Origin of the sequence: Pseudonocardia yunnanensis (assembly GCF_039534065.1) — a bacterium.
Taxonomy (GTDB): Bacteria; Actinomycetota; Actinomycetes; order Mycobacteriales; family Pseudonocardiaceae; genus Pseudonocardia; species Pseudonocardia yunnanensis.
The window spans coordinates 177,792-220,370 of sequence record NZ_BAAAUS010000039.1 but is presented as its reverse complement, the minus strand read 5'-3'; the positions used below and the strand labels follow the sequence as shown (position 1 = coordinate 220,370).

Annotated in this window: 43 protein-coding genes (1 of these 43 cut by a window edge); 16 read left to right on the top strand and 27 right to left on the bottom strand. The window is 71.9% G+C overall.

From position 1 onward, the window contains the following. Positions 1–57 precede the first annotated feature (57 nt). The 4 genes from ABD743_RS33220 to ABD743_RS33205 are packed head-to-tail and all read right to left on the bottom strand — an operon-like array spanning position 58 to position 4,122. Positions 58–1,317 carry a deoxyguanosinetriphosphate triphosphohydrolase gene (locus ABD743_RS33220; RefSeq protein ID WP_344726880.1) on the bottom strand — a complete coding sequence of 420 codons (1,260 nt, stop codon included), beginning with the start codon at positions 1,315–1,317 and terminating at the stop codon, positions 58–60. Positions 1,318–1,321: 4 nt separating this feature from the next. Then, positions 1,322–2,050: a YdcF family protein gene (locus tag ABD743_RS33215; protein WP_344726879.1), complete on the bottom strand. Its 729-nt coding sequence runs from the start codon at positions 2,048–2,050 to the stop codon at positions 1,322–1,324. Next, positions 2,047–3,096 carry an XdhC family protein gene (locus ABD743_RS33210; protein ID WP_344726878.1) on the bottom strand — a complete coding sequence of 350 codons (1,050 nt, stop codon included), beginning with the start codon at positions 3,094–3,096 and terminating at the stop codon, positions 2,047–2,049. The genes ABD743_RS33215 and ABD743_RS33210 overlap by 4 nt, the downstream gene beginning before the upstream one ends. Positions 3,097–3,150: 54 nt before the next feature. Continuing rightward, positions 3,151–4,122, bottom strand: coding sequence for a quinone oxidoreductase family protein (locus ABD743_RS33205; RefSeq protein ID WP_344726877.1), 972 nt, complete (start codon positions 4,120–4,122; stop codon positions 3,151–3,153). Between the two features lie 184 nt (positions 4,123–4,306). On the opposite strand from ABD743_RS33205, the gene ABD743_RS33200 reads away from it, so the two are divergent. Next, positions 4,307–4,942: a TetR/AcrR family transcriptional regulator C-terminal domain-containing protein gene (locus ABD743_RS33200; protein ID WP_344726875.1), complete on the top strand. Its 636-nt coding sequence runs from the start codon at positions 4,307–4,309 to the stop codon at positions 4,940–4,942. A gap of 1 nt (position 4,943) precedes the next feature. On the opposite strand, the gene ABD743_RS33195 is transcribed toward ABD743_RS33200, so the two are convergent. The 7 genes from ABD743_RS33195 to ABD743_RS33165 all read right to left on the bottom strand — a co-directional run bounded on the left by ABD743_RS33195 (position 4,944) and on the right by ABD743_RS33165 (position 11,923). Then, positions 4,944–5,549, bottom strand: coding sequence for a response regulator (locus tag ABD743_RS33195; protein WP_344726873.1), 606 nt, complete (start codon positions 5,547–5,549; stop codon positions 4,944–4,946). Beyond that, positions 5,546–6,700: a sensor histidine kinase gene (locus ABD743_RS33190; protein ID WP_344726871.1), complete on the bottom strand. Its 1,155-nt coding sequence runs from the start codon at positions 6,698–6,700 to the stop codon at positions 5,546–5,548. Before ABD743_RS33190 ends, ABD743_RS33195 begins: the two co-directional genes overlap by 4 nt. 34 nt (positions 6,701–6,734) lie before the next feature. After that, on the bottom strand, positions 6,735–7,460 hold the full coding sequence (locus ABD743_RS33185; RefSeq protein ID WP_344726869.1) for an ABC transporter permease: 726 nt from the start codon (positions 7,458–7,460) through the stop codon (positions 6,735–6,737). A gap of 2 nt (positions 7,461–7,462) precedes the next feature. Continuing rightward, the gene (locus ABD743_RS33180; RefSeq protein ID WP_344726867.1) at positions 7,463–8,386 is read right to left on the bottom strand and encodes an ABC transporter ATP-binding protein; all 924 of its coding nucleotides are present in this window, start codon (positions 8,384–8,386) and stop codon (positions 7,463–7,465) included. A 595-nt stretch (positions 8,387–8,981) separates the two neighbouring features. Then, on the bottom strand, positions 8,982–10,379 hold the full coding sequence (locus ABD743_RS33175; RefSeq protein ID WP_344726865.1) for a glycine--tRNA ligase: 1,398 nt from the start codon (positions 10,377–10,379) through the stop codon (positions 8,982–8,984). 151 nt (positions 10,380–10,530) lie between these two features. Further along, positions 10,531–11,448: a hypothetical protein gene (locus ABD743_RS33170; RefSeq protein ID WP_344726863.1), complete on the bottom strand. Its 918-nt coding sequence runs from the start codon at positions 11,446–11,448 to the stop codon at positions 10,531–10,533. 151 nt (positions 11,449–11,599) lie between these two features. Continuing rightward, positions 11,600–11,923: an antibiotic biosynthesis monooxygenase family protein gene (locus ABD743_RS33165; protein WP_344726861.1), complete on the bottom strand. Its 324-nt coding sequence runs from the start codon at positions 11,921–11,923 to the stop codon at positions 11,600–11,602. A gap of 97 nt (positions 11,924–12,020) precedes the next feature. Between ABD743_RS33165 and ABD743_RS33160 the strand changes: the two genes are divergently transcribed. The 3 genes from ABD743_RS33160 (at position 12,021) to ABD743_RS33150 (ending at position 13,551) form a co-directional block, all read left to right on the top strand. Further along, complete coding sequence (locus tag ABD743_RS33160) at positions 12,021–12,446, top strand: ArsR/SmtB family transcription factor (protein ID WP_344726859.1); 426 nt, start codon at positions 12,021–12,023, stop codon at positions 12,444–12,446. Then, on the top strand, positions 12,443–12,865 hold the full coding sequence (locus ABD743_RS33155) for a Fur family transcriptional regulator (RefSeq protein ID WP_241037867.1): 423 nt from the start codon (positions 12,443–12,445) through the stop codon (positions 12,863–12,865). Before ABD743_RS33160 ends, ABD743_RS33155 begins: the two co-directional genes overlap by 4 nt. A gap of 74 nt (positions 12,866–12,939) precedes the next feature. Next, positions 12,940–13,551 (top strand): hypothetical protein, encoded by a 612-nt coding sequence (locus ABD743_RS33150; protein ID WP_344726857.1) that lies wholly within the window; start codon positions 12,940–12,942, stop codon positions 13,549–13,551. Positions 13,552–13,573: 22 nt separating this feature from the next. On the opposite strand, the gene ABD743_RS33145 is transcribed toward ABD743_RS33150, so the two are convergent. Then, a complete protein-coding gene (locus ABD743_RS33145; RefSeq protein WP_344726900.1) occupies positions 13,574–13,966 on the bottom strand; it encodes a hypothetical protein in 393 nt (130 codons plus the stop codon). 20 nt (positions 13,967–13,986) lie between these two features. Further along, positions 13,987–14,772, bottom strand: coding sequence for an isoprenyl transferase (locus ABD743_RS33140; RefSeq protein WP_241037864.1), 786 nt, complete (start codon positions 14,770–14,772; stop codon positions 13,987–13,989). Between the two features lie 97 nt (positions 14,773–14,869). Between ABD743_RS33140 and ABD743_RS33135 the strand changes: the two genes are divergently transcribed. The 3 genes from ABD743_RS33135 to ABD743_RS33125 are packed head-to-tail and all read left to right on the top strand — an operon-like array spanning position 14,870 to position 17,470. Continuing rightward, positions 14,870–15,634 carry a DedA family protein gene (locus ABD743_RS33135; protein ID WP_344726855.1) on the top strand — a complete coding sequence of 255 codons (765 nt, stop codon included), beginning with the start codon at positions 14,870–14,872 and terminating at the stop codon, positions 15,632–15,634. Between the two features lie 10 nt (positions 15,635–15,644). Further along, entirely contained in the window at positions 15,645–16,823 is a 1,179-nt protein-coding gene (locus ABD743_RS33130) for a sensor histidine kinase (protein ID WP_344726853.1), read from the top strand. Positions 16,824–16,825: 2 nt separating this feature from the next. Continuing rightward, positions 16,826–17,470 (top strand): response regulator, encoded by a 645-nt coding sequence (locus ABD743_RS33125; protein ID WP_344726898.1) that lies wholly within the window; start codon positions 16,826–16,828, stop codon positions 17,468–17,470. Between the two features lie 72 nt (positions 17,471–17,542). Here the strand turns inward: ABD743_RS33125 and ABD743_RS33120 are convergent, their stop codons facing one another. Further along, the gene (locus ABD743_RS33120) at positions 17,543–17,818 is read right to left on the bottom strand and encodes a hypothetical protein (protein ID WP_344726851.1); all 276 of its coding nucleotides are present in this window, start codon (positions 17,816–17,818) and stop codon (positions 17,543–17,545) included. Between the two features lie 225 nt (positions 17,819–18,043). Here ABD743_RS33120 and ABD743_RS33115 point away from each other — a divergent pair, with 225 nt between their 5' ends. The 3 genes from ABD743_RS33115 to ABD743_RS33105 are packed head-to-tail and all read left to right on the top strand — an operon-like array spanning position 18,044 to position 19,730. Next, positions 18,044–19,060 carry a helix-turn-helix domain-containing protein gene (locus tag ABD743_RS33115; protein WP_344726849.1) on the top strand — a complete coding sequence of 339 codons (1,017 nt, stop codon included), beginning with the start codon at positions 18,044–18,046 and terminating at the stop codon, positions 19,058–19,060. 23 nt (positions 19,061–19,083) lie between these two features. Further along, positions 19,084–19,320 carry a FitA-like ribbon-helix-helix domain-containing protein gene (locus tag ABD743_RS33110; RefSeq protein ID WP_344726847.1) on the top strand — a complete coding sequence of 79 codons (237 nt, stop codon included), beginning with the start codon at positions 19,084–19,086 and terminating at the stop codon, positions 19,318–19,320. 23 nt (positions 19,321–19,343) lie between these two features. Continuing rightward, positions 19,344–19,730, top strand: coding sequence for a type II toxin-antitoxin system VapC family toxin (locus ABD743_RS33105; protein WP_344726845.1), 387 nt, complete (start codon positions 19,344–19,346; stop codon positions 19,728–19,730). 48 nt (positions 19,731–19,778) lie between these two features. On the opposite strand, the gene ABD743_RS33100 is transcribed toward ABD743_RS33105, so the two are convergent. Genes ABD743_RS33100 through ABD743_RS33080 form a run of 5 tightly spaced genes read right to left on the bottom strand, consistent with a single transcriptional unit; the run spans position 19,779 to position 23,024 of the window. Further along, entirely contained in the window at positions 19,779–20,174 is a 396-nt protein-coding gene (locus tag ABD743_RS33100; RefSeq protein WP_344726843.1) for a hypothetical protein, read from the bottom strand. After that, positions 20,171–20,383, bottom strand: a complete 213-nt coding sequence (locus ABD743_RS33095) for a type II toxin-antitoxin system HicA family toxin (protein WP_344726841.1) — start codon at positions 20,381–20,383, stop codon at positions 20,171–20,173. Before ABD743_RS33095 ends, ABD743_RS33100 begins: the two co-directional genes overlap by 4 nt. A 56-nt stretch (positions 20,384–20,439) precedes the next feature. Next, positions 20,440–21,243 (bottom strand): DNA repair protein RecO, encoded by an 804-nt coding sequence (gene recO / locus ABD743_RS33090; RefSeq protein ID WP_344726839.1) that lies wholly within the window; start codon positions 21,241–21,243, stop codon positions 20,440–20,442. An 18-nt stretch (positions 21,244–21,261) separates the two neighbouring features. Next, positions 21,262–22,071, bottom strand: a complete 810-nt coding sequence (locus tag ABD743_RS33085; RefSeq protein WP_344726837.1) for an ABC transporter permease — start codon at positions 22,069–22,071, stop codon at positions 21,262–21,264. Then, complete coding sequence (locus tag ABD743_RS33080) at positions 22,068–23,024, bottom strand: ATP-binding cassette domain-containing protein (RefSeq protein ID WP_344726835.1); 957 nt, start codon at positions 23,022–23,024, stop codon at positions 22,068–22,070. The genes ABD743_RS33085 and ABD743_RS33080 overlap by 4 nt, the downstream gene beginning before the upstream one ends. Positions 23,025–23,100: 76 nt before the next feature. Between ABD743_RS33080 and ABD743_RS33075 the strand changes: the two genes are divergently transcribed. Further along, positions 23,101–23,793 (top strand): TetR/AcrR family transcriptional regulator, encoded by a 693-nt coding sequence (locus ABD743_RS33075; RefSeq protein ID WP_344726833.1) that lies wholly within the window; start codon positions 23,101–23,103, stop codon positions 23,791–23,793. A gap of 19 nt (positions 23,794–23,812) precedes the next feature. On the opposite strand, the gene era is transcribed toward ABD743_RS33075, so the two are convergent. From era to ybeY, 5 genes are read right to left on the bottom strand one after another with little or no spacing between them, the layout of a single operon-like run. After that, a complete protein-coding gene (gene era / locus ABD743_RS33070) occupies positions 23,813–24,745 on the bottom strand; it encodes a GTPase Era (protein ID WP_344726831.1) in 933 nt (310 codons plus the stop codon). A 25-nt stretch (positions 24,746–24,770) separates the two neighbouring features. Further along, complete coding sequence (gene lhgO, locus ABD743_RS33065; RefSeq protein ID WP_344726829.1) at positions 24,771–26,024, bottom strand: L-2-hydroxyglutarate oxidase; 1,254 nt, start codon at positions 26,022–26,024, stop codon at positions 24,771–24,773. Further along, complete coding sequence (locus ABD743_RS33060; protein WP_344726827.1) at positions 26,021–26,434, bottom strand: cytidine deaminase; 414 nt, start codon at positions 26,432–26,434, stop codon at positions 26,021–26,023. Before ABD743_RS33060 ends, lhgO begins: the two co-directional genes overlap by 4 nt. After that, the gene (locus ABD743_RS33055; RefSeq protein WP_344726825.1) at positions 26,418–27,803 is read right to left on the bottom strand and encodes a hemolysin family protein; all 1,386 of its coding nucleotides are present in this window, start codon (positions 27,801–27,803) and stop codon (positions 26,418–26,420) included. Before ABD743_RS33055 ends, ABD743_RS33060 begins: the two co-directional genes overlap by 17 nt. A 10-nt stretch (positions 27,804–27,813) precedes the next feature. Then, positions 27,814–28,350 carry an rRNA maturation RNase YbeY gene (gene ybeY / locus ABD743_RS33050; RefSeq protein WP_241037845.1) on the bottom strand — a complete coding sequence of 179 codons (537 nt, stop codon included), beginning with the start codon at positions 28,348–28,350 and terminating at the stop codon, positions 27,814–27,816. 73 nt (positions 28,351–28,423) lie between these two features. Here ybeY and ABD743_RS33045 point away from each other — a divergent pair, with 73 nt between their 5' ends. Next, the gene (locus ABD743_RS33045; protein WP_344726823.1) at positions 28,424–29,671 is read left to right on the top strand and encodes a D-arabinono-1,4-lactone oxidase; all 1,248 of its coding nucleotides are present in this window, start codon (positions 28,424–28,426) and stop codon (positions 29,669–29,671) included. Positions 29,672–29,737: 66 nt separating this feature from the next. On the opposite strand, the gene ABD743_RS33040 is transcribed toward ABD743_RS33045, so the two are convergent. Beyond that, positions 29,738–31,345, bottom strand: coding sequence for an alpha/beta hydrolase (locus ABD743_RS33040; protein WP_344726821.1), 1,608 nt, complete (start codon positions 31,343–31,345; stop codon positions 29,738–29,740). Positions 31,346–31,405: 60 nt separating this feature from the next. Next, positions 31,406–32,431: a PhoH family protein gene (locus ABD743_RS33035; RefSeq protein ID WP_344726819.1), complete on the bottom strand. Its 1,026-nt coding sequence runs from the start codon at positions 32,429–32,431 to the stop codon at positions 31,406–31,408. A gap of 356 nt (positions 32,432–32,787) precedes the next feature. Between ABD743_RS33035 and ABD743_RS33030 the strand changes: the two genes are divergently transcribed. From ABD743_RS33030 to ABD743_RS33020, 3 genes are read left to right on the top strand one after another with little or no spacing between them, the layout of a single operon-like run. Beyond that, entirely contained in the window at positions 32,788–36,675 is a 3,888-nt protein-coding gene (locus ABD743_RS33030) for a Pls/PosA family non-ribosomal peptide synthetase (RefSeq protein ID WP_344726816.1), read from the top strand. 2 nt (positions 36,676–36,677) lie between these two features. Further along, complete coding sequence (locus tag ABD743_RS33025; RefSeq protein ID WP_344726814.1) at positions 36,678–38,006, top strand: M1 family metallopeptidase; 1,329 nt, start codon at positions 36,678–36,680, stop codon at positions 38,004–38,006. Positions 38,007–38,060: 54 nt separating this feature from the next. After that, on the top strand, positions 38,061–41,078 hold the full coding sequence (locus ABD743_RS33020; protein WP_344726812.1) for an alpha-mannosidase: 3,018 nt from the start codon (positions 38,061–38,063) through the stop codon (positions 41,076–41,078). Between the two features lie 24 nt (positions 41,079–41,102). On the opposite strand, the gene ABD743_RS33015 is transcribed toward ABD743_RS33020, so the two are convergent. After that, positions 41,103–42,167, bottom strand: a complete 1,065-nt coding sequence (locus ABD743_RS33015; protein ID WP_344726810.1) for a hypothetical protein — start codon at positions 42,165–42,167, stop codon at positions 41,103–41,105. Positions 42,168–42,363: 196 nt separating this feature from the next. Here ABD743_RS33015 and ABD743_RS33010 point away from each other — a divergent pair, with 196 nt between their 5' ends. Further along, positions 42,364–42,579, top strand: partial view of a vWA domain-containing protein gene (locus ABD743_RS33010; RefSeq protein WP_344726808.1) — the beginning only. The gene runs 1,719 nt beyond the window's last position; 216 of the gene's 1,935 nt are visible here — the first part of the coding sequence; it begins with the start codon at positions 42,364–42,366; its stop codon lies beyond the right edge, outside the window.

Here is a 42,579-nt window from a genome sequence, read left to right as displayed (position 1 = left end):
CCTGCCCGGCAACCCACGTTCACATGTGGCGAGGCCCCAGCCCGACCTCCATACCGTCTAACCGCGCCGGACGAGCGCGGTGTGCCGGGCGACGGCCTGCTGATCGGTGAGCACGGCGACCTGGTCGAGCACGACCCGCAGCCGAGCGGCGTCGTCGGGCGCCTCCGCCCAGTGCTCGGCGAAGAGCGGATCCAGCGCGTCCGGTGCCTTCGCCAGCAGCGCCGAGCCGAGTTCGGCGAGCAGTTCCCGTTGACGTGCCTGCATCGCGCGCCGGTCGGGATCACTCATCACGTACCGCAGCGCGACGGCCTTGAGCAGCGCGACCTCTGCCCCGGCATCCGGTGGAACCACCAGGTCGGCGGAGTAACGGCGCAGCGCCTCCGATCCGTACGCCGCACGGGTGCCGTCGCTCGCGGCCAGCGCGAACCGGCCGACCAGCTCACTCGTGAGCCGCTTGAGCGCCGCCTGCTCGGACGACGCAGCCGTCGCCGCCGAGAAACCCCGCACGGCCGCGACCACCGGTAGGGCGAGCAACGCGTCTGCCGCCTCCGCGAGCGCGTCCGCCGAGGCGCCGAAGTGGGTGGCGGCGAGCTCCACCACGGCCGCTCTCTCCACAGGGGACGCGAGGGCGGCGATGTCGATGCGACCGCTCACGATGCCGTCCTCCACGTCGTGCACGGAGTACGCGACATCGTCGGCCCAGTCCATGATCTGGGCCTCGATACACCTCCGGTCGCCGGGCGCGCTCTCCCTGACCCAGGCGAACAGCTCCGCGTCGACGAGGTAGGCGCCGTACTTGCGGTCGCCCGGCCGGTGCACCCACGGGTACTTGCACGACGCGTCGAGCGATGCCCTGGTCAGGTTCAGTCCGCTGTCGCCGATCTTCGGCTCCAGCCGCATGAGGATCCGCAGCGTCTGTGCGTTGCCCTCGAACCCGCCGCACGCCACGCCGAACTCGTCGAGCGCCCGCTCGCCGTTGTGGCCGAACGGCGGATGGCCGATGTCGTGCGCCAGGCCAGCCGTGTCGACGATGTCGGGGTCGCAGCCCAACTCCTCGGCGATTCCGCGCCCGATCTGCGCGACCTCCAGGGAGTGCGTCAGCCGGGTGCGCGGCACACCGGTGATCTCCGCGCCCTCCCCCGGGCCGACGACCTGCGTCTTCCCGGCCAGCCTGCGCAGTGCGGCCGAATGCAGCACCCGGGCCCGGTCGCGGGAGAACGGGCTGCGGCGTTCGGGCCGCCCGCTGCCTTTGGGCGGCTCGGGGTTCAGGCGGGCCGTGTCGTGCTCGCCGTAGCCGCCCCTTCCGAGGTCGGTCACGCCGTCAGCCGAGCCCGCTGGTCTCGGTGTCGACCGAGGAATGGGTGAGCCGGTAGTACAGCAACGCCGCGGTCTCGCGGACGATGTACCGGAACTGGGTCTCGCGGGTCTGCACCACGGGCCCGGTGCGGGTGGGCGACGTCCACGCGAGCAGCCCGCTGTCGCGGGCCATGGTGCGGGCGCGCAGGGAGTGCCACGGGTCGCTGACGATCTCCGCGCTCTGCCAGCCGTCCTGTTTCGCCCTGGCCGCCACGGCCTGCAGGCTGAGCAGCGTGTCCGAGCCCTCTCCCACCGCGATGACGGCCTGGGCCGGCACGCCACGGTCGATCAGGTAGCGCCGGCCGGCCTCGGCCTCGGTGTAGACGTCGCCGGGACGCCCGCCGCCGGTGGTGACGATCCGCGGGGCCAGCCCGTCCTTGTACAGCTCCTCGGCGTGGCGCAGCCGGGCGGCGAAGATGGAGCTGGGGTCACCGTCGTACTGCGCGGCGCCGAGCACCACCACTGCGTCGACCGGACGGCGGTCGTCGACCCGCGCCACCTGCCACACCCGGAACGCGGTGCCACCGACCACGGCAAGGGCGACCAGGAGGCCACCGACCAGCAGCCGGAACAACCAGCGGCCACGCCTGGGACGTTCGAGCACGGGCGCAGGAGCCCGCGTGCCGCGCAAGGGCTCGGTTGGTGCCTCCGAGGGGAGCTTCCGGCCGAACCGGGGGCCCGGCGGCGCCGTCATCCGCCGATCCGACCGTCCGTGGCGGCGAGGGCCGTGCCGGCGCGTCCGGAGCGGGCGGCGATCACCTGGGCGACGATGGACACTGCGGTCTCGGCGGGGGTGCGGGCACCCAGGTCGAGACCGACGGGACCGCGTAGCGCGGCCAGATCGGCGTCGGTGAGCCCGGCTTTCAGCAGCCGCTGCCTGCGTGCCGTCTGCGTGCGGCGGGAGCCGAGCGCGCCGATGAACCCACGCCCGCGGCGCAGCCCGTCGATGAGCACGGCGTCGAACGACGGGGCGTGGTCGAGCAGCACGAGGACGTCGGCGTCGGTGAAGGCGGCCACCGCGGCCTGCACGACGGAGAGCTCGGTTTCGGCGCGGGCGCTCCAGCCGAGGAGCCCGGCCTGCGCGATCAGGGCTTCACCGATCGCTCCCGCCCCGGCCACCAGCACGGAGGGCACCGGCACCCACAGGTCCAGCAGCAGCTCGTCGCCCTCGACCTGGATGCGCTCGGTGACCGTGGCCCCGCGCCGCATCAGCTGCCGGGCGGCGTCCACCGCAGCGGCGTCGAGCTCGGGAGAGCCGAGCCCGCCGTGGACGTCGGTGAGCTCCGGACCGCTGAGCACCAGCGCCCCGCCACCGCCCGTGGTGGAGACCAGCGCTGCGGGCACCTCGCGCTCCAGCGCCTCTCCGAGCGCGGACGCGGGTTCCGCAGGCAGCGGATGGCCGAGCAGCGTGGCGCCACCGGCGCAGGCGAGGCCGACGTCGAGCGCAACGGCCTCGGAGACATGGGCCTCCTGGGTACGCGGCCCACCCACGGCGGCGGCGGCCAGCGGGCCGACCGCATCGTCCAGAGCGCCGCGGTACAGGGCGCCGGCCACGGAGCCCGCGGCGGTGCCCGCCACGAGCTGGCCGCTCTCGACCGTGCCGAAGCCGTGGCGGTCCAGCACGCGGACGACCCCCACACCGGTGGTGGCCCATTCGCGCAGTGCGGCACCAAGGTCCCGTAGTGGCGAAGATCCCGGTGGCGTCGTTCCCGTCCCGGATGTGGTAGTCACGTCGCTCACGATCGCCAGAGTAGCGATCGATCGGCTCGTGCCGGTTGTGGCAGGCGGCAGCAGTCAGCAGTGCCCGGCATGCGGCCGGACGAGCACCTTGCCGACGTTCACCCGGCCCTCGACGATGCGGTGGGCGTCTGGCGACCGCTCCAGGGGAAGCACCCGGTGAACGAGCGGGCGGAGCCGGCCCTGGAGATGCAGGTCCCACAACTCCCGACGGTGCTCGGCGTAGACCTCGGGCCGACCGCCGGCGAAGTGGGCCATCGCGAACCCGATGATCGTCCTGGAGTGCATGCGCAGCTCGTTGACGTCGACGGTGGCGCCTGCGCCGCTGAAGGCGACGAGCCTGCCCAATGGGGCGAGGGCCTCGAGGCACGCCCTCTGGACCTCGCCACCGACGCCGTCGAGGACGACGTCGACCGGCTCCACCCCGCCTGCGGACAGCTCGTCATAGGTGATCACCTGGTCGGCGCCGACCGCCCGCAGCGCGTCGGTCTTCGCGGCACCGGCCGCAGGCCCGATCGCCGCGACCACACGGGCGGCTCCGATGGTCCGGGCCAGCTGCACCGACAGATGGCCGACGCCGCCTGCGGCCGCGGTGACCAGGACGCTCTCCCCGCCCTGCAGCCCGGCCGCACGCAACACGCCGAGCGCCACCTGGCCACCGCGCACCATCTGCACGGCTGCCTCGTCGTCGACCCCGCCGGGAACCGGCGCCGCGAGGGCAGCGGATACCGGTACGTACTCGGCGTAGGCACCAGTGGGGGCGAGTGCAGCCACCCGCCGACCCGGCTCCCACCCGGTCACGCCGGCGCCAACGGCCGCCACCCTCCCGACGACGTCACCGCCGGGCGCGTGCGGCAGCGGGACGCCGGCGCCGTCGGGGCCACCGCGGGTGAGCCGTACGACCGGGAGGTTGACGCCGACCGCCGCGACCTCGACCAGGAGCTCTCCCTCCGCAGGCCGTGGAACCGGCGTCTCCTCGACGGTGAGCACCTCCGGACCGCCGTAGGTGTGGAACCGGACCATACGCATGTGGCCTCCTCGTGATCGTCGGAACCGAACGGAACGGGCCGCGCCCGGGGAGGGCGCGGCCCGCAGATCTCACGGCGTGTTGCGGATGAGCACCCGTACTCCTTCTTCAACGGCGTTGAACTTCAACGCCGTTGAAGAATGCGTCATACTCACCGCTCCGCCAATCAGATTTCGGGAGGCCCCAGTGCGGCTCACCCGCGACCACGTGGTCGCCGTCGCCCTTGACCTCCTGGACGAGGTCGGCCTGGAGCACCTGACCATGCGCAAGCTCGCCGACGCACTGGACGTCCGGAACGGGGCTACCTACTGGCACTTCCGCAGCAAGCAGGCTCTGCTGGAGGCGATGGCCGACGCGCTGCTCGCGGGGCTCCCCGCAGGTCTCCCCGCAGGCCAGCCGTGGGACGAGCTCGCCGCCCACGTGGCGCGCCGGCTACGACAGGCGCTGCTGTCCCGCCGCGACGGCGCCCGCCTGTTCTCGGGCAGCTTCTTCCCCCTGCCCAACGCCCTTGCCTACGGCGAGACCATGGTGGGGCTGCTGGTGGGAGCGGGGCTCGACCACCGTGCAGCAACCTGGGCCACCGACACTCTCACGTACTACGTCGTCGCCCATGTCACCGAGGAGCAGCTCACCGCCGCCCTCCCCGACGGCGGGCAGGCCGCCCGCGTCCGGCTCGACGCGGCGCTCGATCCCGACCGGCATCCGCACCTGCTCGCCGCACGGGACGACCTCGCCGCCCCACACCCCACCGCGCACTTCGACCACGGGCTGGCGCTCGTCATCGCCGGGATCCGCAGCAGCCGGGACCGATCCACGAGCTGATCTACAACCAGCCGCGTTCGTCCGCCAGCCGCACAGCCTCCGCGCGGGTGCGGGCGGACGTCTTGCCGATCGCCGCGGAGAGATGGTTGCGCACCGTGCCCTCCGACAGGTGCAACCGCGCCGCCACGTCCGCCACCGTGGCACCGTCGGCCGCGGCGAGCAGAACGTCGCGCTCACGGTCGGTCAGGGGGCTCGTGCCGGTGGAGAGCGATTCCGCCGCGAGCACGGGATCCACCACCCGGAGCCCGGCGTGCACCCGGCGCACGGCGTCGACGAGCTGCTCGGGTGGGGCGTCCTTCACCACGAACCCCGCCGCACCGGCACGCATGGCACGGGCCAGGTAGCCGGGCCTGCCGAACGTCGTGAGCACGACGACACGGCACGTCGGAAGCGCGGCGCGCAACGCACCGGCGGCGTCGAGGCCGTCGCCACCAGGCATCTGGACGTCGAGCAGCGCGACGTCCGGCAGGGTTCGTAGCGCGGCGGGCACCACCTCGGCGCCTGATCCGACCTGGGCCACCACCTCGATGTCGGGCTCCAGGCCGAGCATCGCCGCCAGCGCGCCCCGGATCAGCGCCTGATCGTCGGCGAGCAGCACGGTGATCATCCGGCAGGCTCCGGCCGCCGCACGGGGGCGGTGCGCGGTAGGACCTCGGCGCGCAGGCTGTAGCCGCCGGTGGGCGTCGGACCGGCGTCGACCCAGCCCCCGATCGCCGCGAGCCGCTCGGTGAGGCCGCTGAGCCCGTGACCTGCCGGCGTTCCGTCCGGGCTGCCGACACCGTCGTCGACGACCTCCACCGAGGTCGGGGTGAGGCGCACCGTGCAGCTTCCCGCCCCGCTGTGCCGGATCGTGTTGGTGACGCCCTCCCGCACGACGTGCGCGAACGCCTGCTGCCGATCCGGCGGCACGTTGTCCACGGCGGCCGGCAGGTCCGCCTCGATGCCCGCCGCGCGCAGGGCCTCCCGAGCGCCCGCGAGCTCGCGCCCCAGTGAGGCCACATGGTTCGCCGCGACGGTCGAGCGCACCTCGGCCAGCGCCTGCCTGCCGAGCTGCTCGACGTCGGTCACCTCCTCGGCCGCTCGCCCCACATCGCCGCGCTCGAGCAGGCGCCGTGCCAGTCCGGCCTTGACCGTGATGGTCGTGAGGCTGTGCCCGAGCACGTCGTGCAGGTCGCGTGCCATCCGCTCGCGCTCGGCGGCGACCGCCAGCCGGGCCAGCTCCTCGCGGGCTTCTCGCAGCTGGGAGTTGGCCCTGACCAGCCAGAACTGCCCGCGCATCGCGATGCTGATCGCTGCCATCCCGAAGACGTCCGTTCCCGTCAGGCCGTCGCCGACGAACCAGTCGAACCCCGTCGCCCCGCAGAAGGCGACGACGGCCGCCGCGGTGGTCCACGGGGCGGGGACCAGCGCGATGACGGCGACAAGCAGGTAGCTGACCGTGTAGACCGCGCCGTCCTGCGCGCCGAAGCCTGCGGCCGTCACCAGCCACAGCACACACATCCCCACGAGGAGCGCAGCCGAGAACAGCGGCTGCTTGCGCTGCATCGCCTCGTACAGACCGAAGACGAAGCATGCGATGTAGGCCAGCACCGCGAGCACCAGCAGCACCCGGACGACGATCGGGTGGCCGGACGTCGCTCCGATGTAGAGCCACGGGGTGAGCAGCAGCGACCACCCGCCCGCCATCACGTACCACCGCCGGGGATGGAGCCGGGTGGGATCGCGGACCTCGCCCGCGTCCCCAGGTGGCGAGGACATGCCGATCACCGTAACTCCGCCCATGCCCCGCAGATCAGACCCGGAGCGCATCGCGCCGATACCGCACCGCGACCCCGGCTCCCACCACGAGCAGCCACGCCAGCAGGATGGCCACGCCCTCGACCGGCACGCCGTCACCGGTCGCCTGCCCGCGTGCGATGGTCGCGAGCCAGTAGCTGGGCAGCAGGTGGGCCACGGAGACCATCACCGGCGGCAGCACCCCCGCCGGGATCAGCACCCCACCCAGCAGGCTGAACACCAGCATCGTCACCGTCGACATGCCCTGCGCCGAGTCGGGCGACGCGACGAGTCCGAGCAACAGCCCGATCGCGGCGAACGGCAGCACCCCGAGCCACGCGGCGAGGAAGACCCGCGCCCAGGTGACCGCATCGAGGTCCACGCCCTTCAGCACGCCCGCCACCGCGAACACGAGCACGAGGGCGGGGAGCGCCACCAGCATCGAGACTGCCGCCTTGGTGGCGACGTACCCCCACGCGGGGAGCGGGGTCAGCCGAAGCTGGCGGTTCCAGCCGATGCTGCGCTCCACCGCCACCCGGCCGCCGGTGCTGATCGACGCCGAGATCGCCCCGAACGCGGCCATGTTGACCATCAGCAACACCGTGGCGGCCGCGGCGTCCGGCCCGGTCGCGAAGATCCCGGTGAAGACGACGAAGTAGACGACGGGAAAGCCGACCGTGAAGATCAGGAACCGCGGCGACCGGTAGATCCGGCGGATCTCGGCGAGCAGCAACGCGCCCATGGTCACTCACCCTCCGATGCGGTCAGCGCGACGAAGGCGTCCTCGAGGCCGTGTGCCGAGACCTCGATGTCGCGAGCCTGCGGATATCCGACGACCAGTGCCCGCAGCGCGGCGTCGGAGTCGGAGCACTCGAGCCGCACACGCGGCCCGTCGACGTGCACCTGCGTCACCCCGGGGAGCCGGCTCAGCACGGACGGGTCCGCGCCCGGCGCGGTCGCCGCCACCACCCGGCCCGAGGCGAGCGCGCGCACCTGCGCGACGCTCCCATCAGCCACCACCCGGCCCGCCCGCAGCATCACGACCCGGTCCGCGTACTCCTCGGCCTCCGCCAGGTAGTGCGTGGCGAACAGCACCGTGCGGCCGGTGCGCGTGTAGCCGCGCATCGCCGTCCAGAACTCGCGCCTGGCCTGCACGTCCATCGCGACGGTCGGCTCGTCCAGCACGAGCAGGTCCGGGTCGCAGACGAGCGCGGCGGCGAACCGCACACGCTGCTTCTGCCCGCCCGAGAGCCGCCCGTAGCGCCGACCGGCCACGTCGGCGACGCCTGCCCGGAGCAGCGCCTCCGGAACGGGCAACGGCTTCGGGAACAGCGCGCCCGTCAGCCGGACGACCTCTGCAACCGTGATGTCGTCCGGGATGCCGCCCGACTGCAGCATCGCCCCGACCAGCCCGTCCACCACGGCCTGCCGTGGCGTCCGCCCGAACAGCCGGACATCTCCGGAGTCGGGACGGGAGAGCCCGAGCATGATGTCGATGGTCGTCGACTTGCCGGCACCGTTGGGCCCGAGCAGGGCGACCACCTCGCCGGGGGCGATCACGAGGTCGACGCCGTCGACCGCGCGCACCCCGCCGTAGCTGCGATGCAGGCCCCGGACCGACACGGCCGCACCGGTGGCGACGGCGGGAGAAAAAGTGGATCTCGTCATGCGAACGACACTCCCGCCGCACCCCCATCCACCCCCGGATCGCCCGTCACGACCTCCCCGTGACGAATGTCAGGCCCACCCGGCGCTCCCGCCCAAGGCAACGAGCGGCACTCTCATCCCATAGATCTGAATGAACGCGCCGCTCGTCCGAGAATCAGCCGCGCCAGGTTCCCCACGCTCCTGACCTGTAGCCAAGCCCCAGCCCCGGCCAACGAGCGGCACTCTCGTCCGCTAGATCAAGACCAGCGCGCCACTCGTCCATGAGTCAGGGGCCCGGGCTCCCACGCCTTCACGACCCCAGCACCCAGCCCACCGCAACGAGCGGCACGCTCATCCCATAGACCTGGACGAACGCGCCGCTCGTCCGAGAATCAGCGCGCCGGCTCCGCCACGCCCCTGATCCGCAGCCGGGGCCCCAACCCCGCGCCGGGCAACGAGCGGCCCTCTCATCCATTAGGTCAGGACGGGCGCGCCGCTCGTCCGCAGCGTCGGGGCCCGCTCCCACGCTTCTCCGGCAGCGGAACCCCGGGCCCACAACGAACGGCGCGCCCGTCCGAAAGATCCGGACGGGCGCGCCGTTCGTGCAGGGGTCGGGTCAGCAGCCCAGCAAGCGGGCGGCCAGGTAGCTCTCGACCTGGTCCAGGGCCACCCGCTCCTGCGCCATCGAGTCGCGCTCGCGGATGGTCACGGCCTGGTCGGTGAGGGTGTCGAAGTCGACCGTGATGCAGAACGGTGTGCCGATCTCGTCCTGGCGGCGGTAGCGGCGACCGATCGCGCCGGCGTCGTCGAACTCGACGTTCCAGTGCTTGCGCAGCGCCGCGGCCAGGTCACGGGCCTTGGGCGACAGCTCGGCGTTGCGCGAGAGCGGCAGCACCGCGGCCTTGACGGGCGCGAGCCGCCGATCCAGCCGCAGCACCACCCGCTTGTCGACGCCACCCTTGGCGTTGGGGGCCTCGTCCTCGGTGTAGGCCTCGACGAGGAACGCCATCATCGAACGCCCGACGCCGGCCGCCGGCTCGATCACGTACGGCCGGTACCGCGTGCCCGACGCCTGGTCGTAGAACGACAGGTCGACGCCGGAGTGGTTGGAGTGCGTGGTGAGGTCGAAGTCGGTGCGGTTGGCGATGCCCTCGAGCTCGCCCCACTCCGAGCCGGTGAAGCCGAACCGGTACTCGATGTCGACGGTGCGCTTCGAGTAGTGGGAGAGCTTCTCCTTGGGGTGCTCGTACTGGCGCAGGTTCTCGGGCGAGATGCCGAGATCGACGTACCAGTTGGTGCGCTCGTCGATCCAGTACTGGTGCAGCTTCTCGTCGGTGCCCGGCTCGACGAAGTACTCCATCTCCATCTGCTCGAACTCGCGCGTGCGGAAGATGAAGTTGCCGGGTGTGATCTCGTTGCGGAAGCTCTTGCCCATCTGGCCGATGCCGAACGGCGGCTTCTTCCGCGACGTCGTCTGCACGTTGAGGAAGTTGACGAAGATGCCCTGCGCCGTTTCGGGGCGCAGGTAGTGGAGACCTTCCTCGGACTCCACCGGACCGAGGTAGGTCTTGAGCATCATGTTGAAGTCGCGCGGCTCGGTGTACTGGCCGCGCGTGCCGCAGTTGGGGCAGGGCACGTCGGACAGGTCGTCCTCGGAGACCTCCTTGCCCGTGCGCTCGGCGTACTCCTCGGCGAGCTGGTCGGCGCGGAACCGGCGGTGGCAGGACAGGCACTCCACCAGCGGATCGGTGAAGACCCCGACGTGGCCGGAGGCCACCCAGACCTCGCGCGGGAGGATCACGGAGCTGTCGAGGCCCACGACGTCGTCGCGGCCGGTGACCATGCTCTTCCACCACTGCCGCTTGATGTTCTCCTTGAGCTCGACGCCCAGGGGCCCGTAGTCCCAGGCCGACCGCGTACCGCCGTAGATCTCACCCGACGCGAAGACGAATCCGCGCCGTTTCGCGAGCGCGACGATGGTGTCGATCTTGGCGGAGCTCGGCTTGCTGGCCACGGGGCTGTACTCCTGGGCGGGGCGACGGAGGAACGAACCTCCAGGGTAGCGACCGAGCCCGAGCGGGTTTCCGGGCCGTCTTCGCAAAGGGCTGATCGTCTTCGCAGAGGCCTCGGCTGCTGCGCGGAAGGCAGAGACTCTGCGAGGACGCTCACCGGCGGACGAACGCGCGCCGGATGCGGTCCGACACCGGTCCGAACGCCTGCAGCTCGGGCCATGTCCAGCGGGCCATCCCCAGACCTTCGGCCCGCATCGCGTCCTCGCGCACCTTCTCCTCGAACACCGCGTCGCCGGGCTCCTGGCCCGGTCGCAGCAACCGGCCGTACTTGACCCGCCCGTCGAACTCGCCGACGGTCGTGAACTCCTCCCAGTAGAAGTCCGTGCGCCCCAACCGGCGGCCGCCCGCGCTCCGTACCTCGTGCTGCAGCGTGGGCGACGGCAGTCCGGCGCGGTGGATGGCCAGCCGGCTGCGGGTCTCCCCCACGCTCTCGGCCCGGCCGTCGGCGAACGCCACGACCCTGCGCGCCGCCGTGTTGCCCCGCCGGTGCGCGCCCCGCTCGGTGCCCTCGAGCAGCGCAGAAGGCGTCACAAGACCGCGGTGCAGGGCCCCGTCGGCCACTATCAGCGCGGATTCGAACGGCAGGGATCGGGCGACGTCGGTGACCGTGCGGGCCACCGACGTGACGAGGAGGCCATCGACCATCACGACCTCGTCGGGTTCGAGGGCGGCTGCATGGAGGTGGACCAGCGAGTTTCGACGTGCACCCGAGCGCCGGTCACGGGTGGCATGCACCCGGCCGAGAGGTGTCGGTTGGGTGCGAGGAAACCACAACGGCAGCCCGTGGAGGACCGCGGCGGAGATGTGGCTGACAACGGCCGCCGCCCCGAGCTGCGACGCCGTTGCGTGCACTGCAGGCCGATGCCGGGCGACCGCGTCGGTGGCGGCGTCGCCGTAGACGTACGCCCCGGGCCGCACGGTGGCCAGAGCGCCCGTCCGCCGCAGTCTTCGCAGCTCTCGGTCGGTGACGCCGTCGGCCAGCAGCCGGGATCGGAGGTTCAACCCGGGCACGAGCGCATCCACTAGCAGAGAATGAGCGACCCACAGCCCGCGCGGAGGCAAACGACCAACTCCGGTCGTCCTCGCAGACCCTCCACGCTCCTCGCAGGCCCCCGGGCATCTGCGACGAGCCCACTGCGTCTGCGAGGACTCTGACCGAGGGCTACGACAGGAGGCTCTCGTGCTCCTGCGTCTCGCCCCGGTGCGCTGTCAGCAGCGTCTCGAAGGTCGACGGGGTGTCCGTCAGTGCCTCCGCGAGCAGGGGAATCACGTGTTCCCGCACCTCGAACGGGGAGAGTGCTCGGCGGTAGGCGTCCACCGAGACGAACCGGACTACGAGCACCCAGTGGTGAGGCTCGTCGACCGAACGGCCCAGCTCCCCGCCGAGGCATCCGTCCGCCGATGTGAGCAGCTCCAACGCCCGGCGGGCACGCGCGAGGAACGCCGGTGCGGGAGAATCGGCGACGAATCGGCAGACGAGCAGCACGAACGGAGCATGCCACCACACGCCTACGATGGGGGTGCGGCCGCCGGAGAGCTGGACCACCGGGGGGCGTGGCCGCCGCTTCCGGGGATGGGGACCAATGTCGATCGTCGCTGGTGCCGGGCGGGCAAACGCGTCCACGGGGGAGGCCGCGTACGCCCAGGTCGACGACCAGACGGCAGCGAACACCACCACTCATACCACCGCACACCGCACCGCGGCCCCCGCGCCTGTCCGCACCCCCCGAACGCTCGCGGAGGCAGGTGATCTGCTGCGGGCGCTCGCCGCACCGGTGCGGATCGCGATCGTGCTCCAGCTGTTGGAGTCCAACCGGTGCGTGCACGATCTCGTGGACGCGCTCGGGGTCACGCAGCCGCTGATCAGCCAGCACCTGCGGGTTCTCAAGTCGGCGGGAGTGGTCCAGGGCGATCGGCAGGGCCGCGAGGTGGTCTACTCGCTGGTCGACGACCACCTCGCCCACATCGTCGTGGACGCGGTGGCTCACGTGGAGGAGGGGGTCCGATGAGTACGACGGGGCAGGCGCCCACAACACGGGCGCTACGGGCGACGCGGCAGCGAGCCGCTGTGTCCGCGCTGCTCGACCGGCTCGACGACTTCCGCTCGGCCCAGGAGATCCACGAGGAGCTCCGTAGGCTCGGCGAGGGCATCGGACTCACTACCGTCTACCGCACGCTCCAGACGCTCGCCGACGGTGGCGAGGTCGACGTCCTGCGCACCGGCACGGGCGAGGCCGTGTATCGCCGCTGCGACACCGCTGATCACCACCACCACCTGGTGTGCCGCCGCTGCGGCCACACGGTGGAGATCGAGGGCCCCGACGTGGAGAGCTGGGCGCAGCGGGTGGCCGAGACCCACGGGTTCGTCGAGCTCAGCCACACGGCGGAGATCTTCGGCCTCTGCAAGGACTGCGGCGCCGCCCGCTGACGTCCGTCTCAGAACGACACATCCGCCGCGCCCCGCGGCCGCTAGCGTCCGCAGCGGAACGCGAGGAGGCGCTCATGGCGGACGACGTGGCGGGGAACAACGGGGCGGCCACGGCCACCGCACCGAGCACTGTGCGCAAGCTGGAGGGTTCCGAGCCGGCGGAGCTGGCCGGCCTCGCGGCGGTGTTCGAGGATCTCCAGTACGTGCTGCGCTGCTGCGAGCACCTGGTCAATGCCTTGGCGCCCCCGCAGCCGGACCCCGCCCTCGTCGAGGCACTGTGGACGGGCGCGCTGATCGGCTACGTCCGCTGCTTCTCCGGTCGGGCGGGTGTCCTCACCGACGGCGATCTCGGCCGGCTCGAGCTCGACGGCGATGTCCGCGAGTTCCACGGCATGATCAAGAAGCTGCGGGACCACTACGCCTCACGCCACGTCAACCCGCGCGAGTCGTTCACGATCGGCGCCGCACAGGGCGACGACGGGAGGCCCACCGGTGTTGCGGTGGTCTCGGCGCCGCGCCCCCTCGTGGACGACACGACAGTGCGTCTGCTCGGCCGCGTGGCCTACGCCTTGAGTGCGCTGGTGGACAGCAGGATGCAGGAGACACAGAGCCGGGTGCTGGCAGCAGCCGGAAAGCTGTCGCCGGACAAGCTCGAGAAGCTCCCGCTCGTGCACCTCTCCACCTGAGGCCCACTGCTTCAGCGCAGTGCTACGAGTCCACGGTGCTGTCGGTGAGCTCCGCTCGCATGCTCGATGCGCTGCTCACCACCAGCATCAGCAGCGTGCCCATCGCCTTCTCGTCGAGTCCGCTCGCCGGGAAGGCGTAGCGCAAGGTCACATCCCAGCCGCTCTGGCCGCGGATCACGCGCGGGGTGCCGAAGAGCCCCTCGCCGGCGCCGAGCGCCACCCGCGTGGGCACGTCCGACTCCACCGGCAGGTCCCAGGCCACCACGCACGTGAGGTTGAGGACCGGAAGGCCCTCCTCCAGCTCCAGCCCCTGCAGCGCACAGACCACGCCCCCGTGGGCGAAGGTGAGCGCGCCGTCGTCGTCGGTGGTGACGTCGTGGAAGCGCTCCAGCGCCTGCCGCGCGATGCCGAGCATCTCGGGGATCGAACGACCGCTCACGACGCCGCCCCCGGCTTGTCGAGCGCCCCGCCGAAGCGGCGGTCACGGCGCGCGTAGATCTCGATCGCCTCCCAGAGATGGCGGCGGTCGAAGTCGGGGAAGAGGGTGTCGAGGAAGACCATCTCCGCGTAGGCCGACTGCCAGAGCAGGAAGTTCGACGTGCGCTGCTCGCCCGAGGAGCGCACGAACAGGTCGACGTCCGGCATGTCCGGCTCGTCGAGGTAACGGGCGATCGTGCGCTCGTCGATCTTGTCCGGCCGGATCCGGCCGTCGACGGCGAGCTGCGCGACCTTCCGCACGGCGTCGGCGATCTCGGCGCGCCCGCCGTAGTTGACGCACATGGTGAGGGTCAGGACGTCGTTGTGCCTCGTCTTCTCCTCGGCGATCTCCAGCTCCTTGATCACCGAACGCCACAGCCGGGGCCGCCGTCCCGCCCACCGGACCCGGACGCCCATCGCGTCCATCTCGTCGACGCGGCGCCGGATGACGTCGCGGTTGAAGCCCATGAGGAATCGCACCTCGTCGGGGCTGCGCTTCCAGTTCTCGGTGGAGAAGGCGTAGGCGGAGAGCCAGCGGACGCCGATGTCGATCGCTCCACGGGCGACGTCCATGAGCGAGGCCTCGCCGCGCCGATGCCCTTCGATGCGGGGCAGCCCCCGGGCGTTGGCCCAGCGGCCGTTGCCGTCCATGACGAGTGCGACGTGGTTCGGAACCAGCTCACGGGGGATGGCGGGGGGCCGTGCGCCCGACGGATGCGGCGGCGGGGGCTGGAAACGTGCCATGGCTGGCCACCCTACGGAGGGGGGTGAGGGCGACCGCAGGGTGCATCCGGCGAGCGCCCCAGTACCGGGCGGATCGGACTTTCCTACCATCATCGGCATGGTCTCCCCTCCTGAGCTCGATGGCGTGGTGGGCTGGGTCGTCGCCCTGATGGACGCCCTCGGCGCTCCCGGCGTCGGACTCGCCATCGCGCTAGAGAACGTGTTCCCCCCGCTCCCCAGCGAGGTCTTCCTCCCGCTCGCGGGCTTCGCCGCGGCCCGTGGCGAGATGAGCGTCGTCGCCGCGATCGTGTGGACCACGCTCGGATCGCTGGTCGGGGCGCTGGCGCTGTACGGGATCGGCGCCGCGCTCGGCCGTGATCGGCTGCGCGCGGTCGTCGATCGCATGCCGCTCGTGAACCTGCGTGACGTCGACAAGGCGGAGGAGTGGTTCGCCCGGCACGGCAACAAGGCCGTGTTCCTCGGCCGGATGGTGCCGCTGGTGCGCAGCCTCATCTCGGTGCCCGCGGGCGTCGAGCGGATGAACCCGCTCCTGTTCGCCGGCCTCACAACGGCAGGCAGCCTGATCTGGAACACCGCGTTCGTGATGGCCGGCTACACCCTCGGGGAGAACTGGCACATCGTCGAGCAGTACGCGGGGATCGCCTCGAAGGTTGTGCTCGTGGCGATCGTGGTGGCTGTGGTCGTGTTCGTCGCGAAGCGCCTGTCGCGGCGCAAGCAGGACGTGGACGAGGTTCCCCTCTCCGAGAGCCCCACCGAGCGGATCCCGGTGGTGATCAGCGATGCCGTCGCCGTCACCGAGCGGATCCCCGCGGTTCGTCCCGGACCGGTCGGGCCGCCGATGCGGCGCGGCCCCCACCAGTAGCCTCCCGATCATGGCGACGATCGGGCGGGCCGCCCGGATGGGCGCCGGGCTCGCCCTCGGTGCGGTGACGGCCGCCGCCCACGTACTTCTCCTGCTGCCGGCCGCGACCGCCCTGCTCGTCCCCGCCGCCCGGCCGTCCGTGGCCGCAGCGGCCAGCCGGCTGGCCGGCATCGAGCGCACCCGCGTGACGACGTTGCTGGGTGGTGTCGACACCGCGGCCGCCGCACCGTCGGCCCCACGGGCCCTGCGCTACCTGGGCGCCCGGTTGCCCGTGGCCGTCCTGGGCGGGATCGTGATCGCCCTGCTCCTCGTGGGCACGGGGTTCGCGATCACGCTCCTGTGGTCCTGGATCAGCGGCACACCGTGGGTCCTGGACGGCCCACCTGCCACCGTGGTCACCGGCGAGATCGTCCTCTACTACGCCGCGTCCGGGGTGGTGCTGCTCTACCTCGGCATAGCCGGGGCAGCGGTTGCCGTCCGGTGGGAGCGGGCGCTGCTCGCCCGGCTGCTCGCCCCGTCACTGGAGGAGCAGCTCACCCAGCGCGTCGTCGAGCTGGCAAGCACGCGCGATGCAGTCGTCGCCGCCGTCGACGATGAGCGCAGGCGCATCGAGCGCGACCTCCACGACGGTGTGCAGCAGCGGCTCGTCGCCCTCGGCATGCTGCTCGGCAGGGCGCGCCGCCACCCCGACCGCGCCGCCGAACTCGTCGCCCAGGCGCACGAGGAGGCGCAGCGGGCCCTCGTCGAACTGCGGGACGTCTCGTGGCGGGTCTACCCGGCGGCGCTGGACACCGAGGGCCTTGCCGCCGCCCTCGAGTCCGTGGCCGAGCGGGCGCCGCTCCCGGTGCGGATCGCCTGCACGCTCGCGACCGAGCCTCCCGCCGCCGTACGGGCCGCCGCATGGTTCGTCGCCTGCGAGGCCGTCACCAACGCGGCGAAGCACTCCGGAGCAACGGCCGTGACGATCGAGGTGGGGACGATGGCCTCCGCGCTACACGTCAGCATCCGCGACGACGGGTGCGGCGGCGCCGACCCTGCGGGCATCGGCCTGGCCGGCCTGGCGCGCCGGGTGGCCGCCGTCGACGGCGAGCTGACGGTGGAGAGCCCGTCCGGCGCCGGCACGCTGATCGCGGCGCACCTGCCCGTCGCCGAGCCCCTGCAGGCGCTGCTCCCCGGCAGGACCGCATGAGCCTGCGCGTCACCATCGCCGAGGACTCGGCCCTCCTGCGTGAGGGGCTCGTCCGGCTGCTCGCCGACGAAGGGCACCAGGTCGTGGCCGCGGTCGGCGACGCCCGTGCGCTGCTCGGCGCCGTCGAGAAGGACCCTCCCGACGTCGTGGTCGCCGACGTCCGGATGCCGCCGACGCACAGCGACGAGGGGATCGTCGCGGCGCTGGAGATCCGCCGCCGCTGGCCGGACGTCGGGGTGCTGGTGCTCTCCCAGTACGTGGAGAGGCGGCACGCCGCGCAGCTCGTCGGCGACGAGGGGGCGAAGGTCGGCTACCTGCTCAAGGACCGGGTGGCCCAGGTCGGCGAGTTCCTCGACGCGCTCGAACGGGTCGGCGCGGGCGGAGCGGCGTTCGACCCGGAGGTCGTGCGCCAACTACTCGCCCGCGGCACCCGTGCCGACCCTCTCGCCCGCCTCACCCCCCGCGAGCGTGACGTCCTCGACGCCATGGCCGAGGGGCTGACGAACGCCGGCACGGCGGAGCGGCTGCGCATGTCCGTGAGCGCTGTGGAGAAGCACGTCGCGTCGATCTTCGGGAAGCTCGGGATCGCCGAGGCGGCCGGGTACAGCAGGCGGGTGCTGGCGATCTTGCGCTACCTGGGCTCCTGAGATCTGGCGGGTCCGCCGCGGCACGGCGGCCAGGGGACGCGGCGGGCCGGAGGCCGGCGCGCCGCGTCCGTTTCACACGTCCGCGAGCGCAACACCGGCACCGCCGTCGGACACGCCGACGACGGCGACGGCGACGGCGACGAAACAGGCGATCAGCAGGCAGATGATCGCAAGCGCGCGGACGCTGGCGAACATCGTGCCGAGCAGGTCGGCGATCATCTCCCAGATTGCGGAGATGCTGGTCAGAAGGGCCTTCGCGGCGACCAGAAGGAGCAGGACGATCAGGAGCAGGAACACCGAACCAGTGCCGGGAACACCGGCGGCGGAAGCCAGGAGGGTTTCGGTCACGACGGGTGGTCTCCCCTCACGGAGATGGTGGAGTCGTGGGTACGGAGTGGCGAGATCAGTTCGCCTTCGCTGACGTTCGGAGCAACTTCACTGACAAGAACTGAAGTTAACTGAATGAAGTGAACATCGACACACTCTTCGGTGACGGCCCTGGACTTGCTTGACATCGTCCCGACGACACTTGATCCTTCGTGCGGCCCAACCCGCGACACGGAGGAGGGACCGGTGGAGACCGAGACGCTCCCCGTCCGGCTCCGGATCCTTCGGCAGCGCCACTGGGACGAGCCCATCACGCAGCCCGTCCTCGGCCGACTCCTCGGCGTCAAGGCTCCGACGATCTCGTCCTGGGAACGGGCCGACGGACCGGCCGTGCCTCCCCCGGAACGACTCGCCGCGTACGCCACCTTCTTCGCGAGCCGGCGATCGCTCGAAGCCGACCGGCTGCTCGACGACGCCGAGCTCACCGCGTCAGAGCGGACCGACCGCGATGCACTGCTCGCCGACCTCCTGCGCCTCCGGCAGCAGGCGCTGAGCAGTTCTCCGGCCGACGACCTCGACCCGTGGGTCTTCCCGGACGGCGCACCCGTGCGGATCATCTGCGGCCGGCTGGCGGATCCACCCCGTACAGCGCGCGGCCAGCGCTGGAACTACATGGCACTCAGCGCCTACGGCGACCTCGACGCGCTGGTGGAGCTGTACGGCCATATTCGGGCCCGCAACCCCGAGTCGGACGTGCAGTTCGAGCTGGCCGGCCGGCTCGAGGGCGATGACCTGCGAGCACACCTGATCCTGCTCGGTCACCTCGCCTGGAGGCAGACCGACCTGCGTCATCTGCTGCCCTCCGACTTCCCGGTGCGGCAGACCGGGGACGAGGGGATCGAGGACGGTGAGATCTTCGAGGTAGCCGGCACCGGCGAGCGGTTCGGCCCTGTCTTCGTGGTCGACGGCGACGATCGGCGGGTGGTCGAGGACGTCGGCTTCCTGGCCCGGACGCCCAGCCCCGTGGACAGCGCGCGCACCCTCACCGTGTGCAGCGGGGTGTACACCCGCGGGGTCTACGGCGCCGTCCGGTGCCTCACCGACCGCCGGCATCGCGCCGACAACGCGAGCTACCTCCACCGCCGCTTCGCACAGACACCGACGTACGGCGTGCTGATGCGGGTTCGCGGCACCGACCACGCCATCGGCACCCCCCGGCTCGGCGACGACGCCGTGCGACTCTACGAGTTCCCGACCGCCTGATCGCGTACAGCTAGATTGCATGCGTGACCGCGATCACCATCCGCAACGTCCCTGAGCACATCCGGGACGAGCTGGCCGCGCGTGCGGCACGCAGCGGGCAGTCGTTGCAGGCATACCTGCTCGCGGAACTCGCTGCGCTGGCCACCACACACCATCCGGACGACTGGTGGGCACAGGTCCGGGAACGTGCACAGACCTACCACGGCTCGGCATCGTCGGATGACATTGTCGAGGTTCTGCGCGAGGTCCGTGGCGAGTGAGGCATCCCCGAGGCCGTCTCGTCGTGAACGCCTCTGCCATCGTCGCGGCATTGGGCCCTCCCGATCCCGTTGCCGAGCGGGTCGTCGCCACGATGGCGGGCCACCGGACCGTCGCCACGCAGATGCTGCCATTCGAAGCCGCCGCCGCGCTTCGGAAGATGCAGCTCCGCGGGGCCATCGATGAGATGAGTGCGAACTCGGCCCATCGAGATGTCCAAGGCCTTCCCATCGACCTGTGGCCTCGGCGCCCGCTCGCCGAACGAGCGTGGGCACTTCGTGCGAGCGGCAGTTGCTACGACGCCTGTTATGTCGCCCTCGCCGAGCTGACCGACGCCCCGCTCATCACGCTCGACCGTCGGCTGGCACAGGCTCCAGGCCCGCGCTGCCGGTTCGTGACGCCGGAGGAGTAGACCGCCGCTCCGCAAGTGCGACGGTCGCACCGAGCGGTTCGTCTGCTGTCAGCCGGCCGACTTCATCAGCTGCGACACCCGCTGTGGGGACACACCGAGCACAGCGGCGACGTCTCCGCCGGTGAGGCCGACCCTCTCTTTGAGGTGATGGGCAAGCGCGCTCCAGCGCCGTGCCGCGTCCTTCTGCGCCTGCTCGGCCTCCCGTGTCGCCCTGCGCGCCTGCTCGACCTCGGCAGCCACGCCGGCGCCGAGATCAGGGCGGATGTCGAACTCGAAGCTGCCAGGATCGGCGTCGTAGAGCAGTGCGAGATAGTCACGCACCATGCGGTCGGCACCGGCGATGGTGTGTGACTGGGTAGCGCCGACCTCAGCGCCGTCTGCGTCGACGATGAGGAGCTCCCAGCCGCGCGCCCATCGCTTCGCCTGGACGGTGTAGGTGCTCACTGCAACCACCCTTCCGGCAGGCAGGCCAGCTGCTTGCCGATGCTCTGCACGACTCCCGGAGAGACGTGCTTGTGCCGTGGCACGAGCGTGATGTGCCTGCCGCACGGGCAGATCCACTTGGTGTGGTCTCCACGGTCGGACTTGACCGCGCAGCCCTGCTGCAGGAGTACTGCCTCGACGTCGCGGCGCTTCATCTCCTTGAACACCACAAGGCTAAATCTAGCCCCTCTAGATCACAAGGCTAAAGGGGGGATAGAGAACATCGTCACGCTCGACCGTCGGCCGGCACAGGCTCCGGGTCGGCGCTGGGGGTTCGTGACGACGCCGGAGGCGTGAACGAGCGTCGCTCCACCAGCGGCAACGACCGCAGCTGCCGCTCCATGTGCCACTGCAGGTGGGCGGCCACGAGCCCGCTGGTGTCGCGGCGGGTGGCCGGTGCGGCGGCATCGGCGGTGTCCCAGTCGCCGTGCAGCAGGGCGTCGAGCAGCGCGAACGTCTCTCGCGAGGGCATGACCGAGCCGGGCGGGCGGCAGCGCGGGCACACCGCCCCGCCGGCGGCGATGTTGAACGCCGGGTGCGGGCCGGGCTCGGCGCAGCGCGCGCAGTCGTTGATCGCAGGGGCCCAGCCGGCGTGCGTCATCGCGCGCAGCAGGAACGCGTCCAGCACGAGCGATGGGTCGCGCTCCCGGCCGGACAGAGCGCGGATCGCTCCCACCAGCAGCAGGTACACCCGCATCGCGGGCTCGCCCTCCTCCGCGACGAGACGGTCGGCCGTCTCGAGGATGGCGCAGCCCGCCGTGTAGCGGGAGTAGTCGCCGACGATGCCCACGCCGAACGCGTCGACGGTCTCGGCCTGCGTGATGATGTCGAGCGAGCGACCGGTGTAGCACTGCACGTCGACGTGGTTGAACGGCTCGAGCCGCGCACCCCAGCGCGACCTCGTGCGCCGAACCCCCTTGGCCACGGCGCGCACCTTGCCACGGCGGCGGGTGAGCAGCGTGACGATGCGGTCGGCCTCGCCGAGCTTCTGCACCCGCAGCACCAGGCCGGTGTCGCGGTAGAGGCTCACCGCGCAAGCCTACGGCTGTCAGGCGCGCGGCCGCGCGTACCGGGCCGTGCAGAGCGGCACGAACACCAGCAGGAGAAGTGCCGTCCAGCCCAGTGAGGCGACCACGGGATGCTCCAACGGCCAGGCCCCGTTCGTCGGTGCCGTGGGGTTGCCGCAGAGCTCGCGGACGGCCGCCGCCAGCGCGCTGACCGGGTTCCAGTCGGCGATCGTCCGCAGCCAGGCCGGCATCCCCGCCGTCGGGACGAAGACGTTCGACAGCATCACCACGGGGAGGACGAGCACCGACAGCTGCCCCGCCGTCTCCTCCTTCCCGATCAGCAACCCCAGGAACATGCCGATCCAGGCGGCCGCGAACTGGAACGCCACCAGCAGCCCCAACGCGCCGAGCGCCGGTGCGATCCCGGTCTGGATCCGCCAGCCGACCAGCATGCCGCAGACGGCCATCAGCAGCAGGCAGAGCAACCCGTAGACGGCGGTCGCCGCCGCCTGCCCGAACGGCACCGCGACCCGCGAGATCGGCATCGAGCGGAACCGGTCGACGACACCGCGCCCGCTGTCGCGCGCCATCGTGATCATCGACGGGATGATGTTGAACGCGGTGGTGGCGAACAGTCCGGGCACGAGGAACTCGCGGTAGTCACCCGAGCCGGGCACGGCGATGGCGCTGCCGAAGATGTAGCCGAACACGAGCACGAGCACGACCGGTGCGGAGAGGGTGAGGACGATCCCGGCCGGGTCGTGGCGCAGCTTCAAGAGCACACGCGCGGCAGCCGCGGCGCCGTCCACGGCCGGACGGGAGCGGGTGGGCGTCATCGGGATGGTGCTCATGCCGCTGCCTCCTCCTGCAGGGACCGGCGGCCGACGAGGTGCAGGAACACCTCGTCGAGCGTCGGACGGCGAATGCCGACGTCGAGCACTGCCACGCCTGCCGCGTCGAGCATGCGCACGACGCTGGGCACGGTGACGGCCGCGGCGGCGACCGGTGCGCTGATCCGCAGGGCCGCCTCGTCGATCTCCGGCTCACCACGGGTGTACGCAGCGAGCGCGGCCGCGGCGGCGGGCAGCTCGGCAGGAGTCTCGACCAGGACGTCGACGCGGACGCCGATCGAGTCCTTGAGGGCGTCCGGGCTGCCGGTGGCGACCGCGCGTCCGCCGTCGATGATCACGATGTCGTCGGCCAGCCGGTCGGCCTCCTCCAGGTACTGAGTGGTGAGCAGCACCGTGGTGCCGGCGGCCACCAGCTCGCGGACCGTCGTCCAGATCTCGGTGCGGCTGCGCGGGTCGAGACCGGTCGTCGGCTCGTCCAGGAACAGCACGGGTGGCGCGACGACCACGCTCGCGATCAGGTCGAGCCGTCGGGACATTCCGCCCGACCAGGTCTTGACCAGCCGGTCGGCGGCGTCGGCGAGGTCGAAACGGTCCAGCAGCTCACCGGCCCGTTTCCGGGCGCCGCGGCGGCCGAGGTGCTGCATCCTGCCGAGGATCTCCAGGTTCTCCCGGCCGGTGAGGTCGTCGTCGACGGCGGCGTGCTGCCCGGCGAGGCCGATCGAAGCGCGCACCCGCGCCGCGTCCCGCACGACGTCGTGGCCGAGCACGGAGGCTCGTCCGGCGTCGGGCACGGTGAGGGTGGCCAGCACGCGGATGGCCGTGGTCTTGCCTGCCCCGTTGGGCCCGAGCACGGCGCACACGCTGCCGCGAGCGACCTCGAGATCGAGCCCGTCGAGCGCCCGCACCGGGCCGTACGCCCGCACGAGGCCCTCTGCTACCACTGCACCTGTCATCGGTCCTCCCTTACTGCAATCAGTGTTCGCAGTAGAAGAGTAGCCGACTGGGTACACTGTTCGCAAAGGAGGCGCCATGGCCCGGAGCATCTGGCTGCGCCAAGAACGGTCAGGCCGAGGGCCCGCGCCCGAGCACAGCAGGACCCGGATCGCCGCGGCCGCGGTGGAGCTCGCCGACGAGGGCGGTCTCGACGCCGTCTCCATGAGGAAGGTCGCCGCCGCCATCGGTGCGGGCGCCGCATCGCTCTACCGCTACGTCGAGACGCGCGACGAACTGCTGGAGCTCATGGCCGACGCGGCCGCCGGGGAGATCGACATCTCCCGGCCGCCGTCGGGCGACTGGCGGGCCGACCTCGTCGCGCTGGCCCACGGTCTCCGGGACGTCTACCGGCGCCACCCGTGGATGCTCGACATCTCTCCAGGGCGCGTCGCCCTCGGCCCCAACACCGTGGACGTCCTGGAGTACGCGCTCACCACGATGCAGGATCTCGACGCGCCGACCACGGCCAAGATGGAGGCGTTCGCCCTGCTCAACGGCTTCGTTGCGCTACTCGTGCGCACCGAGAAGGACCTGGGCGGACAGACGACGGAATGGCACGAGGCGCAGGCGGAGTTCCTCGCCTCGGTGGTGACCGCCGGGCGGCACCCGCACCTCGCGGCGGCGTTCGCCGACCCGTCCCCCGCGCCGCCCCGGGACACCGACATGCTCGAGGGCGTACTGCCCCGGGTGCTGACCGGGCTGCTCGACACGAGCGGCGACCGGCCATGAGGTGAGCGCGGGCGGACAGTCAGAACCCGAGCTTGCGCAGCTGACGCGGATCGCGCTGCCAGTCCTTCGCGATCTTGACGTGGAGGTCGAGGAACACCTTCGTGCCGAGCAGCGCCTCGATCTGGCGGCGGGAGTCGGTGCCCACCTGGCGGAGCCGCTCTCCGCCCTTGCCGATCATGATGCCCTTCTGGCTCTGGCGCTCCACGTAGATGCTGGCGTGGATGTTCAGCATGGGCGCGGCCTTCTCGTGCCTGCCCTCGCGCGGCACCATCTCCTCGATCACCACGGCGATCGAGTGCGGCATCTCGTCGCGCACGCCCTCCAGCGCCGCCTCCCGGATCAGCTCCGCGACCAGCGTCTCCTCCGGCTCGTCGGTGAGCTCCCCGTCCGGGTAGAGCGGTGGCCCCTCCGGCAGCCGCGCGACGAGGAGATCCGAGAGCAGGTCGACCTGGAACCCGTCGACCGCGGAACACGGCAGCACCTCGGCGAAATCCATGAGCCCGGAGAGCTGCGTGAGCCGCTCGGCGATCTGCTCGGGCCGCGCGATGTCGGTCTTGGTGACGATGCCGAGCACGGGCGTGCGACCGGCGACCGACCGCAACTCGTTCACGATGAACTCGTCGCCACGGCCCACCGGCGCATCGGCCGGCACGCAGAAACCGATCACGTCGACCTCGGCCCACGTCTCGCGGACGACGTCGTTGAGCCGGCTGCCCAGCAGCGTGCGCGGCTTGTGCAGGCCCGGGGTGTCGACCACCACGAGCTGCGCGTCGGGCCGGTGCAGGATGCCGCGGATGGCGTGGCGCGTGGTCTGTGGCCTGCTGGACGTGATGGCGATCTTCGAGCCGATCAGCGCGTTCGTCAGCGTCGACTTGCCGGCGTTGGGACGTCCGACGAAGCAGGCGAAGCCGGAGCGGAAGTCGTCGGGGACCGACGCGAACCCGTCGGTCACCGTGCGCCCCGCGCGGTCTGAGCCGTCATGCCGCGTTGAGCGGGGCGATCCGCTCACCCGTGAGGCGCTCGAGGATCTCCCGGCCGATCGGCATCGCCGCGGTGGCGGCAGGCGAGGGCGCGTTGAGCACGTAGAGGACGGAGCCCGCGCCGCGCTCACCGTCGGCGCCGCCCTGCGCGACGAACAGGAAGTCGTCGACGAGCGACCCGTCCGGCTTGACGGCCTGGGCGCGCACGCCCGCGCCCGAGGGCGTGAGGTCCTCGGCCTGCACGTCCGGCAACATCCGCTGGATCTGCTGAACCATGGCCTTCTTCGACAACGAGCGGTGCACCTCACCGAGCCCGTAGCGCCAGTGCTTGCGGGCCAGCCGCATCATGCCCGGGTAGGCCAGCGACTGGGCCAGCTCCTTCGGCTTGATCGTGCCCCACGAGTACCCCTCGCGAGCCAGCGCCAGCACGGCGTTCGGGCCGGCGTGGACGTGCCCGTCGATCCCGCGCGTGGCGTGCACGCCCAGGAACGGGAACGCAGGGTCGGGCACCGGGTAGATCAGGCCCTTGACCAGCTCTGCGGCCCGAGCGCTGAAGCCCGCGTACTCCCCGCGGAAGGGGATGATCCGAACACCTGGGTCGGCGCCGGAGGCCTTCGCCAGCTCGTCGCCGCGCAGCCCGGCACAGACCACCACCTGCTTGGCCAGCAGGTCGGTGCCGTCGGTGCGCACGACGACGTCCTCACGGCGGCGCACCAGCCGCAGCACCGAGCGGCCGAGCTGGATCTCGCCGCCCTCCTTCGCGACGAGCTCGCCGAGCTTCTCCGCGACGGCGCGGTAGTCGCAGATGCCGGTGGACGGCACGTAGAGGGCGGCGATCCCGCGGACGTGCGGCTCGTGCCGGCGCATCTCCGTCTGGTCGAGCTCGTGCGCCTCCACCCCGTTGGCGGCACCGCGCCGGGCGAGCTCCGCCATCCGCGGCAACTCCTCGGGCTCAGTGGCGACGACGAGCTTGCCGGTGACCTGGTGCGGCAGGTCGTGCTCGCGGCAGAACGCCACGGTCTCCGCGCAGCCGGCCACGGCGAGGCGTGCTTTCAGGCCGCCAGGGGCGTAGTAGAGCCCGGAGTGGATGACGTTGGAGTTGTTTCCGGTCTGGTGAGTGGCGAGGCGCGGCTCGCGCTCGAGCACGGCGACCGAGCGACCCGTGCGGGCCACGGCGTGGGCGGTGGCGAGGCCGACGATGCCGCCGCCGACCACGACGACGTCGAACCTCGGTGTGGCGGGGAAGGTCATGCGGGAGTCTCCGTGGAAGTCTGCGAGGCCGGAATCTGTGTGGTGGGGGCCTGCGGGCGATGGATGTGCCGGACGGCGCCAGTGGGGTCGGCGCGCAGGACGTGGGCGGCGGGAGCGAGATCGTGGACGGCGGCGAGTGAAGCGCCGTCGATCGAGTCGGACGCGGTGACGACCGCGGCGGCCTCCAGCCCGGGAGCGCCGCTCGACACGGCAGCGGCGACCGCGGCCTGCAGCGCGCTGAGCGACAGCGACGGGAGCGCGACCGAGGTGGCGGAGTACGTGCGGCCGTCGGTGTCACGCACGGCAGCGCCCTCAGCAGCTCCCGTGCGGGCACGCGCCGAGCGGGCAAGCGTCACGATCTTGGCGTCCTCAGGGTCGAGTACCTCCCCCGAATCACGCTGGTCGGACATCGCTCTCCTCCCGACGGCCGGCGCGTTCTGCGCCCGCATCGTCCCGTTCCTCGTCGTCCCCGCCCGCCTCCACCGGCTCAACGAGCACGGTGTTGATTCGGATCCGGCCGCGGGCGTCCTTTCCACCTTCGGCGAGCAGCCGCAGCCCGGGTACCTCGGCCTGTGCACCCGGAAGCGGCACCCGGCCGAGCTGCTGGGCGAGCAGGCCACCCACCGTGTCGACGTCGGCGGCTTCCAGCACGTCGCTGAGCAGGCTGTCGACGCCGTTGGCCCCGGGGAACAACTCCACGAGGTCCTCCACCGGCAGGCGCGCCGAGACCCGGAGCCTACGACCGTCGAGCTCCTGGACGTCGGGCACCTCCTCGGAGTCGTACTCGTCGGTGATCTCGCCGACGATCTCCTCCAGGATGTCCTCGATCGTGACCACACCCGCGGTGCCGCCGTACTCGTCGACGACGATCGCCATGTGGTTGCGCGTGCGCTGCATCTCCTTGAGCAGTTCGTCGATGCGTTTGCTGTCGGGGACGAACACCGCGGGCCGCATCACGCTCTCCAGCGGGTCGACCGCCTGGTCGGGCCCGGCGGAGCCTGCGCCCTGCACGGCCTGGACGAGGTCCTTCAGGTAGGCGACGCCCACGATGTCGTCGATGCTCTCGCCGAGCACCGGGATCCGCGAGTAGCCGCTCTTGAGTGCCAGCCGGAGCACCTTCTCGACCGGCGTGTCGCGCTCGGTCCACACCACGTCCGGACGCGGCACCATCACCTCACGCACGAGCGTGTCGCCCAGCTCGAACACCGAGTGGATCATCTGGCGCTCGTCCTCGTCGACCACGCCGCTGGTGCTCGCCATGTCGACGAGCTCGCGCAGCTCCACCTCGGAGGAGAACGGGCCCTGCCGGAACCCTTGACCGGGGGTGATGGCGTTACCGATGAGGATCAGCAGCTTCGTGAGGGGGCCGAGCAACGTGGCGAGCGCGCGGATCGGCGCCGCGACGATCATGCCGACGCGGTACGGGTGCTGACGACCGAGCGTGCGTGGGCCGACCCCGATCAGCACGTAACTCACCACGACCATGATCCCGCCGGCGATGAGCGCCGCCATCCACACGGGCTGCATGGTCTCCACCAGCGCCACGGTGAGCAGGACGGTGGCTGCGGCCTCGGCGGCGAGCCGCAACAGCAGCAGCAGGTTGACGTGGCGCGGGCGGTCGGCCACGACCGCGGCGAGGGCACGCGACCCGGGCCTGCCCGCACGGACGAGCGCGTCGACCCGGGCTCGGGAGACCGAGTTGAGCGCGGCGTCGGCTGCCGCGAACAAGCCCGCGAGCGGGACGAGCAGGACCGCGATGACGATCAGCGGGGTGCTCATGACGAGGCCGTCAGCTGTCTTCGAGCCCGACGGTGCCGAGCACTGCGTCGTCGCTGCGACGCTGGGCCTCGCGAGCGGCGGTCTCCGCGATGGCGGCGCGCCAGTCGGTGAGGAGCTTGTTCTGCAGGGCGAACATCTCGCGTTCCTCGTCGGGCTCGCCGTGGTCGTAGCCGAGCAGGTGAAGCACGCCGTGCACGGTGAGCAGGTGCAGCTCGTCGGAGAGCGTGTGGCCGGCCTGACGGGCCTGTGCCTTGGCGAACTCCGGGCAGAGCACGATGTCGCCGAGCAGCGCGGGCCCCATGTCCGGGGCGTCGGGCCTGCGGGACTCCTCGGTGAGCTCGTCCATCGGGAACGACATCACGTCGGTGGGACCCGGCTCGTCCATCCAGCGCTCGTGCAACTCGCTCATGACTTCCGTGGTGACGGCCAGGATGCTCAGCTCGGCTGCGGGGTTGACATGCATCGCGTCGAGGGCGTGCCGCGCCACCGAGGCGATGAGCGACTCGTCCACGGTGACGCCGGACTCGTTGCATACCTCGATCGACACCCGTTAACCCCTGATCCGGCCGCTGATGAACAGGGGCCCAGCCTAGCCCGTGGCCGTGGGTAGGTTCGGCTGCATGGGCACCACGGCATCCGTCACGAATTGGGCGGGCAACATCGTCTTCGGAGCCGGCAGCTTCCACAGGCCGGACTCCGTTCCTGCGCTGCAGGAGCTGGTGGCGGGGAGCGACAGGATCCGGGCCCTGGGCACCGGGCACTCGTTCAGCCCGATCGCCGACACGACGGGCGACCTGGTGTCGCTCGCGGCCCTGCCGAAGATCGCGCACATCGATCCCGACGCCGCCACCGTCACGGTCTCCGCCGGGACGCGCTACGGCGAGGTGACCGGGATGCTGACCGCGGCAGGCTTCGCCCTTCCCAACCTCGGCTCGCTGCCCCACATCTCCATCGCGGGTGCCTGCTCGACCGGCACCCACGGCTCAGGGAACGGGAACGGCGCCCTCGCGACGGCCGTGTCGGCCATCGAGCTGGTGGGGGCCGACGGCGAGCTGCGCACAGTGCGCCGGAGTGACGCCGAGTTCGCCGGCTCCCTGGTCGCCCTCGGCGCGCTGGGCATCGTCACCACACTCACCCTCGACCTGCACCCGGCCTTCGACATGCGGCAATGGATCTATGAGGGCCTGCGCGGGTTCGACGACGTCGAGGAGGTGCTGGCGGCCGCATACAGCGTCAGCCTCTTCACCTACTGGACGGGCGAGGGCTTCGAGCAGGTGTGGATCAAGCAGCGCGACACCGACCCCGAGCCCGCGTTGCGCTGGCTCGGCAGCACCCGCGCCGACGGCCCGCGGCACATGGTGCGTGGGGTCGACCCGCAGCACTGCACGCCGCAGCTGGGCGTGGTGGGCCCGTGGAACGAGCGGCTGCCGCATTTCCGGTTGGAGTTCACTCCGAGCAGCGGTGAGGAGTTGCAGTCGGAGTACCTGATTCCGCGCGGCTCGCTCGTCGACGCCTTGCGGGCCCTCGACCGGATACGCGACACGATCGCGCCCGTCCTGCAGGTGTGCGAGATCCGCTCGATCGCCGCCGACGACCTGTGGCTCTCCCTCGCCCACGAGCGTGACAGCGCCGCGGTGCATTTCACCTGGGTCGCCGACACGGCCGCCGTGCTCCCGGTGGTGGCCGCCGTGGAGGCCGTACTGGAGCCGTTCGGTGCGCGGCCGCACTGGGGCAAGGTCTTCGGCGTCGAGCCGGACGCGGTGCGGGCGCTGTGGCCGCGCCTGCCCGACGTGGAGCGGCTCCTGCGCCGGCACGACCCCGCAGGCAAGTTCCGCAACGCGATGGTGGATCGCTACCTGCCGGCCTGACGCACCTGGCCCGGCGCGGAAGTCCGCGCCGGGCCAGGAGAGCCACTCGTCCGTAGAGCCTGCGGCTCAGCCTCCTGCCTGAGGAGCCGGCTGACCGCCGGATGCGGTCTGCCGCGCGCAGGTCGTGTCCTGCGCCGGGAGCGTGAGATCCACGAGGTAGCGCGTGGCAGCCTCGTCCGCGCAGGCGTTGGCACCCTGGAGCGCCACCGTGTGCCCGTCGTTCTCCACGGTCAGCAGCCGGGCCTTCATCTGCTTGGCCAGCGACACACCGTCCTCGTACGGGGTGGCCGGGTCCCCGGTCGAGGAGACGACCAGCACGGTGGGCAGGCCTGGCGCCTCGACGGGCCCGGGCTGGCTGGTGGGTGGCACCGGCCAGAACGAGCACTGCTCCAGCGCGTCGGACGGCCCGACACCCGCGTCGTAGAACGGCGCGATCTCCAGCGACTCCTTGCTGATCTCGAGCGCGACGTTCCGGTCGGTGAGCCGGTCCGAGTCGACGCAGTTGATCACGGGGAAGGCTTCCAGCAGGTTGCTGTAGCTGCCGTCAGGTGCCCGTTCGTAGTAGGCGTCGGCCAGCCGCAGCAGGTTGGTGCCGTTGCCCTGCGTCACCTGCACGAGCCCTTCCTGCAGGAAGCCCCACAGCGACTCGGAGTACAGCGCGGTGAGCACGCCGGTCATGGCGTCGTTGTAGCCCAGCTTGCGCCCGCCCTCGGCCGTGACCGGCGTGTTGATCAGCGGCCGCAGGAGGTCCTGCAGCTTCTTCGACGCGCCGGGCGCGTCCGTGCCCAGCGGGCATCCGGCCTGCCCGACGCAGGCCTTGGCGAAGTTGTCGAAGGCCCGTTGGAAGCCACGGGCCTGCGTGAGCCGCGACTCCACAGGGTTCAGCGAGGGGTCGACCGCGCCGTCGAGCACCATCGCGCGCACCGACTGCGGGAACTGCTCGGCGAACTCGGAGCCGATGTGCGTGCCGTAGGAGTAGCCGACGTAGTTCAGCTTCTCGTCACCCACCACCTGGTGGGCGATCTGCAGGTCACGGGCCACGTCCCGGGTGCCCACGTTGGCGAGCACGTCGAGGCCGACGCGGTCGGCGCAGCGCTGCGCGAACTCCTTGTACTCCTTCTCGGTCTGCGCGACGCCCTCCGGCGAGGTGTCGAGATCGAGGTCCGCGCGTTCGGCATCGATCTCAGCGGTGTCGGAGCAGTCGATCGTGGGCTCGGAGACGCCGACACCGCGCGGATCGAACCCGATCAGGTCGAACTTCTGGGCCACCTCGCCGTTGCCGATCAGGCCGGCGATCGACGGCAGGAAGCTCACGCCGGAGCCACCAGGGCCGCCCGGGTCGGTGAACAGCGAGCCGATCCGGGCCGCCGGGTCGAGCGCCTTCTGCCGGAGCATGGCGATCTTGGCGGTCTTGCCCTCCGGGTTCGCGTAGTCGAGCGGCACCTCGAGATAGGTGCAGTCGAACTTGGGGTCGGCGAAGGTCTGCCGGTCGGCAGCCGTGCGCGCGAAGTCGGTGCAGGGGCCCCAGGACAGCTCCTGGGACAGGAAACGATCGAGCCCCGGCTGGGCGGGCGCCGGTGCAGGCGCCGCCGCGGCCACGGGCGGGACGGCTATGGACAGTCCAACCAGGAGCGTGAACGTGCTCGCGACGACCGCGCGACGGGACAACCTCACGAAGGGGAATCCTGTCGGTGTTACGTCCCCCGGGCAACCACCGGGATCGGCACGGCGGTGTCAGCGCCGGCGCGATCGCCTGTCCTGCGGCGGGCCCGTGCGCGGCGCCGCCGACCGCAGGTTCGGCCGCTCGTTGCCGGCGTCCCAGCGCGCGTAGGCGTCGACGATGTCGGCCACCAGCCGGTGGCGCACCACGTCGGTGCTGGTCAGCAGGGAGAAGTGCACGTCGTCGACGTCGCCGAGGATGTCGCGCACCACGTTGAGCCCCGATCGGGTGCCACCGGGCAGGTCGACCTGCGTGACGTCACCGGTGACCACGATCTTGGAACCGAACCCGAGCCGCGTCAGGAACATCTTCATCTGTTCGGGCGTGGTGTTCTGCGCCTCGTCCAGAATGATGAAGGCGTCGTTGAGCGTGCGGCCGCGCATGTACGCGAGTGGCGCCACCTCGATGGTGCCGGCCGCGATCAGCTTCGGGATCGACTCGGGGTCGATCATGTCGTGCAGCGCGTCGTAGAGCGGGCGCAGGTACGGGTCGATCTTCTCGTAGAGCGTGCCGGGCAGGTAGCCGAGCCGCTCCCCCGCCTCCACGGCCGGGCGGGTGAGGATGATCCGGTTGACCATCTTGGCCTGCAACGCCTGCACGGCCTTGGCCATCGCGAGGTAGGTCTTGCCCGTGCCGGCCGGGCCGATGCCGAAGACGATGGTGTGGGCGTCGATGGCGTCGACGTACCGCTTCTGGTTGAGCGTCTTGGGCCGGATCGTCTTGCCGCGGCGGGACAGGATGTCGAGGCTCAGCACCTCGGCAGGGGACTCCCCGATGCGGGCGCGCTCATCGGCCTCGCCGTCGGCGAGCATCTCGACGGTGCGCCGCACGGCGTCGGTGGAGACCTGCTGCCCCCGCTCGGCGAGCATGATCAGCTCGGTGAACACCCGCTCCGCGAAGGCCACGTCGGCCGGGGATCCGGTGAGGGTGAGCTCATTACCTCGGACGTGGACGTCGGCGTCGAGCAACTCCTCGGCGACGCGCAGGCTCTCGTCGCGCGAACCCAGCAGCGCGAGCAGAGCGGTGTCCGGAACGGCCATGCGGGACTGGACGGGATCCGGATGTGACAAGGGCTGTGCCGCCTGCTTTCCATCTGCTGGGACTCTGCTGCCTGAGGACCCTCCGATGTTACCGCCCCACCCCGACAGAACGCCCGGCCTTTCCGTCGCCGATGCATCCGCGTTCGGCCGAGTGAGGTCCGGCACCTACCGGAGCCCCGCACGTCATCCGGTGTTTACCTTGGGTGGCCGGTTTGCCGTGCCTGGGAGGCCAACAGACCGTCGGCCCCCGGATGTGAGGTCGCGGTGCAGAGCACCGGGAAGGTGTGAGAAATGGGCCGCGAGGCCACCCACCGTGTGCACGCGTCCTGCGCCGGGCAGGCTGCAGGAGGCATCGCGTGACCACTACTGCCGCTGTCCAGGTCGGCTCGGCTGCGCGGCCCGCGGTTTTCACCACGGATGTCGCACCGCCGCAGCGGACGCTGCTGGAGATCCTCGCGGTGACCGCTGCGCTGCACCCGAACGCCACCGCGCTCGACGCCGGCGGCGTGGCCCTCAGCTATCGACGGCTCGCCGCCGACGTGGAGGTCGTCCGCCGCAGGCTCGCCACCGCCGGCATCGGCCGCGGCGACCGGGTCGGGGTGCGGATCGCCTCCGGCACGGTCGAGCTCTACGTCGCGATCCTCGCCGTGCTCGCGGCGGGCGCAGCGTACGTCCCCGTGGACGCCGACGATCCCGACGAGCGCGCGGAACTGGTGTTCGGCGAGGCGGCGGTCTGCGCCGTGCTCGGCGACGGCTGCACGATCACGATGCGCCACGACCCGGTCGGCACGCCCGGACGCCCCCGTCCCGAGGACGACGCCTGGGTCATCTTCACGTCCGGATCCACAGGCACCCCGAAGGGTGTGGCGGTCCGGCACGCCAGCGCTGCCGCGTTCGTCGACGCGGAGGCGCGGATGTTCCTCGCCGACGAGCCGATCGGGCCGGGCGACAGGGTGCTTGCGGGCCTGTCCGTGGCCTTCGACGCGTCGTGCGAGGAGATGTGGCTGGCCTGGCGGCACGGTGCATGCCTGGTGCCGGCCCCGCGGTCGCTGGTGCGCACCGGTGTCGACCTCGGCCCCTGGCTCGCGGCGCAGCGGATCACGGTCGTCTCCACCGTGCCGACGCTCGCCGCGCTGTGGCCCGCCGACGCGCTCGAGGACGTCCGGCTGATGATCTTCGGGGGTGAGGCGTGCCCACCCGAGCTCGCGGAGCGGGTCGCCGTGGAGGGCCGCGAGGTGTGGAACACCTACGGTCCGACCGAGGCGACCGTGGTCGCCTGCGCCTCGCCGCTCACCGCCGACGGACCGGTGCGCATCGGGCTCCCGCTCGAGGGCTGGCAGCTCGCGGTCGTCGACGCCGACGGTGAGCCGGTCCCGATGGGCGGGACGGGTGAGCTGGTCATCGGTGGTGTCGGCCTCGCCCGCTACCTCGACGCGGCGAAGGACGCCCAGAAGTTCGCTCCGCTGCCGTCGCTCGGCTGGGCCCGCGCCTATCGCAGCGGCGACGTCGTCCGCGCGGAGGAGGCCGGTCTGCTGTTCCTCGGCCGGGCCGACGAGCAGGTCAAGCTGGGCGGCAGGAGGATCGAGCTCGGCGAGGTGGACGCCGCGCTGCAGGCGCTCCCCGGTGTGCGCGCCGCCGCGGCCGCGGTACGCCGGACGAGGGCGGGCAACCAGGTCCTGGTCGGCTACGTCGCCCCGGAGACCGGTGAGTTCGACACCGACAGCGCCGCGCACCGGCTTCGCGACCGCCTGCCCGCCTCGCTCGTCCCGCTGCTCGCGGTGGTGGAGGAGCTACCCACCCGCACGTCCGGGAAGGTCGACCGGGAAGCGCTGCCCTGGCCGCTGCCGTCGGGTTCCGGCGAGGATCTGGTCGCGGCGGGTGTACTGACCTCGACGGAGGGCTGGCTCGCGCAGGGCTGGGCCGAGATCCTCGGCGCTCCCGTCACGGATCCGCGCGCCGACTTCTTCACCCACGGCGGTGGCAGCCTGACCGCGGCCCAGCTGGTTGCACTGATCCGCGCCCGGCATCCGCAGGTGTCGGTCAACGACCTCTACCTGCGCCCGACGCTTCACGAGCTCGCCGCCTGGCTCGACGCGCAGAGCACCGCACCCACCGCCCGTCGCGAGGTCAGGCCCACTCCACGGCGCACCGGGATGGTGCAGGCGCTGCTCCTGGCGCCCATGATCGCGCTCGTCGGTCTCCGTTTCACCACGACCGCGGCCGCGCTGTCCACGCTGGCCGCGCTGTCGGGGGTGCTGCCGTGGGCGCCCGCGGTGCCGTGGTGGTGGCTCGTACTGGGGTGGCTGGTGCTGTTCAGCCCGCCGGGCCGGATCGGGATCGCCGCAGGCGGGGCCCGGCTCCTGCTGCGTGGGGTGCGACCGGGCAGCTACCCCCGTGGCGGCTCGGTGCACGTCCGGCTGTGGGCCGCCACCCGGCTCGCCGAGCTCTCCGGGGCAACCGGCGTCACCGCGGCCTCGTGGACGACGCAGTACGCACGCCTGCTCGGGGCGAAGATCGGCAAGGACGTCGACCTGCACTCCGCACCCCCGGTCACGGGGATGCTCAAGCTCGGCCGGGGCGCGGCGGTGGAGCCCGAGGTCGACCTGTCCGGCCACTGGGTCGACGGCGACGTCGTGCACGTCGGCAAGATCCGGGTCGGTGCGGGGGCACGGGTCGGCGCGCGCAGCACCCTGTTCCCCGGCGCACGGGTCGGCCGGAGCGCCGAGATCACCCCGGGGTCGACGGTGCAGGGTGCGGTGCCGGCAGGTCAGCGCTGGTCGGGCTCGCCTGCCCACCGCACCGGCAGGAGCGACCTGAGCCGGCCCGCGGACCGGCCGCCCCGCTCCCGGTTCTGGGTGGCGGCCTACGGCGTCACATCGGCCGTGCTCGGGGTGTTCCCGGTGCTCGCCGCGCTGCCCGCACTCGTGATCGTCGGCGTCGCGGCGTCCGGAGCCTCCACTCCGGCCGCCGTGACGCGTGCCGTGCTGCCGGCCGTCCCGCCGGCCGCGCTCGCCTACTTCGTCGGGTACGCCGTGCTGGTGCTCCTGGGCGTGCGGTTGCTCGGCGCGGGGATGGTGGCGGGTCTCCACCCCGTCCACAGCCGATCGGGCTGGCAAGTCTGGACCACCGAACGCCTGATGGCGATGGCCCGCATCGCGCTGTTCCCGCTGTACGCGAGCTTGTTCACGCCGGTCTGGCTGCGGCTGCTCGGAGCTCGTGTCGGCAAGGACGTGGAGGCGTCCACCGTGCTGGCGCTGCCCCGGATGACGACCGTCGCCGACGGGGCGTTCCTCGCCGACGACACGATGGTGGCGACCTACGAGCTGGACGGCGGCTGGATGCACGTCGGGCCCGCCCGGATCGGCAAGCACGCGTTCCTCGGGAACTCCGGCATGACCGGACCGGGCCGCTCGGTGCCCAACCGTGGCCTGATCGGAGTGCTCTCCTCGACGCCGCGGAAGGCGAAGAAGGGCTCGTCGTGGCTCGGGCTGCCGCCGATGCCGCTGCGCCGGGCCGTCGAGCAGGGTGACACGAGCCGGACGTTCCATCCCCCGCGCAGGCTGAAGGTGGCACGCGGGCTCGTCGAACTCTGCCGGGCCGTCCCCGTGATGTGCTCCGTGGCGCTCGCCACGGGCGTGCTCGCCGCGTTGCTGGCCGTGGACGCCGCCGGCGGGCTGCTGCTCGCCGCTGTGCTGGCAGGCCCGTTCCTGGTGGCCGCCGGGCTCGCCGCCGCCGCCACGGCGACCGCCGTGAAGTGGCTGCTGATCGGCCGGTTCCGCGCGGTGGAGCACCCGCTGTGGAGCTCGTTCGTGTGGCGCAACGAACTGGCCGACACCTTCGTCGAGGTGCTCGCGGTGCCCTGGCTCGTCGGCCCGGCGAGCGGCACCCCGGTGCTCACCGCCTGGCTGCGCACGATGGGTGCGAAGGTCGGCCGCGGTGTGTGGCTCGAGACCTACTGGCTGCCGGAGTCGGACCTCGTCCGGCTCGGTGACGGGGCCACCGTCAACCGCGGCTGTGTCGTGCAGACCCATCTGTTCCACGACCGGATCATGAGCATGGACGGGGTGCGGTTCGACGAGGGCGCGACGCTCGGTCCGCACGGGATCGTCCTGCCGGGCGCCGGGATCGGAGCACGCACCACCGTGGGTCCGGGATCGCTGATCACCCGCGGCGACACGGTGCCCGCAGACACCCGCTGGCTCGGAAACCCGATCACCTCGTGGCCCGCGGCCGCAGGACGGTAGGGATGGACCCCCAGGCCGGGCCACCGGCCGGTGCCTGCCGCTCGGCCGACTCCTACCTCCCCGAGCACGGCAACGGCGGCTACCGGGTCGAGCACTACGACCTCGACCTCGCCTACAAGGTCCGCTCGAACAGGCTCTCCGGGCGAGCCACGCTCACGGCCGTGGCCCGGCAGCCGCTCGGCCGGTTCAGCCTCGACCTCGGTGCGTTCACGGTCCCTCGCGTCACCGTGGACGGGAAGCAGGCACGGTTCATCCACCGCGGCGGGAAGCTCCACGTCACCCCGGCCCGGCCGGTGGCGTCCGGCGCCTCGTTCGTCGTCGAGGTGCGCTACGGCGGCAACCCGCGGCCCATCGACAGCCCGTGGGGTGACATCGGCTGGGACGAGCTGACCGACGGGGCGCTCGTCGCCGCTCAGCCCGTCGGAGCGCCGTCCTGGTTCCCGTGCAACGACCACCCTGCGGACAAGGCCGCGTACCGGATCGCCGTGACCGTCGAAGCGCCCTACACGGTGCTGGCGACCGGTGTGCCGACCGCTCGGCGGCGCTCCGCCGGCAGCCGTACGTGGGTCTTCGAACGGCCGGAGCCGACGGCGTCCTACCTGGTCAGCGTGCAGATCGGCCGCTACGAACAGCTGGTGCTGGCCCGCGGCGGTGTCCCCCAGGTGGCCGGAGTACCGGCGCGCCTGCGCAAGAACGCCGCCCGGGACCTCGGGCGGCACGGACAGATCATGACGACCTGCGAGGGGTTCTTCGGGCCGTACCCGTTCGGCGACTACGTGGTGGTGGTGACCGACGACGACCTGGACGACCCGATCGAAGCGCAGGGCATGTCGATCTTCGGTGCCAACCACGTCGACGGGAAGCGGACCCACGAGCGGCTGGTGGTGCACGAGCTGGCGCACCAGTGGTTCGGCAACAGCCTGACGATCGCCGACTGGCGTCACATCTGGCTCAACGAGGGCTTCGCGACGTACGCGGAGTGGCTGTGGTCCGAGGCGTCGGGCGGGCCTGCGGCCCAGGCGCACGCGCATGAGTGGCACGCGGCGGTGGCGCGCCTGCCCGCCGACCTGGTGCTCGCCGACCCCGGCGTCGAGCGGCTGTTCGACCAGCGCGTTTACAAGCGCGGCGCGCTGGCGCTGCACGCACTGCGCCTGCGGATCGGCGACGAGCGTTTCTTCGCTCTGCTGCGCACCTGGACCACGCAGCACCGGCACGGCTCGGTGACGACCGAGCAGTTCACCGCACTCGCCTGCGTGCACGCAGGCGCTGATCTGTCCCCGTTCTTCTCGGAGTGGCTGTACGGCCAGGCGCTTCCCGACCTGCCGCGCTGAGCCCGCGCCGTCCGAGGCTTCTGCGCGGATGCCGACGCGAGTCAGGATGGGACCGTGCACGATGACTCGGCTCTCGTCCTCCCGCGGATCGCGCGGTTCTTCCGCGAACGACTCCTCCCCGCTGTCTACCGCGACCGCGTCCCGGCCCAGCTGACGGCCTGGACGGCACCGGGCGAGCCGGTCCCGTTCGCCGAGGCCGTCCGCCGGGAGTTCACGCCGATCTCCCCCGGCACGGCGTGGGGCCGGCCGTGGGGCACCGTCTGGTTCCACGTCACCGGGTCCGTCCCGGCGGCCTGGACCGATCCCGCCACCCGGCCCGAACTCGTCGTCGACCTGGGTTTCTCCTCGGCCGTCCCCGGTTTCCAGGCCGAAGGCCTCGCCTACACGCCGAAGGGTGTGGTGGTGGCCGCGGTCGAGCCGATGAACATGCACGTGCCGCTCCCCGGCGGCGCCGGATCCGCCGTCGACCTCTATGTCGAGGGCGCCTCGAACCCGGACGTCGGGAGCGGCTGGACGTACTCCCCGAGCCCCCTCGGCGACCTCCTCACCGCGGGCTCGGACCCGATCTACCGCCTCGGCGGCGTGGACGTCGCGCTGGTCGACCTCCCCGTCTGGGAGCTGACCCAGGACGTCTGGACGCTCTCGGGGCTGGTCGGTGAGCTGCCCGCCGACCTGCCGCGGCGCGCCGAGGTGCTGCGCGCGCTCGAACGGGCCGTCGACGCCGTCGACCCGGACGACGTCTCCGGCACGGCAGAGCTCGGCCGGGCCGAGCTGGCCGGTGTGCTGGCGAGCCCGGCCTACCCCAGCGCGCACCGGGTGCACGCCGTCGGCCACGCGCACATCGACTCGGCGTGGCTGTGGCCGGTGCGGGAGACGGTCCGCAAGGTCGCCCGGACGTTCGCCAACGTCCTGTCCCTGATGGACACCGACGACGAGTTCGTGTTCGCCGCATCCTCCGCCCAGCAATACGCGTGGCTCAAGGAACACCAGCCCGAACTGTTCGAGCGGGTGAAGGCGCGCGTGGCAGAGGGCCGGTTCGTGCCGGTCGGCGGGATGTGGGTGGAGTCGGACACGAACATGCCCGGCGGTGAGGCGCTGGCGCGCCAGTTCGTGGCGGGCAAGCGGTTCTTCCGCGAGGAGCTGGGCGTGGATCCGCAGGAGGTCTGGCTGCCGGACTCCTTCGGCTACTCCGCCGCGCTGCCGCAGATCATCGCCGCGGCGGGAGCGCGCTGGTTCCTCACCCAGAAGATCTCCTGGAACGAGACGAACGTGATGCCGCACCACACGTTCCGCTGGGAGGGCATCGACGGCACTCAGATCTTCACCCACTTCCCGCCGGTCGACACGTACAACTCGCAGCTCTCGGCGCAGGAGCTCGCACGGGCGCAGCGTCAGTACGCCGAGAAGGGCAGGGCCAACACGTCGCTGGTGCCCTTCGGCTGGGGCGACGGCGGTGGCGGGCCGACCCGGGAGATGCTCGCCGCCGCGGCGCGCACCCGATCGCTGGAGGGTTCACCGGCCGTGCGGATGACCTCGCCCGCGGAGTTCTTCGCCACGGCCGAGGCCGAGTACCCCCTGCCGCCGGTGTGGTCGGGCGAGCTCTACCTGGAGTTCCACCGCGGCACCTACACATCGCAGGCACGGACCAAGCGGGGCAACCGGCGCAACGAGCACCTGCTGCGGGAGGCCGAGCTGTGGGCCGCCACGGCCGCCGTGCGCACCGGTGCGGCGTATCCCGCGGACGTGCTGGAGCGGTGCTGGCACACCGTGCTGCTGCAGCAGTTCCACGACATCCTGCCGGGCACGTCGATCGCGTGGGTGCACCAGGAGGCGGAGCGGAACCATGCCCGCGTCAGCGCGGAGCTCGAGGAGGTCATCGCGCGGTCGCTCACAGCGCTCGTGGGAGAGGGCGACGAGGAGATCACCGCGAACGCAGGCCCGTACGTCCGCGACGGTGTGCCCGCCCTGGGCGGTGCGACACCGTCGCGTCCCGGCGGGCGGGCGACGATCGAGGAGAGCGGTGACGGCCTCGTGCTCGCCAACGACGCGGTCCGGGTCGTCATCGACGAGCGCGGGCTGTTCACCTCGGTTCGCGACCTCGCCGCCGACCGCGAGGTCGTGGCACCGGGCTCCACCGCCAACCTCCTCCAGCTGCACCGCGACACCCCCGCGAAGTGGGACGCATGGGACATCGACGAGACCTACCGGCGCCACGGCCGCGATCTCGTCGACGTCGACGAGCTGACGGTGCTCGAGCGCGGGCCGGAGCGGGTGTCCGTGCGGATCGTCCGCAAGCCGGGGGCGTCCACGATCACGCAGGTCGTGAGCCTGGCCGCCGGCTCTCCGGCGATCGACGTCGTCATCGACGTCGACTGGCACGAGCGTCAGAAGCTGCTGAAGCTCGCGTTCCCGCTCGACGTGCACGCCGACCGCGCGACCTCGGAGATCCAGTTCGGGCACCTGCACCGCCCGATCCACACCAACACCTCGTGGGACGCGGCGCGGTTCGAGACCGTGGCCCACCGGTGGGTGCACGTCGGCGAGCCGGACTACGGGGTGGCCGTGGCCAACGACTCGACATACGGCCACGACGTGAACCGCAGCACCCGCCCGGACGGGGGCACCACCACAACCGTGCGGCTGTCTCTGCTGCGCGCGCCACTCTTCCCCGACCCCACCGCCGACCAGGGGGAGCACCGGCTCGCGGTCTCGCTACGCGTGGGCGCCACGATTGCCGACGCCGTGGTCGAGGGCTATCGGCGCAACCTGCCGCTGCGGACGGTGCGCGGCCGGGCCGGGATCGACCCGCTGGTGACGGTCGACCATCCCGCCGTGGTCGTCGAAGCCATGAAGCTCGCCGAGGACGGCAGCGGCGACGTGGTCGTGCGGCTCTACGAGGCGCACGGCGGCCGGGCCACGGCGTCGATCAGGGCGGACTTCGCACACTCCGGCGTGGTCGAGACCGACCTGCTGGAGACCCCGCTGGAGCAGCCGGTGGCCCTGTCCGCCGACGGCACCCGGCTGACCCTGCGCCCGTTCCGGATCGTCACGCTCCGCTTCGCACGGTCGTGAGCGTGGACGGGTCCCTTCGCCGCGTCACGCCATCGCGACCGTCAGCGGGCCACCGACCGGGTCCGCCGACTTCGCGTGCAGGGCGAGCAGTCCGTCGATGAGCTCGCGGGGGGTGCGCCCCATGCCGCACTCGGTGGCCACCCCGAACCGCGGTACCGCGGTGCGTGCGGCAGCGGCGCGACGCGCGGTCCCGAGCAGATCGCCGGCGTGGACGAGGCCGAGGTAGAGGTCGGTCTCCGGACGCAGGCGCAGCTCTCGTAGCGGAGCGAAGTACTCGGCGTCGTCCCGGTCGGCGGGGACGGGGAGGTGCAGGTGGGCGATCGGCCGGCGCACGGCGTCGACGATGGTGTTGGCCATCTCGACGAGCCTGCTCGTGTCGGCCGGCTCCTTCCAGTGCTGGTGGCCGAAGTCCCCGTAGCAGAGGTGAAAGCCCAGCGGCACTTCGGAGACGACCTCCGCCGAGATCCGGGCGAGCCTGTCCACCACACCGTCGAGCACCGGACCGAACCACGGGGTGAAGAGACCGCCGATCTCCTCCAGCATCGCCATCTCCACGCAGACGTCCCACTGGACGGCGAGGTCGCCGCTCGGCACGACGTCCTGGATCCGCCGGAGCTCGGCGAGGAGGGCCGCCTCGTACACCGGTTCGAGGGCGGGCTGGTCGCCCGCGTCGACGAACGTCGCCACCACGGCCGCGGGAGTCGGAAGCGAGACCTGGAACCGGACGTGCGACGGCAGGGCTCCCTCACCCCGCAACCGCCGGAACTCCGCGTACGACGACTCCGCCGCGTCCGCGTAGCCCAGCGGTCTGAGGTCGATACCGCGCGGGTCGGCGCCACGGCGCAACCGGTACGACGGCAGGACATGTCCGTACCCGTCGTCCGGACGCGGCGCGAGCTCGACGTCCGGGTGCCGGTCGAACACGCCGGACTGGAACACCAGCCAGTTGTCGCGCTCCCCCGGCTCCCCGTCGGGGACGTACCGCAGATGCTGGGCCAGATGCGTTCCCGCCGCGCGGAAGACGTCCGCTGCCGTGGCGAGGTTGACGCTCCCGACCAACAGTGCTCCCACCGGACGCTCGGCGGTCATCGGTGACTCACTTCCTCGGACGTTGCCGACCCCGGGGTCGGCGGGACTGACCTCGCGCAACGGCCACGGCCGCGCTGATGATCTTGGGGGCGGCTGATCATGGCGAGGCCTCCGCGCGGCGGTCAACGTGGTGGACGACACCACCACTGCGGAGGGCGTCACCCGACCGGCGGATGCGGATGCCAGACTGCGCCCCATGATCAACCCGCGGCCGGACGTGATCCGGATCGCCGTCGTTGCGGCGGTCGCATGGCTTCTCGTCACGATGCCGGCGGGCGTCGCGCACGCCCAGGACGGGACCGGCCCGGCCGAGCTCGCGCCGACGATGCTGGTGCTCGACGCGTCCGGCTCGATGACGGGCGCGGATCCCGCGGGCGGCACCAAGATGGACGCCGCCAAGAAGGCGGTGCAC

Coding starts and splice junctions, on each gene's coding strand:
- ABD743_RS33215 (WP_344726879.1), bottom strand. CDS start 2,050: ATGACGGCGCCGCCGGGCCCCCGGTTCGGCCGGAAGCTCCCCTCGGAG.
- ABD743_RS33205 (WP_344726877.1), bottom strand. CDS start 4,122: ATGCGTATGGTCCGGTTCCACACCTACGGCGGTCCGGAGGTGCTCACC.
- ABD743_RS33195 (WP_344726873.1), bottom strand. CDS start 5,549: ATGATCACCGTGCTGCTCGCCGACGATCAGGCGCTGATCCGGGGCGCG.
- ABD743_RS33190 (WP_344726871.1), bottom strand. CDS start 6,700: ATGTCCTCGCCACCTGGGGACGCGGGCGAGGTCCGCGATCCCACCCGG.
- ABD743_RS33185 (WP_344726869.1), bottom strand. CDS start 7,460: ATGGGCGCGTTGCTGCTCGCCGAGATCCGCCGGATCTACCGGTCGCCG.
- ABD743_RS33180 (WP_344726867.1), bottom strand. CDS start 8,386: ATGACGAGATCCACTTTTTCTCCCGCCGTCGCCACCGGTGCGGCCGTG.
- ABD743_RS33160 (WP_344726859.1), top strand. CDS start 12,021: ATGTCGATCGTCGCTGGTGCCGGGCGGGCAAACGCGTCCACGGGGGAG.
- ABD743_RS33155 (WP_241037867.1), top strand. CDS start 12,443: ATGAGTACGACGGGGCAGGCGCCCACAACACGGGCGCTACGGGCGACG.
- ABD743_RS33150 (WP_344726857.1), top strand. CDS start 12,940: ATGGCGGACGACGTGGCGGGGAACAACGGGGCGGCCACGGCCACCGCA.
- ABD743_RS33145 (WP_344726900.1), bottom strand. CDS start 13,966: ATGCTCGGCATCGCGCGGCAGGCGCTGGAGCGCTTCCACGACGTCACC.
- ABD743_RS33140 (WP_241037864.1), bottom strand. CDS start 14,772: ATGGCACGTTTCCAGCCCCCGCCGCCGCATCCGTCGGGCGCACGGCCC.
- ABD743_RS33135 (WP_344726855.1), top strand. CDS start 14,870: ATGGTCTCCCCTCCTGAGCTCGATGGCGTGGTGGGCTGGGTCGTCGCC.
- ABD743_RS33130 (WP_344726853.1), top strand. CDS start 15,645: ATGGCGACGATCGGGCGGGCCGCCCGGATGGGCGCCGGGCTCGCCCTC.
- ABD743_RS33085 (WP_344726837.1), bottom strand. CDS start 22,071: ATGAGCACCATCCCGATGACGCCCACCCGCTCCCGTCCGGCCGTGGAC.
- ABD743_RS33080 (WP_344726835.1), bottom strand. CDS start 23,024: ATGACAGGTGCAGTGGTAGCAGAGGGCCTCGTGCGGGCGTACGGCCCG.
- ABD743_RS33075 (WP_344726833.1), top strand. CDS start 23,101: ATGGCCCGGAGCATCTGGCTGCGCCAAGAACGGTCAGGCCGAGGGCCC.
- lhgO (WP_344726829.1), bottom strand. CDS start 26,024: ATGACCTTCCCCGCCACACCGAGGTTCGACGTCGTCGTGGTCGGCGGC.
- ABD743_RS33060 (WP_344726827.1), bottom strand. CDS start 26,434: ATGTCCGACCAGCGTGATTCGGGGGAGGTACTCGACCCTGAGGACGCC.
- ABD743_RS33055 (WP_344726825.1), bottom strand. CDS start 27,803: ATGAGCACCCCGCTGATCGTCATCGCGGTCCTGCTCGTCCCGCTCGCG.
- ABD743_RS33045 (WP_344726823.1), top strand. CDS start 28,424: ATGGGCACCACGGCATCCGTCACGAATTGGGCGGGCAACATCGTCTTC.
- ABD743_RS33035 (WP_344726819.1), bottom strand. CDS start 32,431: ATGGCCGTTCCGGACACCGCTCTGCTCGCGCTGCTGGGTTCGCGCGAC.
- ABD743_RS33025 (WP_344726814.1), top strand. CDS start 36,678: ATGGACCCCCAGGCCGGGCCACCGGCCGGTGCCTGCCGCTCGGCCGAC.
- ABD743_RS33015 (WP_344726810.1), bottom strand. CDS start 42,167: ATGACCGCCGAGCGTCCGGTGGGAGCACTGTTGGTCGGGAGCGTCAAC.